This is a genomic window from Acinetobacter sp. LCT-H3, from assembly GCF_001866125.1.
In the GTDB taxonomy this organism is placed as follows: domain Bacteria; phylum Pseudomonadota; class Gammaproteobacteria; order Pseudomonadales; family Moraxellaceae; genus Acinetobacter; species Acinetobacter schindleri.
The window spans coordinates 1-57,671 of the sequence record NZ_MODX01000016.1; the positions used below are offsets into that span (position 1 = coordinate 1).

The 57,671-nt window shown below is 44.5% G+C and carries 52 protein-coding genes, 2 tRNA genes and 1 pseudogene (1 of these 55 running past the window's edge); 26 read left to right on the forward strand and 29 right to left on the reverse strand.

The window, feature by feature from the left end:
• Positions 1–12: 12 nt before the first annotated feature.
• Positions 13–393 (forward strand): hypothetical protein, encoded by a 381-nt coding sequence (locus tag BK820_RS09450; RefSeq protein WP_071320760.1) that lies wholly within the window; start codon positions 13–15, stop codon positions 391–393.
• A gap of 150 nt (positions 394–543) precedes the next feature.
• Positions 544–954, forward strand: a complete 411-nt coding sequence (locus BK820_RS09455; protein WP_008303312.1) for a hypothetical protein — start codon at positions 544–546, stop codon at positions 952–954.
• Positions 955–1,018: 64 nt separating this feature from the next.
• On the opposite strand, the gene leuB is transcribed toward BK820_RS09455, so the two are convergent.
• The 4 genes from leuB to leuC all read right to left on the reverse strand — a co-directional run bounded on the left by leuB (position 1,019) and on the right by leuC (position 4,894).
• Positions 1,019–2,098 (reverse strand): 3-isopropylmalate dehydrogenase, encoded by a 1,080-nt coding sequence (leuB, locus tag BK820_RS09460; protein WP_071320761.1) that lies wholly within the window; start codon positions 2,096–2,098, stop codon positions 1,019–1,021.
• 40 nt (positions 2,099–2,138) lie between these two features.
• Entirely contained in the window at positions 2,139–2,702 is a 564-nt protein-coding gene (locus tag BK820_RS09465) for a hypothetical protein (protein WP_004890345.1), read from the reverse strand.
• Positions 2,703–2,788: 86 nt separating this feature from the next.
• The gene (gene leuD / locus BK820_RS09470) at positions 2,789–3,439 is read right to left on the reverse strand and encodes a 3-isopropylmalate dehydratase small subunit (RefSeq protein ID WP_071320762.1); all 651 of its coding nucleotides are present in this window, start codon (positions 3,437–3,439) and stop codon (positions 2,789–2,791) included.
• A 21-nt stretch (positions 3,440–3,460) separates the two neighbouring features.
• Positions 3,461–4,894 carry a 3-isopropylmalate dehydratase large subunit gene (gene leuC / locus BK820_RS09475; RefSeq protein WP_004813331.1) on the reverse strand — a complete coding sequence of 478 codons (1,434 nt, stop codon included), beginning with the start codon at positions 4,892–4,894 and terminating at the stop codon, positions 3,461–3,463.
• A gap of 266 nt (positions 4,895–5,160) precedes the next feature.
• Between leuC and BK820_RS09480 the strand changes: the two genes are divergently transcribed.
• The 3 genes from BK820_RS09480 to ovoA all read left to right on the forward strand — a co-directional run bounded on the left by BK820_RS09480 (position 5,161) and on the right by ovoA (position 8,867).
• Positions 5,161–5,400 (forward strand): DUF2061 domain-containing protein, encoded by a 240-nt coding sequence (locus BK820_RS09480; RefSeq protein ID WP_071320763.1) that lies wholly within the window; start codon positions 5,161–5,163, stop codon positions 5,398–5,400.
• A 242-nt stretch (positions 5,401–5,642) separates the two neighbouring features.
• Positions 5,643–6,512, forward strand: a complete 870-nt coding sequence (locus BK820_RS09485; RefSeq protein ID WP_004813333.1) for a LysR family transcriptional regulator — start codon at positions 5,643–5,645, stop codon at positions 6,510–6,512.
• Between the two features lie 159 nt (positions 6,513–6,671).
• Positions 6,672–8,867 (forward strand): 5-histidylcysteine sulfoxide synthase, encoded by a 2,196-nt coding sequence (gene ovoA, locus BK820_RS09490; protein ID WP_071320764.1) that lies wholly within the window; start codon positions 6,672–6,674, stop codon positions 8,865–8,867.
• Positions 8,868–8,925: 58 nt separating this feature from the next.
• Here ovoA and BK820_RS09495 read toward each other — a convergent pair whose 3' ends face one another.
• Positions 8,926–9,174 carry a DUF2789 family protein gene (locus BK820_RS09495; protein WP_004813337.1) on the reverse strand — a complete coding sequence of 83 codons (249 nt, stop codon included), beginning with the start codon at positions 9,172–9,174 and terminating at the stop codon, positions 8,926–8,928.
• A 160-nt stretch (positions 9,175–9,334) separates the two neighbouring features.
• Positions 9,335–9,985, reverse strand: coding sequence for an HAD family hydrolase (locus BK820_RS09500; RefSeq protein WP_004813338.1), 651 nt, complete (start codon positions 9,983–9,985; stop codon positions 9,335–9,337).
• A gap of 180 nt (positions 9,986–10,165) precedes the next feature.
• Between BK820_RS09500 and BK820_RS09505 the strand changes: the two genes are divergently transcribed.
• Both BK820_RS09505 and ptsP read left to right on the forward strand, forming a co-directional pair.
• Positions 10,166–10,648 carry an RNA pyrophosphohydrolase gene (locus BK820_RS09505; protein WP_004813339.1) on the forward strand — a complete coding sequence of 161 codons (483 nt, stop codon included), beginning with the start codon at positions 10,166–10,168 and terminating at the stop codon, positions 10,646–10,648.
• 87 nt (positions 10,649–10,735) lie between these two features.
• Positions 10,736–13,033: a phosphoenolpyruvate--protein phosphotransferase gene (gene ptsP, locus BK820_RS09510; protein WP_004813340.1), complete on the forward strand. Its 2,298-nt coding sequence runs from the start codon at positions 10,736–10,738 to the stop codon at positions 13,031–13,033.
• On the opposite strand, the gene BK820_RS09515 is transcribed toward ptsP, so the two are convergent.
• Positions 13,030–13,230 carry a DUF7230 family protein gene (locus BK820_RS09515; protein WP_071320765.1) on the reverse strand — a complete coding sequence of 67 codons (201 nt, stop codon included), beginning with the start codon at positions 13,228–13,230 and terminating at the stop codon, positions 13,030–13,032. The genes ptsP and BK820_RS09515 overlap by 4 nt on opposite strands.
• A 146-nt stretch (positions 13,231–13,376) precedes the next feature.
• Complete coding sequence (locus BK820_RS09520; RefSeq protein ID WP_071320766.1) at positions 13,377–15,038, reverse strand: acyl-CoA dehydrogenase family protein; 1,662 nt, start codon at positions 15,036–15,038, stop codon at positions 13,377–13,379.
• Between the two features lie 80 nt (positions 15,039–15,118).
• Here BK820_RS09520 and BK820_RS09525 point away from each other — a divergent pair, with 80 nt between their 5' ends.
• Positions 15,119–15,784 carry a TetR/AcrR family transcriptional regulator gene (locus tag BK820_RS09525; protein WP_071320767.1) on the forward strand — a complete coding sequence of 222 codons (666 nt, stop codon included), beginning with the start codon at positions 15,119–15,121 and terminating at the stop codon, positions 15,782–15,784.
• Positions 15,785–16,053: 269 nt separating this feature from the next.
• A complete protein-coding gene (locus BK820_RS09530) occupies positions 16,054–17,574 on the forward strand; it encodes a catalase (protein WP_071320768.1) in 1,521 nt (506 codons plus the stop codon).
• A gap of 69 nt (positions 17,575–17,643) precedes the next feature.
• Here BK820_RS09530 and BK820_RS09535 read toward each other — a convergent pair whose 3' ends face one another.
• The 8 genes and pseudogenes from BK820_RS09535 to hcaE all read right to left on the reverse strand — a co-directional run bounded on the left by BK820_RS09535 (position 17,644) and on the right by hcaE (position 25,389).
• The gene (locus BK820_RS09535; RefSeq protein ID WP_071320769.1) at positions 17,644–18,693 is read right to left on the reverse strand and encodes an MBL fold metallo-hydrolase; all 1,050 of its coding nucleotides are present in this window, start codon (positions 18,691–18,693) and stop codon (positions 17,644–17,646) included.
• 183 nt (positions 18,694–18,876) lie between these two features.
• A pseudogene (locus BK820_RS09540) lies at positions 18,877–19,784 on the reverse strand (DMT family transporter).
• Positions 19,785–20,096: 312 nt separating this feature from the next.
• On the reverse strand, positions 20,097–21,326 hold the full coding sequence (gene hcaD / locus BK820_RS09545) for a 3-phenylpropionate/cinnamic acid dioxygenase ferredoxin--NAD(+) reductase subunit (RefSeq protein ID WP_071320770.1): 1,230 nt from the start codon (positions 21,324–21,326) through the stop codon (positions 20,097–20,099).
• Between the two features lie 4 nt (positions 21,327–21,330).
• Complete coding sequence (locus BK820_RS09550) at positions 21,331–22,296, reverse strand: 3-carboxyethylcatechol 2,3-dioxygenase (protein ID WP_008303345.1); 966 nt, start codon at positions 22,294–22,296, stop codon at positions 21,331–21,333.
• A gap of 66 nt (positions 22,297–22,362) precedes the next feature.
• Entirely contained in the window at positions 22,363–23,178 is an 816-nt protein-coding gene (hcaB, locus tag BK820_RS09555; RefSeq protein WP_071320771.1) for a 3-phenylpropionate-dihydrodiol/cinnamic acid-dihydrodiol dehydrogenase, read from the reverse strand.
• 2 nt (positions 23,179–23,180) lie between these two features.
• The gene (gene hcaC / locus BK820_RS09560; RefSeq protein WP_071320772.1) at positions 23,181–23,507 is read right to left on the reverse strand and encodes a 3-phenylpropionate/cinnamic acid dioxygenase ferredoxin subunit; all 327 of its coding nucleotides are present in this window, start codon (positions 23,505–23,507) and stop codon (positions 23,181–23,183) included.
• Positions 23,507–24,025, reverse strand: a complete 519-nt coding sequence (hcaF, locus tag BK820_RS09565) for a 3-phenylpropionate/cinnamic acid dioxygenase subunit beta (RefSeq protein ID WP_071320773.1) — start codon at positions 24,023–24,025, stop codon at positions 23,507–23,509. Before hcaF ends, hcaC begins: the two co-directional genes overlap by 1 nt.
• Entirely contained in the window at positions 24,022–25,389 is a 1,368-nt protein-coding gene (gene hcaE / locus BK820_RS09570) for a 3-phenylpropionate/cinnamic acid dioxygenase subunit alpha (protein WP_071320774.1), read from the reverse strand. The genes hcaF and hcaE overlap by 4 nt, the downstream gene beginning before the upstream one ends.
• Before the next feature lie 280 nt (positions 25,390–25,669).
• Between hcaE and hcaR the strand changes: the two genes are divergently transcribed.
• Positions 25,670–26,578 (forward strand): DNA-binding transcriptional regulator HcaR, encoded by a 909-nt coding sequence (gene hcaR / locus BK820_RS09575; RefSeq protein WP_071320775.1) that lies wholly within the window; start codon positions 25,670–25,672, stop codon positions 26,576–26,578.
• A gap of 378 nt (positions 26,579–26,956) precedes the next feature.
• Here hcaR and BK820_RS09580 read toward each other — a convergent pair whose 3' ends face one another.
• The 7 genes from BK820_RS09580 to BK820_RS09610 all read right to left on the reverse strand — a co-directional run bounded on the left by BK820_RS09580 (position 26,957) and on the right by BK820_RS09610 (position 34,874).
• On the reverse strand, positions 26,957–27,817 hold the full coding sequence (locus tag BK820_RS09580) for an alpha/beta fold hydrolase (RefSeq protein WP_071320776.1): 861 nt from the start codon (positions 27,815–27,817) through the stop codon (positions 26,957–26,959).
• A 286-nt stretch (positions 27,818–28,103) separates the two neighbouring features.
• The gene (locus BK820_RS09585; RefSeq protein WP_071320777.1) at positions 28,104–29,363 is read right to left on the reverse strand and encodes an OprD family outer membrane porin; all 1,260 of its coding nucleotides are present in this window, start codon (positions 29,361–29,363) and stop codon (positions 28,104–28,106) included.
• Between the two features lie 416 nt (positions 29,364–29,779).
• Positions 29,780–30,799: a 4-hydroxy-2-oxovalerate aldolase gene (dmpG, locus tag BK820_RS09590; RefSeq protein WP_071320778.1), complete on the reverse strand. Its 1,020-nt coding sequence runs from the start codon at positions 30,797–30,799 to the stop codon at positions 29,780–29,782.
• A gap of 11 nt (positions 30,800–30,810) precedes the next feature.
• Positions 30,811–31,707 (reverse strand): acetaldehyde dehydrogenase (acetylating), encoded by an 897-nt coding sequence (locus BK820_RS09595; protein WP_004729408.1) that lies wholly within the window; start codon positions 31,705–31,707, stop codon positions 30,811–30,813.
• Positions 31,708–31,728: 21 nt separating this feature from the next.
• Positions 31,729–32,526: a 2-keto-4-pentenoate hydratase gene (locus BK820_RS09600; protein WP_071320779.1), complete on the reverse strand. Its 798-nt coding sequence runs from the start codon at positions 32,524–32,526 to the stop codon at positions 31,729–31,731.
• A gap of 407 nt (positions 32,527–32,933) precedes the next feature.
• Entirely contained in the window at positions 32,934–33,602 is a 669-nt protein-coding gene (locus BK820_RS09605) for an HAD-IA family hydrolase (protein WP_071320780.1), read from the reverse strand.
• A gap of 303 nt (positions 33,603–33,905) precedes the next feature.
• Entirely contained in the window at positions 33,906–34,874 is a 969-nt protein-coding gene (locus tag BK820_RS09610; RefSeq protein ID WP_008305495.1) for an RluA family pseudouridine synthase, read from the reverse strand.
• Positions 34,875–35,645: 771 nt separating this feature from the next.
• Between BK820_RS09610 and BK820_RS09615 the strand changes: the two genes are divergently transcribed.
• The 4 genes from BK820_RS09615 to BK820_RS09630 all read left to right on the forward strand — a co-directional run bounded on the left by BK820_RS09615 (position 35,646) and on the right by BK820_RS09630 (position 41,449).
• Complete coding sequence (locus tag BK820_RS09615; protein ID WP_071320781.1) at positions 35,646–39,080, forward strand: Rne/Rng family ribonuclease; 3,435 nt, start codon at positions 35,646–35,648, stop codon at positions 39,078–39,080.
• 172 nt (positions 39,081–39,252) lie between these two features.
• Positions 39,253–41,094, forward strand: a complete 1,842-nt coding sequence (locus BK820_RS09620; protein WP_071320782.1) for a long-chain-acyl-CoA synthetase — start codon at positions 39,253–39,255, stop codon at positions 41,092–41,094.
• Positions 41,095–41,225: 131 nt separating this feature from the next.
• Positions 41,226–41,301: transfer RNA gene (locus BK820_RS09625), tRNA-Lys, on the forward strand.
• A gap of 72 nt (positions 41,302–41,373) precedes the next feature.
• Positions 41,374–41,449, forward strand: a tRNA-Lys gene (locus tag BK820_RS09630).
• A 313-nt stretch (positions 41,450–41,762) separates the two neighbouring features.
• Here BK820_RS09630 and BK820_RS09640 read toward each other — a convergent pair.
• A complete protein-coding gene (locus BK820_RS09640; protein WP_071320783.1) occupies positions 41,763–42,452 on the reverse strand; it encodes a hypothetical protein in 690 nt (229 codons plus the stop codon).
• Positions 42,453–42,686: 234 nt separating this feature from the next.
• Here BK820_RS09640 and BK820_RS09645 point away from each other — a divergent pair, with 234 nt between their 5' ends.
• The 3 genes from BK820_RS09645 (at position 42,687) to BK820_RS09655 (ending at position 45,414) form a co-directional block, all read left to right on the forward strand.
• Positions 42,687–42,956, forward strand: a complete 270-nt coding sequence (locus BK820_RS09645; protein ID WP_071320784.1) for a PspC domain-containing protein — start codon at positions 42,687–42,689, stop codon at positions 42,954–42,956.
• A gap of 180 nt (positions 42,957–43,136) precedes the next feature.
• Complete coding sequence (locus BK820_RS09650) at positions 43,137–43,922, forward strand: sulfite exporter TauE/SafE family protein (protein WP_004813393.1); 786 nt, start codon at positions 43,137–43,139, stop codon at positions 43,920–43,922.
• Between the two features lie 79 nt (positions 43,923–44,001).
• Positions 44,002–45,414 carry an SLC13 family permease gene (locus BK820_RS09655; protein WP_004813395.1) on the forward strand — a complete coding sequence of 471 codons (1,413 nt, stop codon included), beginning with the start codon at positions 44,002–44,004 and terminating at the stop codon, positions 45,412–45,414.
• Positions 45,415–45,486: 72 nt separating this feature from the next.
• Here the strand turns inward: BK820_RS09655 and BK820_RS09660 are convergent, their stop codons facing one another.
• The gene (locus BK820_RS09660; protein WP_071320785.1) at positions 45,487–46,596 is read right to left on the reverse strand and encodes an HPP family protein; all 1,110 of its coding nucleotides are present in this window, start codon (positions 46,594–46,596) and stop codon (positions 45,487–45,489) included.
• Positions 46,597–46,782: 186 nt separating this feature from the next.
• Here BK820_RS09660 and BK820_RS09665 point away from each other — a divergent pair, with 186 nt between their 5' ends.
• The 7 genes from BK820_RS09665 to BK820_RS09695 all read left to right on the forward strand — a co-directional run bounded on the left by BK820_RS09665 (position 46,783) and on the right by BK820_RS09695 (position 53,306).
• On the forward strand, positions 46,783–47,241 hold the full coding sequence (locus BK820_RS09665) for a hypothetical protein (protein ID WP_071320786.1): 459 nt from the start codon (positions 46,783–46,785) through the stop codon (positions 47,239–47,241).
• Between the two features lie 95 nt (positions 47,242–47,336).
• Positions 47,337–48,326: a glycine--tRNA ligase subunit alpha gene (gene glyQ, locus BK820_RS09670; RefSeq protein ID WP_005232423.1), complete on the forward strand. Its 990-nt coding sequence runs from the start codon at positions 47,337–47,339 to the stop codon at positions 48,324–48,326.
• Positions 48,326–50,395, forward strand: a complete 2,070-nt coding sequence (gene glyS, locus BK820_RS09675; protein WP_071320787.1) for a glycine--tRNA ligase subunit beta — start codon at positions 48,326–48,328, stop codon at positions 50,393–50,395. Before glyQ ends, glyS begins: the two co-directional genes overlap by 1 nt.
• A 70-nt stretch (positions 50,396–50,465) precedes the next feature.
• Positions 50,466–51,416 (forward strand): COG2958 family protein, encoded by a 951-nt coding sequence (locus BK820_RS09680; protein ID WP_071320788.1) that lies wholly within the window; start codon positions 50,466–50,468, stop codon positions 51,414–51,416.
• Positions 51,417–51,488: 72 nt separating this feature from the next.
• Positions 51,489–51,878 carry a hypothetical protein gene (locus BK820_RS09685; RefSeq protein ID WP_004813407.1) on the forward strand — a complete coding sequence of 130 codons (390 nt, stop codon included), beginning with the start codon at positions 51,489–51,491 and terminating at the stop codon, positions 51,876–51,878.
• A 222-nt stretch (positions 51,879–52,100) separates the two neighbouring features.
• Positions 52,101–52,607 carry a hypothetical protein gene (locus BK820_RS09690; protein WP_071320789.1) on the forward strand — a complete coding sequence of 169 codons (507 nt, stop codon included), beginning with the start codon at positions 52,101–52,103 and terminating at the stop codon, positions 52,605–52,607.
• A gap of 99 nt (positions 52,608–52,706) precedes the next feature.
• Positions 52,707–53,306 (forward strand): hypothetical protein, encoded by a 600-nt coding sequence (locus BK820_RS09695; RefSeq protein WP_071320790.1) that lies wholly within the window; start codon positions 52,707–52,709, stop codon positions 53,304–53,306.
• Here the strand turns inward: BK820_RS09695 and BK820_RS09700 are convergent.
• The 3 genes from BK820_RS09700 to BK820_RS09710 form a co-directional block, all read right to left on the reverse strand.
• Positions 53,263–54,216, reverse strand: coding sequence for a 2-hydroxyacid dehydrogenase (locus BK820_RS09700; RefSeq protein ID WP_071320791.1), 954 nt, complete (start codon positions 54,214–54,216; stop codon positions 53,263–53,265). The genes BK820_RS09695 and BK820_RS09700 overlap by 44 nt on opposite strands.
• A 95-nt stretch (positions 54,217–54,311) precedes the next feature.
• The gene (locus tag BK820_RS09705) at positions 54,312–54,509 is read right to left on the reverse strand and encodes a hypothetical protein (RefSeq protein ID WP_004813413.1); all 198 of its coding nucleotides are present in this window, start codon (positions 54,507–54,509) and stop codon (positions 54,312–54,314) included.
• A 121-nt stretch (positions 54,510–54,630) separates the two neighbouring features.
• Positions 54,631–55,902 carry a hypothetical protein gene (locus BK820_RS09710; RefSeq protein ID WP_004813415.1) on the reverse strand — a complete coding sequence of 424 codons (1,272 nt, stop codon included), beginning with the start codon at positions 55,900–55,902 and terminating at the stop codon, positions 54,631–54,633.
• 113 nt (positions 55,903–56,015) lie between these two features.
• Between BK820_RS09710 and BK820_RS09715 the strand changes: the two genes are divergently transcribed.
• Both BK820_RS09715 and BK820_RS09720 read left to right on the forward strand, forming a co-directional pair.
• The gene (locus BK820_RS09715) at positions 56,016–56,798 is read left to right on the forward strand and encodes a class I SAM-dependent methyltransferase (protein WP_071320792.1); all 783 of its coding nucleotides are present in this window, start codon (positions 56,016–56,018) and stop codon (positions 56,796–56,798) included.
• A gap of 23 nt (positions 56,799–56,821) precedes the next feature.
• The gene (locus BK820_RS09720; RefSeq protein ID WP_071320793.1) at positions 56,822–57,385 is read left to right on the forward strand and encodes a hypothetical protein; all 564 of its coding nucleotides are present in this window, start codon (positions 56,822–56,824) and stop codon (positions 57,383–57,385) included.
• Between the two features lie 17 nt (positions 57,386–57,402).
• Here the strand turns inward: BK820_RS09720 and BK820_RS09725 are convergent, their stop codons facing one another.
• Positions 57,403–57,671 carry the 3' portion of a GFA family protein gene (locus tag BK820_RS09725; RefSeq protein ID WP_004813421.1) on the reverse strand. Its footprint extends 142 nt past the window's final position, so the window shows 269 of its 411 coding nt (coding positions 143–411); its start codon lies off the right edge, out of view; it ends in the stop codon at positions 57,403–57,405.

Genomic DNA, 57,671 nt, shown 5'->3' on the forward strand with positions numbered 1-57,671 from the left:
TTTATAAAAACAATGAATATGAAATATTTGACTCTGCTTTCCAGCTTGTCTTTTGTTGCATGTGCTACAGGCAGCAATCAGCATCTGCATCATTCTCTACAGCCCTATATCGGTCAAACTGCCGCACAGGTTCGCAGCCAACTTGATCTTCGTGCAATGGGATTTAAAACCTCCCAGCACCCCATTCAGACAGCAGACTTTCTCAGTTATACTATTTTCCGGGATGTGAATATTCCGATGGGTACACCTAATATTAGTCAAAGTATCTCCCCTGGTGCACCAATTCCAATGCCTTCGAATGGAGGTTATAACATTAAGATGAAATGCCAAATCTGGTTTGACTTGAAAGATGAAATTGTTCAGGACATTCGTTATACCGGTAAAGCTTGCTAAACTATGTCCAGTGAAGTTTAAAACCTGTATGGGATTTAATGAGAGGTCCAATTTATCAGGATACTTCTCTCTACCGTGTGTCAAATTACAACAATAAGCTCGTTTTCTACTCGCTACAATAACCGCAATGGCTTTTGTAGGAGTCAGAATATGTTATCTGCATTTCGCCAAATAAAACTCGTATTACCAGGCATGCTTCTGCTGTTGTCTGCATGTACGCATACGCCTACCCTGTCTCAAGCCGAACGTGACGCTTATTTACAGCAGTATATTGGACAGTCTAGCCAAACCATTTATGCCAATCTGGATTTAAGCAAACTCGGCTACCAACAGGTAAATGAACCCGTACTTTCAGCCGGGCAACTGGTCTATATCGTGCAGCGTCCCGTTGCACTTCCACTCTCTGTTGCTCAGCATCCGGTTGCCGGTACTGGAACAGTACCCATTCCGGTGACACATAGTCCATCGCGTGGCTATGACGTAAACCTGCAATGTAAAATTGTTTTTGAACTCAAGGACAATATTGCACAAGCAGTGAAATATACCGGCCGAACCTGTTAATTCAGCAGACACAAAAAAACGCAGCCTGAGCTGCGTTTTTTATTGATCAGTTCTGGAGTGAAATTTAGTTCAATGCAGCAACTACTGCCTGGCCCATTTCCACTGTACCGACTTTGCTCATGCCTTCGGACATAATATCCGCAGTACGTAAACCTTGATCCAATACATGACCTACTGCATCTTCAATTGCTTTTGCAGCCGCTTCTTCACGGAAGGTGTAACGCAGCATCATTGCAACAGACAGAATGGTTGCCAATGGATTTGCCAGGTTTTGACCTGCGATGTCTGGTGCAGAACCATGACATGGTTCATACATGCCTTTGCCATTCTCATCTAGAGAAGCAGATGGCAACATACCAATTGAACCCGTTAACATTGCTGCTTCGTCAGACAAAATGTCACCGAACAGGTTAGAAGTGACAATTACGTCAAACTGTTTAGGCGCACGTACCAACTGCATTGCAGCATTGTCGACATACATATGCGACAGGTTGATGTCTGGATATTGCTCTTCTTTCAATTCAGTAACGGTTTGTTTCCAAAGCTCAGTCACTTCAAGCACGTTTGCTTTATCGACTGAACATACTTTACCGCCACGCAGACCGGCAAGTTCAAATGCAACTTTGGCAATACGCTTGATTTCAGACTCTGAATACACATCAGTGTTAAAACCTTGTTTTTCACCATTTTCCAGTTCACGGATACCACGTGGTTGACCGAAGTAGATACCACCTGTCAATTCACGTACGATCAGGATATCTAGACCAGCTACAATTTCAGGTTTCAGGCTAGACGCATCAGCAAGTTGCGGATAGAGAATCGCCGGACGCAGGTTCGCGAACAGGTTCAGTTCACTACGCAATTTTAACAGACCACGTTCAGGACGAATTGAGCGTTCAATCGTATCCCATTTAGGACCACCCACAGCGCCAAGCAGAATTGCATCAGCTTTTTTTGCCTGCTCAGACGTCACATCTGGATAAGGTGCACCATGTGCATCAATCGCAGCACCACCCAACAGGCCATGTTCCCAGCTTAGATCTAAATTAAATTTTTCATTTACGCGAGTCAGCACTTGCTCTGCTGCTTTCACAATTTCAGGACCGATGCCGTCACCAGCTAAAATCAAAATTTGTTTAGACATGAGATATTCCATTTATAAAGTCAGCATTTCGCTGACTGGGTTAAATTTTCTGTTCTACAAACTCGGCAATGCCAGTTTCAACATTGTATGGCTTGCAGAAGCGTCGAATTATTTTGGTGTTTTGCAACAGATCTACACACAGTGGATCCGGTGCAGAGGCCTGCAATAAGCTGGTGTTTCGAGTCGAGCGCTGGCGATACATCTTAAAGGTGTACTTATGCTTGGCCTGAAAGTTCTGGAATACATGTAGAACTTCGGCCTTATCCGGACTAATCGGATAAAAGCGTACCACCAGTTCATGCTGCCCCGCGGGTACCGACAGGTAAACCGGATTAGGCTCTTTCAGGCTTTTTGCTTGTAAACGCACAAGCTTGAGCTTGAGCGCTTCACTCTCCACATGTCGTTTTTCAGCATTGATGATCTTGATATCATCCATACGTTCAAAATTACAATCGTGGGTACCTGAACAATAAATCAGGGCATCTGAACTATTTACAGCCGAATCTGTCAATTTCTTCAACTGTATCGTATCGATGGTCTGACATGCTGTCATTAACATCGAAACCGTACCCAATGCAAATAACTGTTTCCAATAGCTGGCCATGCTGAATGTCTAACCCAAACGAAATTTCCATGATTTCACGATATTAGCAAGGGTTAGACTTTCCCGCTATGATAATTTAACTAGATTTAGCCACTAATTTCTGCAAATACCCAAGGGCGAGATTTTTTGGTTTTTTCTTCATAAGCGCGAATCGCATCGGCATCCTGCAAAGTTAAACCGATGTCATCCAAACCGTTTAAAAGACAATGCTTGCGGAATGGATCAACTTCAAACTTGAAACTTTCACCTGACGGGGTACGCACTTCTTGCGCTGCAAGATCAATTGTTAATTGATAACCTTCAGTCGCAGCGCATTCTCTAAATAACTGATCAACAATTTCTTCAGACAGGATTACTGGCAACATGCCGTTTTTAAAGCTGTTATTGAAGAAAATATCCGCATAGCTTGGTGCAATCACGGTACGGAAACCGTATTCATTCAATGCCCATGGCGCATGCTCTCGGCTTGAACCACAACCGAAGTTTGAACGTGAAATTAAAATTGATGCACCTTGGTAACGTGGTTTGTTTAACTCAAAATCAGGGTTTAAGGGACGTTTTGAATTATCCTGACCTAAATAACCTTCATCCAGGTAACGCAATTCATCAAATAAATTTTCACCAAAACCGGTACGTTTGATCGATTTTAAAAACTGTTTTGGAATAATTAAGTCGGTATCTACATTGGCACGGTCTAATGGTGCAACGATACCTTGTTCAACGGTATAAGCTTTCATGTCTTTGCTCCTATTAGCCGATTAGAATGAACGTACATCAACAAAGTGACCGGCAATTGCTGCTGCTGCTGCCATTGCTGGGCTCACCAAATGGGTACGACCGCCATTGCCCTGACGACCTTCGAAGTTACGGTTCGAGGTAGATGCACAATGCTCGCCCGGCTGTAACTTATCAGCGTTCATGGCCAAACACATTGAACAACCCGGCTCACGCCATTCAAAGCCTGCTTCAATCAGGATTTTATCTAAACCTTCAGCTTCAGCTTGTGCTTTGACCAAACCAGAACCTGGAACGACCATCGCCTGTTTAATGCTCGGTGCAACCTTTTTACCTTTCGCCACTTCAGCCGCAGCACGAATATCTTCAATACGTGAATTGGTACAAGAGCCGATAAATACACGATCTAACCGGATATCAGACAAGGCCTGACCAGCAGTTAAACCCATGTATTGATAAGCACGTGTCCAGTCATTGCGTTGTACGTCATCTTTGGCTTGTTCCAACGTTGGAACTGCTTGAGAGACTGGAATCACCATTTCAGGAGAAGTACCCCAAGATACCTGTGGCTCAATCTCTTCACCTTGTAATACCACAACGGTATCAAAGTGTGCGCCTTCATCAGAATGCAAGGTATTCCAGTAAGCAACTGCTTGATCCCACTGCTCACCTTTCGGTGCATATGGACGGTTCTTCACATATTCAATGGTTTTATCATCGACTGCGACCATACCAACACGGGCACCGCCTTCGATCGCCATATTACATACAGTCATACGGCCTTCGATCGACATGTCGCGGAAGACCTGACCGCCAAATTCGATGGCATGGCCTGTACCGCCCGCAGTCCCGATTTTGCCAATAATGGCTAAAACCACGTCTTTTGGAGTTACGCCTTGACCCAATTTGCCGTCAACGCGCACCAACATGTTTTTCATTTTCTTTTGAACCAGGCATTGGGTTGCCAATACATGTTCAACTTCAGAAGTTCCGATACCATGTGCCAAACAGCCGAAAGCACCATGCGTTGCAGTATGTGAGTCACCACATACCACCGTCATGCCTGGCAAGGTCAAACCCTGTTCTGGACCCACAACATGTGCAATACCTTGGCGAACATCATTAATGTCAAACTGCACCACATTAAAGGTTTTACAGTTGTCATCTAAGGTTTGTACCTGGATACGTGAAGTTTCATCTTCAATCCCAGAAATACCTTCTGAACGTTCTTTGGTAGAAGTCGGTACGTTATGGTCTGGCGTCGCCACGTTCGCGCTTAAACGCCATGGTTTACGACCCGCCAGTTGTAAGCCTTCGAATGCCTGCGGAGAAGTTACTTCATGCAATAAATGACGGTCGATATAAAGTAAAGCTGAACCATCGTCACGCTGTTTTACTAAATGGTCATCCCATAACTTATCGTATAATGTTTTTGCTGTTTGGGTCTCGCCTGCCATGTCGATGTACTCCACTGGACTGGGTAAATTCTATCTCTAATTTTGATTATATCGCTGCGGTCACATAAATCTAATTTATCATTTTTATTAGTTAATAAACTTTTTGGAATATTTAAAATTGGATTTTAAACAGACCGATATTGATTTTTATTTAATCTAATTTTCCGATCATTTTATGCAAAATATACGTTTTTACAAATTAAATGAGAATTATTATTATTTATTCATACAGAAAACATTGAATTTACTTTTTGAGGAATATCGACATGGCACACGTTCAAAAATTTGTTGTAGATAATCAGCGTATGTTCAAGAAAACCTTGAGCTATTACGTCATGCACATCACGGTAGCCATGTTAGTCGGTTATTTTGTGACGGGTAGTTTAGCCATGGCAATTGCATTAAGTTTATTAGAACCGACTGTTCAGGCTGTTGTTTTCTTCTTCCACGAAAAAGCCTGGGAGGCTAAATCTGAACAGAGCAATAATGAGGAAATCACAGCCTAAATTCTTTTCTGTCCTTATTCCTCGTTTTGCCACCGCTTACCCTCGGTGGCTTTTTTTATTGATGCATATCCGATTTTTATAAAATATTTTTCTGGGTTCAAGCCGCTATTTCCAGCTATTTATTGTATAAGCGATCAATGAATGTCGGATTTTATAGCAATAGATACAACTTTTCCTTTGATTTATTCTCAAAATATTACAACAATAGAGATACGCATAAAAAATCTTTATAGGTGATTAAGATGAATCTCGCAGCCTTTGAAGCCTTTGTAAAAGTCATGGAAACTGGATCAATTTCTCTGGCGGCAGATCAGCTTTTTATTACTCAACCCGCCGTGACCAAACGGATTCATAGTCTGGAAGAGTATTTTGGAGTCAAGCTGTTTGAATCAGCTGGTCGTGGTGTACAAGCAACCCATGCCGCGCATTCGCTGTTACCGAAAGTGAAAAACTGGCTGAATGAACTGGGCGATATTCACCATACCCTCAGCCATGAACAAGGCCAGATTCAGGGCAAACTGAAAATTGGTACCAGTCATCATATTGGTCTGCATCACCTTCCAGCACATTTGCGTCAGTATGTACTGCAATATCCGGATGTGACCCTGGATGTGCACTTTGTTGATTCTGAACAGGCGCATGAACAGGTGATTGCCGGTGACTTGGAACTGGCTTTCCTGACTTTACCTCCACATGGCGATGAACGGCTGAACTATGTGACTATCTGGAACGATCCATTGGTGTTTGTAGTTGCTCCATTTCATCCATTGGCCCAGCAGAAGAATCTGTCACTGGAAGATCTGGTGCATTACCCGAGCCTATTACCGTCTGCACAAACCTATACCACGCAAATTACCATGGCAGAGTTTGAGAAACGTGGCGTCAAACCAAAAATCACCATGAGTAATAATCCACTCGAATCGATCCGCATGCTGGTTTCCATTGGTCTGGGCTGGTCAGTACTACCACAAACTCTTGTAAATCATGACTTGCAACAGCTGGATATTCCTCTGGAAATGAACCGCCAGCTCGGCATGGTCTGGCATCCGGGACGTACCCAGTCCAAAGCCGCACAGGCCCTGGTTGAGTTAATGCAACAACCTAAACTCTAAGTCACTTCATTTTAAAATAAGAGGCTGCGATGGATTCAATTCGCAGCATTTTGTTACCTAAATGAGCAACAACTGCATCCTGCTTTGCATTAAGTTTAAGATATTCCCTGCGCGGACTTACCAGTGGAATATCTTAAAATTCTTAATGGAGTCTGATGGATGCAGCCCGATTCAACCTTATTTAAATCTAACCAGCCAAATAGTAAGTCACCTACATATTTAGCAGACGACAGCCCTTGGCAACAGGGCAAAATTCGCCTGCTTCCAACACCTAATTTAAACTTTGAAGACATTTCCACAGCGCGCCATGTGATTCGTGAATATTTCCTGAATACCTTTGACACCTACGAATCCCTGTTTGACTGTCTGCGCAATGAAGAAGCATTTTATGTCAAACCGATTAGCCTGCGTCATCCGCTGATTTTCTATTTCGGTCATACCGCTACTTTTTTTGTCAATAAACTGCTGCTCAGCAAACTGATTCCTCAACAGCTGAACCCATATATGGAAAGTATCTTTGCCATCGGTGTAGATGAGATGAGCTGGGACGATCTGGATGAACAGAATTATGACTGGCCTGAAGTCAGTGAAGTAAAAGCGTATCGGCACCGGGTACGAGCCCTGGTACTGAAGATCATAGAAAATGCACCTCTAGAACTCCCTCTCAACTGGCAGAGTCCATGGTGGTCGATCCTGATGGGCATTGAACATGAACGGATCCATCTGGAAACTTCGTCAGTATTGATTCGACAACACCAACTGCAATATGTGCAAAATCATCCACTATGGCATGCCCGAATCCTGACTGGCCCTGCACCAGAAAATCAGCTTCTTCCTGTTCCTGCGGGAACGGTTCGACTGAATAAAAATTTCACTGATCCATATTATGGCTGGGACAATGAATACGGTCTGCATGAAGCTGAAATCAACGAGTTTCAGGCATCACAATTTCTGGTGTCCAATCAGGAATTTTTCAACTTTGTCGAAGCTGATGGTTATCAGCAGTCAGAATACTGGAGTGAAGAAGGTAAAGCCTGGCTGGAATTTATTGAAGCGCAACATCCAAGCTTCTGGACTAAAAAAGAGGATGGCTGGCATTTACGTATCATGCTGGAAGAAATTCCAATGCCGTGGGATTGGCCAGTCGAGGTGAATTACCACGAAGCTAAAGCCTTTTGTAACTGGAAATCACTACAAACCGGTGAATCAATCCGTTTGCCGAACGAAGATGAATGGTATCGGCTGTATGACCATGTCGGCCTGGATCCTAAACGACCGCTGCCTTTAGAAGCCAATATTGCCTTGCAACATGCACCTAATCCTTGTCCGGTATATCAGTTCCAGCAAGGCGAGTTTTATGATGTACAAGGCAATGTCTGGCAATGGACTGAAACTGCAATCTATCCCTTTGAAGGTTTTCAGGTCCATCCAATTTATGATGACTTTAGTACCCCAACCTTCGATGATCGGCATAATCTGATTAAAGGCGGTTCCTGGATTTCGGGGGGTAATGAAGCTTTGCATAGTTCCCGCTATGCCTTTAGACGACACTTTTTCCAGCATGCGGGTTTTCGCTATGTGGCTGGATCAGATGAACCAGTTTCACCTTATCATTCACATTATCAGACAGATGAACTGATTTCGCAGTATCTGGAATTTCAGTATGGTCAGGAGTATTTGGGCGTTCCGAATTTTGCCAGGTCTCTCATTATCCTCGCCGAGCCTTATTTTGTAAAAACTGCCAGAAAAAAAGCACTTGATCTTGGCTGTGCCACAGGACGCGCCAGCTTTGAACTGGCGCAGCATTTTGAACAGGTAACAGGTCTAGATTTCTCGGCACGTTTTATTCAGCAAGGTATAGCCTTAGCGCAAGGTGCAACTTTAGGTTATACCATTCCGGTTGAAGGTGAACTGGTCGAATATAAATCCTGTTCACTGCAAGAGACTGGACTTGATCAGGTTGCTCATAAGGTCGAGTTTTATCAGGCGGATGCCTGCAATCTAAAACCACAATTTAAGGAATACGATTTCATTCTGGCAGCCAATCTGATTGACCGGCTGCACCACCCTAAAGCCTTTCTGCACGAAATTCATCAGCGACTGAATATTGGCGGTATTCTGATGCTGGCTTCACCTTATACCTGGCTGGACGAACATACCGCGCGTAGTGAATGGCTGGGCGGTTTTAAGCGGGCTGGAGAAAATTGTACGACCTTAGATGGAATACAGGAATTATTGAGTCCACATTTTGAAATGCTGGCTGAACCTATAGATGTTCCCTTTGTGATCCGTGAAACAGCGCGTAAATATCAACATACCCTGTCACAGGTCACTTTATGGAAACGCATACGTTAAGATGCCAAAATCAAATAAAAAGCCAGTCATCAGACTGGCTTTTGGTTTTAAGATACATTCAGATTTCGATGGTCGCATCCTCATGCAGGGATTCATTCAGTTGGTCTACCACGATGGCCCATTCACCATCAGACGCAATCTTTTCAGCGAGAAACTGGCGCTGTGCCTCAGACCAGTAGGGTGCATCCAGCAGATTAAAATCCTTATGCAGCTGATGATCGTTAATGAAGGTTGCAATTCCTTCCTCACTGGCATCCAGGCCCAACTGTTCAAATAGGTGCGTCATGCGTGGTCTTACTTTATTCATTTCAACTACCTCTGAGTTTCCCTTATTCTCATTATGCAAATTAAGCTTAGCATGAGCTGCAGTGAGCTAGTGTGACAATAGTTTATTTTTCACCTTGAATCTGTGCACATAAAAAAGCACAACCTGAGTTGTGCTTCACAGATTTGCTCGCTTCAGATGATTAAATCGACCAGTCCTGAATTTCCCAGCCCTGCTCTTTCGCCAGTGCTTCTAAACGATCATCCGGATTGACTGCAATGGCATGATCAGCATGTTCCAGCAAGAAACGGTCATTGATTGAATCCGAATAGGCCCAGGACTCGGTCACATCACGGCCTTCCAGCCACTGTTCCAGGCGGATCAGTTTGCCTTTCTGGTAACAGGCAGTATTGATCACTTTACCAGTATATTTACCATCAACAATTTCAGCATTTGTCGCGATAATTTCAGTAATGCCAAATTCACGGAAAATTGGCGCAGTAATAAAGTCAGAAGTTGCGGTAATACCGACCAATTCATGTCCTGCTTCACGGTGACGTTCAATTGCCTTAAAACCTTCTGGACGCATTTGCGGACGAATGACTTTTTGCATGAATAGTTGATGTAGTTCAATCAGATAATCATTGTCATGTTTGGTTAAAAATTCAAAGACAAATTCATTATAGGCATAGGGATCCAGCTGACCTTTTTTATAATCTTCATAGAACTTGTCATTCATGGCACGGTGATGAACAGGGTCAACCAAGCCCTCGTTGACCAAGAATTCTCCCCAAGAATGATCCGAATCTGTATTTAACAAGGTGTGATCGAGATCAAATAGCGCCAATTTCATGAAAATACTCGTAAAAACTGAAATTTAAGAAAAAAATTGTAAATCTATCTCCGCTAGTCGATAGAAATTCGTTAAGATCATAGCAATTTTAACATTTTTAAACTTTGCTTTTTTCGTGCTGGATACAGAAATAAAAATCCCCGAGGGCAAAGGCATAAATTACACAATATTAGGTGCCAAATGATCGACTCTGAAGGTTTCCGACCGAATGTCGGGATCATTTTGGCAAACGATGCTGGACAGGTTTTATGGGCGAAGCGCATTGGACACAATGCATGGCAATTTCCACAAGGAGGTATCCAATATGGAGAAACCCCTGAGCAGGCACTCTACCGTGAGCTGAGAGAAGAAGTCGGCTTACTGCCCGAACATGTCCAAATTATAGCGCAAACCAAAGGCTGGCTGCGTTATCGTTTGCCGCACCGGTACATTCGTACGGATTCAGATCCGGTGTGTATCGGACAGAAACAAAAGTGGTTTTTACTCAAACTGACGGCGTCAGTACAGAACATTCAGCTTGATCTGTCTGACCCGCCCGAATTTGATCAATGGCAGTGGGTCAGTTACTGGTACCCGCTCGGTCAGGTCGTGAATTTTAAACGTGACGTATACCGCAAGGCCATGGTAGAACTGTGTCAGCAACTTCCCAAGGAAAAACCTTAAAAACTGCACAAATATGCAGATTTTTTAGGCAGTTATTGTTATAAATAAAGAATATACCGGACCCTAAATTACGAAGGAGCAGCGCGAATGTCGAATATGCAACTGGAGACCCTGAGACGTATTGTTCAAGAGATCAATGCGTCAGCCAGTTTGCACGAATCACTCGACATTATGGTTAATCAGGTAGCCCAGGCGATGCAGGTCGACGTCTGCTCCATTTATCTGCTGGATGAGCGCAACCAGCGCTATCTACTGATGGCATCTAAGGGCCTAAAACCTGAAGCGGTGGGCCATGTGTCGCTGCAAACTGGTGAAGGTCTGGTGGGGCTGGTCGGACAGCGCGAGGAAATCGTCAACCTCGACAATGCTCCGAAACATGAGCGTTTCTTGTATTTACCTGAAACCGGGGAAGAAATTTATAACTCTTTCCTTGGCGTTCCGGTCATGTACCGTCGTAAGGTCATGGGCGTTCTTGTGGTTCAGAATAAAGAACCTCAGGATTTCTCAGAAGCTGCTGAATCCTTCTTAGTGACGCTCTGTGCTCAGCTCTCTGGTGTAATTGCCCATGCCCATGCAGTCGGCAATATTGATGTGTTCCGCAAGCCCAGCAATCTGCCTGCTTATAAAACCTTCCAGGGTGTATCAGGCTCAGGTGGTATTGCTCTAGGTCGTGCCGTGATCCTCTATCCGCCAGCAGATCTGGGAGCAGTTCCGGATCGTGAAGCGGATGACATCAGCGAAGAACTTGCCCTGCTCGACAACGCGCTAAATTCCGTACGTGAGGAAATCCAGTCTCTCGATGACAAGATGCAGGATGCTCTCATGGCTGAGGAACGTGCACTGTTCAGTGTGTTCCTGCGTATGCTGGACGAAAATGCCCTGCCAGCTGAAATCAAGGAACTGATCCGTGAAGGTCACTGGGCGCAAGGAGCGGTACGAATTGTCATTGAAAACCATGTGGCGCAGTTTGCTCAGATGGAAGATGACTATTTACGTGAACGTGTTGCTGACCTGAAAGATTTAGGCCGCCGGATTCTGGCTAAATTACAGGAAGCTGATGAAAGCCATCGTGAACTGACCGATGAAAGCATCCTGATTGGCGAGGAAATCTCGACCGCAGCGCTGGTAGAATTACCTGTTGATAAAATTGCAGCGATTGTCACCACTGAAGGTGCAATGAATTCACATATGGTGATTGTCGCGCGTGCACTCGGTATTCCGACCGTAGTGGGTGTGACCGAATTACCTATCAATACCCTTGATGATGTCGAAATGATTGTTGATGCGCATCAGGGTCGGGTATTTATCAATCCGCCACGTCGTCTGCGTACCCGTTATAAAGAAATTCAGAAAGAAGAAGAACAGCTCGCCAAAGATCTGCGTCAGTATGAAACCAAGGATGCGATTACCCCAGATGGTGTGGCTGTGCGCCTGTTTGTGAATACAGGCTTGATGATTGATGTGGTACGCGGTGTACAGCGCGGTGCCAAAGGTGTCGGTTTATACCGTTCTGAAATTCCCTTTATGCTGCGCGACCGCTTCCCGGGTGAAGAAGAACAGCGTGCCATTTACCGCCAGCAACTTACTCATTTCGCCAATAAACCCGTGGTGATGCGTACCCTCGATATTGGGGCAGATAAAGACCTGCCATACTTCTCGATTGAAGAAGAAAATTCGGCATTGGGCTGGCGCGGGATTCGTTTTACCCTCGATCATCCAGAAATTTTCTCTTCGCAAATTCGTGCGATGTTAAAAGCCAGTATTGGACTGAATAATCTACATATCCTGCTACCAATGATCACCAGTGTCAGCGAAGTAGAAGAAGCACTATATTTGCTGGAGCGTGACTGGGTTGCAGTCCAGGAAGAAGAACAGGTCAAGATCACCAAGCCTAAAATTGGTATCATGCTAGAAGTGCCGAGTGTCCTGTATCAGATTGATGAATTTTCTGAATTTGTCGACTTCTTCTCGGTCGGCTCTAATGACTTGACCCAATATTTACTGGCAGTGGATCGCAATAACCCGCGTGTCGCCAACGTTTATTCGCATTTGCACCCTGCCGTTTTACGTGCCCTGACCCGTTTGGTACAGGATTGTCATCGTAATGAAAAACCGATCAGTATATGCGGGGAAATGGCAGGTGATCCGATTTCGGCTGTGCTGCTGATGGCCATGGGCTTTAATACCCTGTCAATGAGTTCAAGTAATATTCTGCGGGTGCGTAAGACGATTTGTCATGTCCCTATGCCGGATGCTCAGGACTTATTGGAACATGTGCTAAAACTGGATAATCCGCTGGTCGTAAAAAGCTGGATGGAACATTATTTCCGTACGCATGGTCTGGGAGATATGGTGAAAGGCGCGACCCGAATCGTAGGGGCTTAGGCTGCTGAATTTAGCAAAACTGCCATAAATAAAAAAGGGAGATAGTCATTTGAATATCTCCCTTTTTTGTGCTTGCTATAGCCACGTTTTGCATTTTTTTTGCGGTCTGTAAACACCTGGCTTTTGTTGACCTCATGCATGTGTTTGGCCACAAAGTTATGTATTACTGCTTCTGGCAGCTGCTTTTTCTTTGCCATCTTTTCACCTGTTTTTTGACATAGCATCTGAATTGACACTGTGCATATATTGCGCTCTATTCAGTATATTTCAAGTGGTTTTCAATATTTTTAGGATTTGAGAATAACTTTTAACAAGAAGCTATTCTCTCCTCCTTTTTAATATTTTATGAAGATGAGTCTTGAGCTAAAGCTCGTTCCAAAATCCTCTCTACATCTCCTTGTTTGGCACTCATCATACCTACTACTCGCCCATGAAACTCACTGTATCGGGTCTGAATAAATGCATTAAAAATAAATTCAGGTGCATGACGCTTCAGTAATACAGCTTGAGCTAAAAGAGTTAAACGGCTGACCAGACTGCGTCCCATAAATTGCAGTTCATCTGCAGGCTGCTGGAACAGTTTAAACAGCGTTTGAAGTTCCTGTTTCAGTCTTTCATCCTGCATTGCAGTAGCAGCCAGATCCTGAAACAGTATGTCAATCGATTCCGGTTCACGACCAATGGCACGCAGTACATCCAGACACATGACATTGCCTGAGCCTTCCCAAATGGTATTCACTGGCGCTTCTTTGAAAATTCGTGCCATGATGCCATTATCGACATAGCCATTACCACCAAAGATTTCCATGGTTTCACCGGTCAATTCTACGGCACGTTTGCAGATCCAGAACTTGGAAGCCGGGGTCATAATCCGCTTCCAGGCCAGTGACAAGGCATCATCATTTTCATAACAGGAAGCCAGATAGAAACTCAACTGCATTGCCGCTTCTGTTTCCAGCGCCAGATCAACCAGTACTGCCTGCATTAAGGGCTGTGCTGCCAGATGCTTGCCAAAAGCCTTACGCTGTCGGGTATAGGCCAGACATTGCACCAGCGCCTGACGTAACATCGCAGTACTGCCAACCGAGCAGGTCAGACGGGTATAATTCGCCATTTCAATAATGGTGGGGATACCCCGTCCTGCTTCACCGATCATGATGCCCCAAGCTTCCTGAAACTCGACTTCCGAGCTGGAATTGCTACGATTCCCAACTTTGTCTTTGAGTCGCTGTACATGAATATTATTCTTGGTTCCATCTTCACGCCAACGTGGAACAAAGAAACAGGCCAGACCATCCTGTTCAGTTTTCGCTACGACCAGATGAGCATCACACATCGGTGCCGAAAAAAACCATTTATGGCCGGTCAGCAGATAAGCCTGTCCTCGACCTGATTCGCCGATGGGCACGGCAAAGGTTTCATTCGCCCGAACGTCGGAACCGCCCTGCTTTTCAGTCATCCCCATACCCAGCCAGATTGATTTTTTTTGGGTAATCGGCAGATCACGTTCATCGTATTCAGTAGATAATAATTTATCGCCGATTTTGGCCCAAAGTTCCGGTTCACGCTGAATTAAGGGAATACTGCCAAGGGTCATCGAAGTCGGGCACAGACTGCCACTTTCTACCTGTCCACTCAGGTAGAACCGTGCTGCCCAGTCGACCCATTTAGATTTTGATTCAGCCTGATTAAAAGGATGTGCATGACTATCAAATTGACGATTAATGCGCATCCATTGATGCCATGCAGGATGAAATTCAATGTAATCACGACGGCGACCCCGGGCATCAAAAGCATGCAGAATAGGCGTATGTCGGTTTGCCAGATCGGCATATTGATAATATTCCGATGAACCGACCACCTGCCCCATTTCATTTAAAATTGTCTGATCCTGACTACCATAGCTCTGCAAAATTTCCTGCAACACGCGGTCACTCGCAAACAGGTTATAATCCTGACGTTCATCAAACTGATTCTGAATAGAATGGGTCATCCATGCCTGCATCGTTCATCGTTCCTGATTGATTATGATGATAGGCTTTCAGTATAAAGAATATTCACCCACAGCATGTTCGGTTTTCAGTCATGACCTCCCCCTCTGTACAGCTGCGGCGCAAGCCTCGCCAGTCCCGGGCCAAACAGACCCAGCAGGCCCTGCTGGACAGTGTTGTTCGGCTTTTGCAGCAGCAGACACCCGCACAACTGACCATCCGTGAGATTACCGAACTGGCCGGCGTCGGTCTGGGCACCTTTTATGAATACTTTGCCCAGAAAGAAGATTTGCTGGCCTGGGTAATCCACCAGCAGATTATCCAGCATGCCGAGGCACTACGCAGTTATACCCAGCCACCACCGCAGTTATCCACAACTGGTGATATTTGCAGCGATATACTGGCTCTACTACACTTTCAGCTTGACCGTATCCGCAGCGAGCAGCGGCTGTGGGCCAGTGTGTTTTTACTGGAACGCAGCCTGTCGAGCGAACAGGCCTATCAAAAGCATTATCAGCTGATGCTGGACAGCTGGCAGCAGATTTTAAGCCGCTATATACCTGAAACCCACGAACGCTTGCGCTGTGCCGAAAACCTGCATCGCATCAGTTATGGCTTTATTTCACAAACCCTGTTAATCCAGCCCACATTTCAGGACTGGCCGCAACTGCAGGCCGATATTGAACTGGCCATCCAGCCGTTTTTAGCCCGGCTCATCTCAACAAAATCCGACCAAAACACTCAGAAATCAAAACTTTAAGCTATCGATTATTCCTTTGAGCACTAATCGTTTTATCCATTTGAAAAACTGCGGTACTCGGTCTACATTAAATGAGAACCAAGCTACATTTTTATGTTTTTTATCCATCGCCATCCTGCCCAGTCAGTCGTTGCAAGGCAGATGTCCATGATGGGCTGGGTTGGTTTTTTGATGACTTTGATAACGGTTAATTTCATGGGATGTCACCTGCCTGGAGAATCCAGCCCGTGTCCAACGTCAGCACATGAATACAATAACGGAGAACGATAATGAGCCAAGACTTTAAAAAATGTCCGGTCACCCACCTCACCACCGATGCCGGTGCTCCGGTGGTCGATAACCAGAACAGTATGACCGCCGGTGCCCGTGGTCCATTGCTTACCCAGGATTTATGGCTCAATGAAAAACTGGCGAACTTTGTTCGTGAAGTGATTCCTGAACGTCGTATGCACGCCAAAGGTTCAGGTGCATTCGGAACCTTTACCGTGACTCACGACATTACCCAATATACCCGCGCCAAAATTTTCTCTGAAGTCGGCAAGAAAACCGAAATGTTTGCCCGCTTCTCGACAGTGGCCGGTGAGCGCGGTGCAGCCGATGCCGAACGTGATATTCGCGGTTTTGCACTAAAATTCTATACCGAAGAAGGCAACTGGGATTTAGTCGGTAACAACACACCGGTGTTCTTCTTCCGTGACCCGCGCCAGTTCCCGGACCTGAACAAAGCGGTAAAACGTGACCCGAAAACCAACGTCCGTTCCGCCAACAACAACTGGGATTTCTGGACCCTGTTACCAGAAGCGCTGCATCAGGTGACCATTGTCATGTCAGACCGCGGTATTCCAGATGGTTATCGTCATATGCATGGTTTTGGCAGCCACACCTACAGCTTCATTAATGCCAACAATGAACGTTTCTGGGTCAAATTCCATTTCCGTACCCAGCAGGGCATTAAAAACCTGACCGATGCCGAAGCCGCAGCACTGATTGGCCAGGACCGTGAAAGCAGCCAAAATGACCTGTTTAATGCAATTGAACGTGGCGATTTCCCGAAATGGACCCTATTCGTGCAGATCATGCCGGAAACCGAAGCGGAAACCGTGCCTTATCATCCGTTTGACCTGACCAAAGTCTGGCCAAAAGGTGATTATCCATTAATTGAAGTCGGTGAGTTTGAACTGAACCGTAACCCGGAAAACTATTTCCAGGATGTGGAGCAGGCCGCTTTTGCACCAAGTACCCTGGTGCCGGGGATCAGCTATTCACCAGACCGTATGCTGCAAGCACGTTTAATTAACTATGCCGATGCTGCGCGTTATCGCGTGGGGGTGAACCATTCCCAGATTCCGGTAAACGCAGCCCGTTGTCCGGTCCACTCTAACCGCCGTGATGGTCAGGGCCGTATGGATGGCAACTATGGCGGCTTGCCACACTATGAGCCAAACAGCTTCCAGCAATGGCAGGAACAGCCACAGTACCGTGAACCACCACTGAAAATCCGTGGCGATGCCGATTTCTGGGATTATCGTCAAGATGACAGCGATTACTTTAGCCAGCCGCGTGCCCTGTTCAACCTGATGAATCCTGAACAGAAACAGGCGCTGTTTGACAATACTGCGCGTGCCATGGGCGATGCCTATGACTTTATCAAGTACCGTCATATCCGTAACTGCTTTATGTGTGACCCGGCCTACGGCGAAGGTGTAGCCCAAGCCTTGGGGATAACCGTGGCAGATGCTCAGGCCGCTCGAGCCACCGACCCTGCGCTGGGTCAGCCAGGCGTGCTCTAAGCCTCTACACAGAGAGTTCAAGCCATAAAAAAACCACCTTCGGGTGGTTTTTTGTTGCAGGATTTAAACTTAAACAATCAGCTTCTTGCCTTCGCGAATGCAATAAAACGGATTCATCAGTTTTGAGGATTTACGCATGGCATTTTGCAAATCGACTTCCGGCTGTTCACGGCCTTCATCGGTGAGCTGGAAGGTACGGTAATGAATGGCCAGCGAACATTTGGAATGCAGGTCTTTATGCGCCTGAAAAGCATCTTCCGGATTCATGTGCATATAACGCATCAGGTCCCGTGGCTCATAGGCGCCAATCGGTAACAGCGCAATTCGTGGTGCACCAATACGGGCATGGATTTCCTTGAAATGGGAGGAATAACCGGTATCTCCGGCAAAGAAGCAGTGATCTTCACCATGCAGAATCGAGAAACCACCCCAGAGTGCGCTGTTCTGGTCGCGCATACCACGGCCTGAACCATGCTGTGCCGGAATATAGACCAGTTTTAATTCATTAAACAGCGCCGATTGCCACCAATCCATTTCCACCACATGAAAGTTTTTTGGCAAATACCAGCTATTGCCCAGTCCGGTATAAATTGGCATGGCAAAACGGGCATGTAACCAGCGCAGGGTGGCCAGATCCATGTGGTCATAATGGTTATGGCTCAGCAGCACCGCATGAATGGTTGGTAACTCTTCCAGGGCAATTCCAGCCGGGCAAATCCGTTTCGGACCTCTGCCCTGCTGCGGTCCAGCATATTCACACCAGACCGGATCGGTCAGGAAATTATAGGGGCCAATCTGAATCAGAACGGTGGCATGTCCCACAAACCAGATCTGCCAGTCATCCAGGCTGGCATTCGGACGTTCCTGCGGAATTGGACGCTTGCCTTCAGCGGGCTGCTCTGGTGTGTTTTCTGCGGTCCAGCTATTGCGTTTACGCTGTAACAGCCATTTCAGCAAATCACTGCGGCTAAGCCCTTCGGGTGCCGGCACCGGATTGAAAAACTGGGCACCGTTATAATGCCGGGAAGGTAAAAACTGCAAAGCAGGCTGACGCCAGGCGTGTGACCAACATGTTTCGGTTGGTAGCTGAAAATGCTTAGGTTCCGCGTTTTGATTCATGTCAGTCCGATAAAAATTGAAGCACGTAGAGCAAATCCTGTGATTTATTAAGTCTTCATTACACAGGACAGCAAGTGCCGATGCAATATGCATAGTATCCAAAATTGTGGAATATTTTGTTTTATGTTTTTGTTGTTTTTAGCAAAAGCCAAAACAGCAGGAAACGCATGGCTTCCTGTGCTGTCACCATTTGGAGAAATACTGACGCTGCCAGTCTTTCCAGAAAACATCACAATGCCCAGCATCACCACTGCAATCCCGGCCACCGCATGCGCACTGATATGCTCATGATTCAGGGTCGCTCCGAGTACCAGTGCGATAATCGGGGTCATCACATTACTTAAAGAGACAGTAGAGACAGCCAGACAGCGAATCAGCCAGAAATAACACAGCATTGCCACAATCGAAGACATGATTATGGTAAACAAAAAGCCAATCATGGTTTGCAAGCCCGGCCATTCAGTTGGCATATGTGACCAGATGAACGGCAACATCAGCATTGAACCCAGCGCCGAGACCTATAAGGAACCGGTGGCCTGTGACATCGGACTCAGTGGCGCATTAATCTGTTTGACCCAGAAAATCGAGCTGATATACGACACCATGCTAATTAACATTAGCACCACTCCAATCGGGTTGACCTTACTGTCTGCCGAGTCGGCAAAGACATAACTTAGCCCAGCCACGGCCACCGCTATGCCCAGCCATTGCAGGGCCACCAGTTTCTGGGTTTTTAAAATCACATGGCCAATTAAACCGGCAATAAGCGGGGAAAAACCAAAAATCAGCGCCATTAAACCCGAAGTCAAGTAATTGGCTGCCAGATAAATAAATAGCTGTGCGCCAATCAGGTTCAGACTGCCCGCCACATAACTTTTGAGTGAAGTTTCATCCAGCGGCAACGGGTCACGCATCAGTTTCAGTAAAAACAGCGCAATCAGCGACGCCCCGAAATAGCGGATAATCAGCACCCACATGGGATGGGCTTCTTCCACACTCCACACAATCGCCAGCGGCGTGGTGGCCCAGATCAGCACCAGCAAGGCATAGATACTGGCGGTAACCATCATGGGAGATGAGTTTGAACTCATAGACAACTCAACTAAATTTGAAAACCATAAAATGAAGGCATCTTTATTCAAACCCATCTTGAAATAATGAGGATGACGACCTGGATGTCACCACGGAACGAAGAGAGACACCCAAACAATGAAAAGGATTTTGCCCTTCGAACTCAAAAATAGATTTTGAGGATTCTTATCAACTTTAAAAAGTAAGACCTACCGACACAAAGTCATGTACAAATCACCATGCACATTGCGCTCATGTCTCGACAAGAAAATAAAACAGCCATAAAAAAGCAGACCAAAGTTACCCAAGGTCTGCCCTGCCGTATCGCCGGATTATTTTACCAGCTTACGAAGATCCTGACTCAGATCGAGATATTTGTCAGCCTCAAAAGCCGCCTGTTTGCTGATCAGCTTTTTCAGGTGACGCATGTCTTTGGCTGCATTCACGGTAATCCCGCCAACGATCACACCATCGATGACACCAAACAATACGAATGATGATTCAGCACGCAGTTCAGGTTTAATCTCGCCACGCACCTGCCATTCAGCCGCTGCCATATCACCAACAAACTGATAGTTGATATCCAGCTGATCAGTCCAGAACCATGCTGGGTTAGGCGTCGGATGTTCAACACCCATAACATGACGCGCAAAGATCCCTGCTTGAAGGTTGGCATTTTCCCAAGTTTCTACACGACGGTGGTTACCGCAGTTACGAAGTTGAGTTGCCACATCACCCGCTGCATAAATGTCTGTATTTGAAGTCTGGCAGTTTTCATTGACTTTAATCGCGAAATCAACATCCAAGCCAGCTTCTACAGCCAATTGTGCATTTGGCACGATACCAATACCATAAACTACAGCATCAGCACGAAGCTCTTCGCCACCCTCAAGGGTAATCACAACTTCTTCACCGTCCAATTTGCAGTCTGCAATTTTGGTTTCCAGACGAACATCGATACCTGCCAGACGTTGTTGTTCAAGCAGGAATTCGCTCAGAATACGAGGTGAACAGCGACCCATGACCATTGGACCCATTTCGATCACAGTTACCTGACATTCTTTGAAACGAGCTGATGAAGCCAGTTCCAGACCGATCACGCCACCACCAATCAAGACAATACGACGGCCTGATTGCAATACAGGGACCAGTGCTTGCGAATCTTCAAGGTTACGCAGCGTATAAACGTGTTTGCCTAACGCATCGAAGTTTGGCAGACGACGTGCTGCACCGCCAGTTGCAAGCAACAGTTTGTCATAAGCAACAACGTCACCATTTTGAAGTTCAACCGTTTTCGCTTCAGCGTTGATTTTTTTCACGCCATTACCGCGAATTGTTTCCACCCCTAAATCTGCCAGTTTCTGTTCTGACAGGATTTCGATCTTTGTCTCTTCAGGTTTTAGAATCACATCTTTAGACAACGGTGGACGCTCATAAGGAAGATGGCTTTCATCACCAATTAAAGTGATTTTGCCTTCATACTTGTTGCCACGAAGTTCTAAAATTGCGCTCGCACCTGCCTGGCCAGCACCCACGATCACGATGTTGTTTACGTTGCTCATTTTCTTAACCTTTTAACTCTGCAGATACTATGCCGAAGCCTGCAATCCATTCGCTGATGTCTTCATAGCAATGCGTGGTCATTTCATACTCACCCATTTCGCTTAAGGCAGCGAAGGCAGCCATCCAAGAACGGACTTCCTGACCACCACGGCCACCATCACGGCGGATTTCAGCTTCAGTCATAGCTTCAAGTGCAGCGAAGTCGGCATTCTTGAATTTTTCAAGCAATGCGATATCCCATTCAGCATTCAGAGGAACTGCAACAGAGGTATCGCCCGCTGCCAGTTTCTGGCCCACTGCGATGATTTTGGACTGACGCGCGTTACGTGCTTCAGGTGTCGGGTTACGACCCGCAATCAGGAACTCTTCCACTTCTGGTGGTACAGAACCCATTTGCGGCGTTGGTGGATCATGTGACAGGCCACCTGTACCCAGAACCAGTACACGCTCATTTTCAAGGTTCAGAGATTTGATGAACTGACCTACAGCACGGCCTAAAGCGATGGTACGCTTCGTGGTTGGCATTGGTGCTGCAGCGCCATTAATGAAAATTGGAATCGTTGGATAACGATCAAGTTTGCCGTCGCACAGGAAGTGCAATGGCTGAGTCACGCCATGGTCGGCTTGCATACGGTAAGAATATGCAATGTCCACACCCTCATCGAGTACACGACGGACCAAGCCCAGTGCTTTGTCTTCTGGTACATCAATGTGTGCATTGTCTTTACCATAGTCCCAGTCCCCTGCAGCAGTCGCACGAATACCCACGCAGAAACTTGGCATCAGGTCATAAAAGAAACCATTGAAATGGTCTGGACCAAAGGTAATGATCAGGGTTGGGTCGTAAGCTTTTACTTCAGCAGACAGTTTTTCAAACGCTTCACGAACAGCCTGTTCTTTGCATTTTTCCTGCGGTGAAGCAAATTCCATTAAAGGACTGTGCGATGCACAAATAAGTTTAACGTCCATGAGAGACTCCTTAAAAGGAAGGCAGCAAAGAACAGGCTGCCGAAAAGTCCATTTCAGACTAGATTTTTATTCGTCAAAGAAACCGGCACGTGGCTGACGTAGACCACGAATACCCAGACCGCATTCTGCATTGATCAGAACACCAGTCAAAGGACGGTTATTTTGACGAGATGCCAAGAGCACATATGAACCAGTCATATCTTCCGGCTCAGGTAAGAAATTCAGTGGCATGCCACGTGCGATTTTCTCAGGATCACGTGCATCGAGCAGGCCAAGATTTTCCTGACCCAAAGATGCAGCACCCTTGATGTTCACATTCATACCTGATGGCGCAACGGCGTTTACGCGGACTTTAGGTGCAAGTTCGTAAGCCAGTTCTTTCATAATGCCCACACCCGCATGTTTCGATGCTGTGTAAACTGGACCGCCACCTGCAGAATAAAGTGCAGAATTTGACAGTGTGAAAATGATCGAACCTTCAGATTTCACGAGCTCATCCAGTGCAGCTTTGGCACCCAAGATCAGAGATTTGGTATTAATGCTCATAATCTCATCAAAGGCTTTTTCCAGCTGCTCACCTGAAGTATTGACGATATCGGCATAGTGATCCCAGATACCGGCATTACCCACGAAACAGTCGAGTTTACCGTAACGCTCTACAGTCGCTTTAACAGCACGGACGTTGTCTTCATAGCTGGCCACATCACCTGCGATTGCCAGCACGCGGTCACCAAAATGTGCGTTCAGTGCATCGACTTTAGACTGTGAACGTTGAAGAACGGCCACTTGTGCGCCCTCTTCCAGGAAACGTTCTACCAGTGCCCAACCAAGACCTGAACCACCACCAGTGATCAGTGCAACTTCGCCTTGTAGCCAACCCATGATTACTCTCCTGCCATCTCTACGTATAACGCACCATCTTCAAGTACAACTGGGAATGTTTGAATTGGGTCAGTTGCTGGTAAGCAAAGTGCTTCACCTGTTTTTAAACAGAAACGAGCTGAATGTAATGGACATTCAACAGTACCGTCATCTTCAAGGTAACCTTCAGACATTGACGCATTACCATGACTGCATTTATCGTTCATAGCGAAGAATTCACCGCCATTGTTAAATACAGCCAGCGCTTCGATACCGTTTACGCCACAATCTACTTTTAACGCTTCGCCTTCGTCTAATTCGTCAACTTGGCAAACAAAAATCTTATTCATTAGAAGAACACACTCAGGTTATGTGAGCTATATGTCGCTTGATCAAGCGTGATCTTACGGTTGAAGATCTGGAAGCCGAGGCCGCCTTCAACTTTACGGATCTTGTCATGACGTTTACCGCAGTAAATGACAATGTCTTTCTCTTTTTGCGTACGATATAGCAAATAGGTTACGTACACGTCGTATTCGCCTTCAACTTCAGTCGGCTCTACGATCACGTTACTCACCATGTGAGTGGTACGTGATGGAGGCTCTTCAGCCCAAGCCATACCAGTTTCTAGACGTGCAACACGACGTTCTAAAAGATCTTTCGTATCGTTGAATACCCAGGTAGTAGGTGGTTCAACTGAACGACGACGGTCACGCGTTTGAGCGTTTGGTGTAGTACGTAGCGTGTAAGAGATATCTTCAGCTAGCGTGTCTAACCACTCGCGGAATTTCCAGTCATCAAGAAGCTTGGCTTCTTGATACAGGAACTGACTAATTTGGTGATGAAGTTCTAAACTGATTTGACTCATTTCATAAGCTCCTTCTCGTATTCGTCAGCCGCAGCTTCAACATCTTCCCATTTTTCATGAATCAATAAATCTGCCCAACGGCGGTACATACCACGTGCTGCAGTTTCAGAGAAAATATAGTTAGTGATACCTGGGATACCATCTTCACGTACTTTCTCGTTGCCTTTACCCATTTCCATAATGAGTTTGTTTTGACGTGATTTGTAACCACGTAAAACTTTTTGGATTTCGATCCAGTTTTCAGAGTCATCTTGCTCCAGGAAGCCAGCAGGACCGAATGCGCGAGTTGCAGAGCGTTCGAACGCTTCTTTCACTTCTTGAGATGCCTCAGCATCGGCAATACAGAATGCCCAAACTTCAGTTTTGTTTGGACCACGTGGGTGCCATACGCGAAGTGTTGCAGTACCGTTCAACCAAGATAGTGTTGGGAACATAGTGTTATGACCTGCAAGACGCAGTGCACGTACTTCACCTAAACGCTCTTTAACTTCGTCATAAGTTTCGCGGAAGTAGTTCGCAACTTCACCGTCAACCCATACGTTTGCGTCTGGTTTCTCTGTGAAGAAGAAGCCTGAACCGTGACCACGTGAACCGTATTGAAGTGCGTCTTTAGCTGTTTCCCATACAGGACGAGCAGTTTGTGCAGCACCTAATTTCTTAGAAGATTCATCATCTGGTTTCGCGCCAAGTACCTGGATCGCAGATGCGTGAGAGAACAACGCGTGATATTGATCAGATGCAAACTGTTCAGCAGCAAATTTCCAGTTACACTCGATTTCCCACTTATGTACACCACCGATGATTTCAGTACCACCCGGACGACGGTCAACAACACCATCAAGGTACCAAGCGATATCGCCCATGTATTCTTCTAAGTCAGGAGTCGTTTCATCCCAGCAACCGAAGATCAGGCCTTTGTATGATTTAACACGGTTAACTTCAACCAGACCCCATTGCTCTTTACATGCACCATGTGGGTAAGCACGCTCTTCAAGCGGGATGTCTTTTAGTGAACCGTCAATACCGTATGACCAGCCGTGGTACGGGCAAGTGAATGCACGTGTATTACCACAGTCAGCGAAGCTCACACGCATAGAGCGGTGACGGCATTGGTTTAAGAATGCTTTGATTGAGCCGTCTTTTTGACGTGCCACGATGATTGGATCTTCACCCATATAGGTATTGAAGAAATCGCCAGCCTTAGGAATTTGGCTTTCATGGCAAAGGAATAACCATGTACGACCGAAGACACGTTCAAGTTCTAATTCGTAAATGTCAGGATCTGTATAGATAGATGGCGTGATACGTCCATTTTGTGCATCGACTAAAGCGTCGATTTCGCGCACATCAATTTTTCCACTCATGAAAAGCTCTCCTGTGACCAGTTATGGCACAAAGTAATAGACTCAACTTTTCAACGATGATGGATTTTAGGGCGGTTTTGGGGAAATATTTTTTTTGTTTCAATTAATAGTTTTAAGCAATTATTCTAGGCGTGTATTTTTATATTAAAACACTAGTCAATCCCTCCAAGGCATTTACTTTCTAAATGACAAAATAATCTTCACGACATAGTTGTTTATAGATTATACTCTTCTGAAATTATAGTAAGACATTTTTTGGATTACTCGACGGGCTGATGATATGGAATTACGACACCTCCGCTACTTCATTACTGTGGCTGAAGAACTCAACTTCAGTAAGGCAGCACTCAAACTTTACACGGCTCAGCCATCACTTAGTCAGCAAATCAAAGATTTGGAAGAAGATGTCGGTGTCAAACTGCTACACCGTACCAAGCGTAAAGTCGAACTGACCGAAGAAGGTGCTGTATTCCTAGAACAGGCCCGCCTGACGCTGGCACAAGCTGACAAAGCGATTACCATGGCCCGTCAGGTCTCACAGGCCAAGCAGCAAATGCTGCGCATCGGTTTCGTCCCTGTAGCAGAGATGAAAATCTTCCCTTATGTGCTGCCAAATCTGCGCGTTCAAAATCCAGACCTGAAAATTGAACTGCTCAGCCTGAATAACACTGAACAGATGAAACTGCTCAAAAAAGGTGAGCTAGATCTGACCTTTACCCGTCATAACTTCAACAGTGACGAGATTGAAAGCCAGTTTGTCATTCGTGAACCGTTGATCTTTATTCTTCCGAAAGATCATCCACTTGCGAAATATGACCGTATTCCGGTGAAAGCCCTCAATGGCATTGATTTTATTATTCCTTCAGCAGAACAATCATTGATACTGCACAATGCTATCCTGGACTTCGCTAAAGCCAATGGTATTGAATTTAATATTGTCCAAAAGGCTGATAATATCCTATTCAACATCAACTCGATTGGTATGGGCTTGGGCTGTACCATCCTGCCAGGCTATATCGCGCCATTGACCATGAACAATACCGTGATCCGCCCGCTGGATGTAGAGCTTCCCTTTTTAGATCTGTATGTTAGCTATCGTAAGGATAGTAATTCAGTCGCAGTGAAGAAGTTCCTAGAACTCCTGACTCGCGTATTTTACCTAGACATTAACCGCGACGAACCACATTAATTTTCTATTTTTATAGCAGCACACGTAATTTCCTCTAAGAATACGTGTGCTTTTTTGTTTTTATTTTTTCTGATCAAAATTTCATTTTATATTCATTTTTCCTATGACAGACCACGTCTAGCATGGCTTCCAACATCTCCGACCATGGCTTATTAGGTTTAATTTTTGCTCAAATTAGGCTTCTTTTACAACTTAAGTCTAATAAGAAGTCTAGGGCCCATTTTTAATTTTTGAAATTCTGATTAATAGCTAAAAAGCATTAAAAATGTTTAAAAAACTCACTGAATGAAATGGTGTTCATTTGGCAGCTGTAAATCTAATATTTTAGAAAGAAAAAAAGGATGACCAAAGCCATCCTTTTTTTAAACTGAGTACGACTTATTTTACGCCGTGTACAGCCAGGTAGTTTTTGATCACAGTGTTGAACTCATCTGATTTTTCAACTTGAGACCAGTGACCACATTGACTGAAGATATGTGCATCAGCATTTGGCACGATGTTCAGGATGTCCCAAGTACGAGAAACCGGAATGACCACATCTTGAGTACCATGAATCAATAATACAGGTACAGTGATGTCTTTCATTTTTTCGAAGTCTAATGGGAATTCGAAACGGTCACGGTCACGTGCGCCTACTACATCCATCAAACGGTTTGATGCATAGTCATTTGCAGCAGAAGCAAAACGTACTTTAACCAGTTCGTCAGTGATCAGGTCTTTGTTCACGACAAACATAGAAAGTGTTTTCTTGATGCCTTCTTCAGTTAATACAGGGTTTGCATGTGCTTTTAGTGCAGCAGTCTGTTTTGCACCGCCAGTACCCATAGACACGATACCTAGAACACGTTCAGGATAATCAAGTGCCATCTGGAATGCCAACCAGCCACCCAGAGAGTTACCCACTAACCAGGTTTTTTCGATACCTAATGCATCTAGAGTACGTACAGCATGATCCACCCATGCACGGATACCATAAGCAGTACCTGGTGCAACCATGGTTTGACCATAACCAATGGTATCGATTGCGATACAACGTGCTTGTTCACCAATTGAAGGCAGGTTTAACCACCAGTTTGCAGCAGCAGACACACCCGTACCTGAACCATGTAAAAATAGAATAGGCGTACCTTCACCAATTTCGTGGTAATGGGTCAACTCGCCTTCAGCGGTTTCAATCCATTTGTCTTCTAAGCCAAAGAATGGATCTGTTTGATAGTCAGGGATTTGAACAGTGCTCATATTGCTTCCTCTTACAGTCTTTCGCTTGCGTGTCCCTCTATTTTCAAGAATTCGACGTCAAGTTGACTCATTAAAATGACTTGTGTACACCCTTATATTAACCGCTCAGCCACAGCAAACTGATACAAAATTACGATTGCACCCTACAAAATAGATATAATTTAAGTGTTTGTTTTATATATTAATTTAAAATAAAACCCTACTCGATCTAAGCCTTTAATGAAACAATGGAACGCTTAAACCAAAAAGCAGCCAGAAGACCGACTGCTTTTAAAATATACGGGTATTAGAATTTATGCGTATAAGTGGTGGCAACACGGTATTCTTGAAGATCTGGTTTTGCTGGATTGGCAAAATTCACATCAATATACATCGCCTGTACACCCAAACCTTTTAATTTACCTTCTGGCACAGTGTAGTTCACGATGGCATTCACTTCATCCGTATTGAAGTTTTGATCACCTGATTTGGCATCATAACCTTTGAAATACACGGCTGTTGCGTTTAAGCCTTTTGCACCCATTTCAGAGAAGTCATAGCCATAAGAAACACTCCATGACTTTTCTTCTGGTGCAGTAAAGGTTGCAACCCCCCAGTTCACCAGATAAGGCTGTGGCACCCAGCCGCCAAGTGTTGGAAATGCAGTATCACCAAACATTTGCTGATAACCCAGACCTACGGTATGCGCACCATGATTAATTTTTGCCCCTACTGACAATACCTGATTATCAATCTCACCATACAGTTTGTCACCTGACTCCGAGTTATCAAAATAACGCACATGGCTATCTAATTTGGTTTTTTCGCCTAGCGCAGTTTTGTAATTCACACCCAAGTAATGCTGTTGGTAGATGTCTTGAACATCTGCATACCAGTAGCTACCACCAATTTCAGGCGTGAACTGGTGATCTACACCGGCAATCCACATCCCATCAGATGCTTCACCATTATCGTAATAATTTTTACCCTTCGCAGGCGCAAATAATGTTAAGTCACGGAACTGATTGTCGTAACGGTTATTAATTTTATCAATATAAGCCAAAGTCAGTTTGGTATCTTTAATCTCTTTAGATTCTAACCATGCACCGCTATAAGTAGTGATGAGCTGGCGGGATGGATCAAATACTAGCACTGGAGATACAGGCAATAGTTCACCGACTTTCAATTCTGTTTCAGAAACTTTAGCTTTTAAGGTTGCGCCAACTTTACCAAAATGATCTTTAGATTCTTTACCATCGTGTGGTAAAACCCAGTCCGGATTTTTATCACGGCCATTGAGTTTGACTGCATGTTGCACCAGTACATCAGCACCGACCTGAACACCACCACCGATATCGTGATAACCGGACTTGGCATCCAGAGTCACGCCTTGTGACCAAGAACCCCAATTACGTGATGAGTAGTTATCTTGATACTGACGGTCTAGATAAAAGTTTTTAAATTTGAGTTGAACATTGCTGTCGTCAATAAAGTCTGCATTCGTTGCAGTTGTCCCTAAAGTTGCTGTCGCAGCAAGCATTGCTATCCATAAGTTTTGACGACGCATGGCTTATTCCTAGTAATCAAATTAAGCTATGCCGCTATCATGCTCAACTCTAGTTTTTTTAAAAATCCGACTACAGTATTAAAATTTTTCTATTAATCTCTATAGATAGAATAAGTATGCTGAAATTTGAAAAAGACTTATATCTATAAACAATTAACTAAAATAAAAAATGAACCAGATAATCAATATAAATCCATGTTTTATCTTATATAAACAGCCATTATTTTTTTATAATTTAAAAATAACTTTTTATTTATCGTTTTTATGTTTAAGAAAATTTGTGTGATTATTTTATTAAAATAAATAGTAATAATTAAAATATCTTACTCCATCGTTTTAATATCTTATTCATTTTATTCAAATAAATAAAAAAGCGCCCTTTCGGACGCTTTTTTTTAAAATTTAGCTTTTAACTATTAAGCTTGAAGCTCTTTCGCTTTAGACATGGTCAATGCCAAGTCTTCAATCATATCTTCCTGACCGCCCACCGTACCACGACGACCAAGCTCAAGTAGAATTTCACGCGCAGATACACCATATTTTGCTTCGGCACGTTTTGCGAACAATAGGAATGATGAGTAAACACCTGCATAACCTAAAGTTGCTGCATCACGGTCTGCACGAATTTGATGCGTCATCATTGGAATGATCAAGTCTTCAGCAATATCCTGCACTTTAAACAAGTCTACACCTGTTTCCATTTGCATACGGTTTGCAACCGCGACAAACAATTCAAGCGGTGTATTGCCTGCACCTGCACCTAAACCAGCAGAAGCCAAGTCAACACGGGTTGCACCTGCAGTCACAGCCGACACAGAGTTCGCAACGCCCATACCTAAGTTATGGTGACCATGGAAACCTAGCTCGATACTTGGGTCAAGGTGTTGACGTAAGTGACCTACGCGGTCGATCACATTTTGAGGAAGCATGTAACCCGCAGAGTCAGTCACATAGATACAGTTTGCACCGTAAGATACCATCTTGTTTGCTTCTTCAAGCAATTTTTCAGGAGATGCCATGTGAGCAAGCATTAAGAAGCCAACTGTGTCCATTTCTAATTTACGTGCAGCGGTGATGTGCTGTTCAGAACAGTCCGCTTCAGTACAATGAGTCGCCACACGAATGGTAGAAACACCAATTTCATGCGCCATTTTCAAATGATCAACCGTACCGATACCTGGTAAAAGTAATGCAGAAATTTTTGCATTCTTCATACGTGGCACAACAGCAGACAGGTATTCTTCGTCAGTTGCAGCAGCAAAACCGTAGTTCACTGATGAACCACCCAGGCCGTCACCATGCGTTACTTCAATTAAAGGTACGCCTGCATCATCAAGTGCGGTTGAAATGGCAATCATTTGCTCAACGGTGGTTTGATGGCGCTGCGGGTGCATACCATCACGCAAAGTCATATCATGAACAATAATCTTAGACATGTGGTTGCTCCTTAAGCTTCTTCTTTGTTGAATACGTGTTCAGCGAACATTTCTGCAGTACGTGCAGCTGCTGCTGTCATAATGTCTAAATTACCTGCATATTTAGGTAAGAAGTCACCAAGACCTTCTACTTCCAGGAAGATAGAAACACGGTTACCGTCAAAAATAGGACCGTTTACTAATTTGTAACCTGGTACATATTTTTGAACTTCCTTGATCATCGCATGCACAGATTCAGTGATTGCTGCCTGATCCGGCTCGCCTTCAACCAAGCAGTGAACAGTGTCACGCATCATCAGTGGTGGCTCAGCCGGGTTAATGATGATGATCGCTTTACCTTGTTTCGCACCGCCAACTTTCTCAATTGCGCCTGCAGTTGTACGTGTAAACTCATCAATGTTTTTACGCGTACCAGGACCAACTGACTTCGTTGATACAGTTGCAATGATTTCACCGTATTCAACAGGTTGAACGCGAGAAACCGCAGCAACCATTGGAATTGTTGCCTGACCACCACAAGTCACCATGTTTACGTTTGGCACTTCGCCAGCCGCAAGCAATGCTTCAAGGTTTACAGGTGGTACGCAGAATGGACCAATCGCCGCAGGCGTTAAGTCAATCATGAGCACGCCAAGTTCGTTTAACTTGCGGCTGTTTTCAGCGTGTACGTATGCAGATGTTGCGTCGAATGCAATTTTGATGTCATCTTCAAGAACGTGAGGAAGAAGACCATCTACACCTTCAGCAGTAGTTTTTAAACCCATTTTCGCTGCACGCGCAAGACCTTCAGAAGTTGGGTCAATACCCACCATCCATACTGGTTCTAACCATTCGCTGCGTTGTAACTTGTAAAGCAAATCCGTACCAATATTACCTGGACCGATCATTGCACATTTAATCTTTTTCATGAATGTACTCTCAATATTCGATTATTCAGCAGCGAATGCAGCGGTTACTGAACCGAAGCCTTCAATTTCAACCTTGAATTCATCACCTGGTTGCGCCACAACCATTGGACCTAAGGCACCCGTCAAGATGATGTCGCCTTTTAACAGCGGACGGCCACGACGTACCATTTCGTCAGCCAACCAAGCTGCGGCATTCAACGGGTTTGCAAGACATGCTTTACCTACGCCTTGAGACACCACTTCACCTGCGCGAGTCATGGTCATTTTGCAATTTACAAGATCAAGGTTGTCGAGTTTCACAGGACGTGAACCCAATACAAAAGCCGCTGAAGATGCGTTATCTGCAACGGTGTCGATTAAACTGATTTTCCAGTTTTCGATACGGCTATCGACCACTTCTACAGCAGGAAGTGCATAGTCAGTTGCACTAATGATGTCTGCATAAGTGTGTTTTGCTTTAGTCAGATCTTCTTTGATGACCAAGGCGATTTCAGCTTCAACTTTCGGTTGAATCAGCAAACCTGCAGGGATTGCTTCACCATCGCCATAGGCCATGTCGGCAAACAGCATACCGAAGTCAGGCTGATCTACGCCAAGCTGTGCTTGAACCACTTTCGATGTCAAACCAATTTTACGACCGACCAGACGGCGGCCTTCAGACAATGCACGTGCTGTATTCACTTCCTGAACGGCATAGGCGATATCCACGTCAGCACTCTCGCCACCCAGCTGTGGGCGAATCGGTGTGATCGCAGTTTTTGATAATTCAGCGCTACGGAGTGCTTGAGCAACTGATTCAACGACAGCAGAATTCGACATCAATGTTTCCTTAAACTGCAAAAATGAGGTTTATGCTGGAATCCAGAACCGAGCCAGACCAAGAGCAAAAAACGTTCTGCAATTTGGAAAAGTGGCGGATTCTGAAAAGAGCATAAAAATAAACAGTCTAAGAATCGGAAAATTAATGAATGAATGCCAATAGTTATTTTATTTTTCGCTATAGCTAATAGCTATAAATATCTCTCATGTTAATTCATATAAAACAATAATTTGATTAATTTTAATAGAAAAATACCGAGTGAAATTCTCAACAATTCTGGTCGTTCAAATTGATCAAGTTTGCAGCTTTAGACTAAAAGATTAGACTAAATGCACGAATTTAATTCAATGACAGACATTTAAACTGTATAAATTGTCTGTCATTTGATAAAACCCAGCATACTGAATTAAATCGCTTCCTTCCATTGGACTTTAGCCAATAAAAACTCATGTAAGCTGCTGACATCATTCACAATCGACAGCGGATTAAAATTCGCTAAAGTCTCTGACGTATGCACACCATAACTTACGCCTACACTTGGCATGACAATATTCAGCGCCATTTCCAGGTCATAAGAGGTATCCCCCACCATAATCGCTTCATGGGCATGTACACCAGTTTCTGCCAGAATTTCCTCTAACATTAATGGGTGAGGCTTAGAACGAGTTTCACTGGCAGCACGAGTCGCATGAAATAATTCCAGACTATTGGTCTGCTTTAATACACGGTCCAACCCTTTACGGCTTTTACCTGTAGCGACAGCCAGTTTAATCCCTTGATCTTTTAATGCGTATAGCATCTCAGATACACCTTCAAACCAGGCATCCTCAACCGAGTTCGCTACATAATGTTCTGAATAAGCCTGCAAAATATCCGCATGCAATTCTGGCACAGCTGGGAATAATCGTTGCGCGACTTCCGGCAGACCTAAACCGATAATGCTTTTGGCATCAGCATCGGTCAGCGGTTGATTAAATTGCTGCGCGGCAAACTGCAGGCTAGCCACAATTTGAGCAACTGAATCAAACAAAGTGCCATCCCAATCAAAAATGACCAGTTTTACAGGTGAGTTCATAAAGATTTCCTAGATTTGATTCAGCTTTTAGAGTCCTCTCCTATCAGGAGAAGAGCAGCACTGCTGCACAAGGGAGAGACGTATTAAATTAATTAATCACCACAATTGACTTCAATAAGCAGCTACTTTTCGCATAGGTATTATCTACTTTTCAAGGATGAAAAGTAGCAAAAATCCTTTGTTACTCTGATGGCACTTCCCTATGCCACAGAGTAACGGCGACATCCATGTCGCCTGTCATCTATTTAGATGAGAAACCTAGCCTCTAAATCGTCATAAATAAAGAGACATAAGAAGTTTAACTTACTCATCATCTTCCGCAGGTGTGACTACCTTATCCGCTTTTTGCGCGCGAAGCTGTGCAACCAGACTCTGCATATCTTCAGGTAAAGGTGCCTCAATGGTTGGATAGCCTGGAATTTCCAGACGCATGGCATGCAGACATAAACGGCGTGGTTTTGGCCCACGATACTCCGTCTCATGACCATACTTTTCATCACCCACCAGCGGATGACCAATGCTTAAACCATGTACACGAATCTGATGGGTACGACCTGACAATGGCGATGCATAGACCAGCGTTGCATGCATAAAGCGTTCTGCTACATTCCACTGAGTTTTCGAATCCTTACCTTCTTTAGAAACACGGACACGACGTTCACCATTAGACAGCTCATAACGGTGTAAAGGTGCATCAATAAGTTGCTTATCCAGACTTACTTGCCCTTTCACGACTGCCGCATAAGTTTTTTTAATTTTATGCTCACGTAATAAATCTTGCAGGGTTTTAAGCACACTACGTTTTTTCGAGATCATCACCAGACCGGATGTATCACGGTCAATACGATGAATCAGCTCCAAGTATTTTTTACCCGTTGCAGCACGCAGACCTTCGATCAGGCCATAGGCCACACCACTACCGCCATGTACCGCAATCCCGGAAGGTTTATTGACAACCATCAAGCCTTCATCTTCATAGATTACACGTGCCAACAGACCTTGAGCGACCTTGTCAGAAACCGGTGCAGCAGATTCATCTTTTTGTTCATAACGTATTGGTGCCACACGGATTTGATCACCAATGGCCAGTTTAGTTTCTGCCTTAATTCGTTTTTTATTGACGCGAACCTGGCCTTCACGAATCAAACGATAGATGCGGCTTTTTGGTACACCTTTTAGACGGCTAAACAGGAAATTATCGATTCGCTGTCCATCTTGATGCTCATCCACCTCAAACCACGTGACGTTTTGCCATTGTTGCGTAGAATTCATACAGTTACTATGACCTAAAAATTGATTGAAATTGATTAATAAATGACCACTTAGGCTATGCTTTACACAAGAAACATAAGCTTAGCCCATAGGCAGATGATTCAAGGTTTGATATAGTCAGCGCACGGAAACCATCGTTTGTGAGTAAAAGTTGGTGCATGACAGATTTATTTCTGTACATGATCATTCAATTAAACCCTCACATAATACGGGAAGGTCCCAAAAGAATTATGCCGACGCCGAAGGCTTATTATATCGGCAAAAAAGCAAACTGTTGCGTTTAATTGTACCTCAGGTACATAAATCAGTTTGTCTGAAAAAATATGTCGCCAACCTAGTTGGCTTTTAAACGTAAACTGATACACATCAGATTAGTCGCACCCTGAAGACGACTTCAGGCTACAGCGTTTGATGCATTGGATCTGCACAGTTTGTAAAGGTACGACGATAATTCCGTATCAAGACACTCTATCTATAAAGAAGGGATGATCTTCGAGCAATGTGACAGTGAAAGTTACTCACATCCAATGCACCGCTCGTCCGCCAGTGAAGCGTTCAGGTGACTTTAATCGTTTAAAGATTGAAGCCGTATTGCCATCATCAATATGTGAATCAAAACCAAAGCTGATCTATATCAAAATAGACGCTGGGAATAAAAGACTCAAACCACAATGAAATTCATTGCAGATTTGAGCCATTGATCCGTGATGTGTGATGTTCGCTACGTGTATAGCGATTTTTTGCTGTGTATCACTATAAGGTGTAACACCCATGAAACGTATGTTGATTAATGCAACACATGCCGAAGAGATTCGCGTTGCACTTGTCACTGGTCAGCGTCTTTACGATTTCGATTTAGAGAATCGTACCCGTGAACAAAAGAAATCTAATATCTATAAAGGTCACGTGACTCGCGTAGAACCTTCTTTAGAAGCTGTATTTGTTGAATACGGTGCGGGTCGTCAAGGTTTCTTGTCGATGCGTGAAATTGCCAATACTTACTACAAAGCAGATCCTCGCCAAACTTCGAATATCCGCGAACTGATCACTGAAGGCACCGAGCTTCTGGTTCAGGTAGAAAAAGAAGAACGTGGCAATAAAGGTGCTGCCCTTTCTACTTTTATTTCTCTTGCTGGCCGTTATCTGGTATTGATGCCAAACAATCCAAAAGGTGGGGGTATCAGCCGTCAGATTTCTGGTTCAGTGCGTGAAGAGCTGAAAGAGATGCTGGCCTCTTTAAATGTACCGCGTGGTATGAGCGTGATTGTACGTACTGCAGGGATCGGCCGCTCTCAAGAAGAACTGCAACTTGATCTTCAACACTTGCTTGACCTTTGGGCGCAAATCCAAAGCACTGCAAGCTCTGGTCCATCACCAATGCTGGTTCATCAAGAAGCTGGCGTGGTGACACGTGCCATCCGTGATTATTTACGTGATGACGTTGCTGAAATTCTGATTGACTCTGAACAAGCCTATAACGAAGCATACAACTTCGTAAAAGCGGTCATGCCACGTCAATTAGACAAGCTCAAAACCTATACTTTAAATGAGCCTTTGTTTGCGCATTTTGGTATCGAAAGCCAGATCCAAACGGCTTATGAACGCGAAGTAAAACTTCCTTCAGGTGGCTCAATCGTGATTGACCAAACTGAAGCATTGGTATCGATCGACATCAACTCGGCAAAATCGACTCGTGGTCAGGATGTTGAAGATACCGCGTTAAATACCAACCTTGAAGCTGCTGAAGAAATTGCACGCCAGTTACGTTTACGTGATATTGGTGGCTTAGTCGTGATCGACTTTATCGATATGACCAAAGACCGCAACCAGCGCATGGTTGAAGCAAAACTGCGTGAAGCAACCCAAAGTGACCGCGCACGTATCCAGTTTGGTCAATTGTCACGTTTTGGCCTGATGGAAATGAGTCGTCAACGCTTACGTCCTTCGCTTGAAGAAGCCACTGGTTATGTCTGCCCACGCTGTCATGGCACAGGTATGGTGCGTGACCTGCGTTCTTTATCACTTTCAATCATGCGTAAAGTGGAAGAAATTGCTCTGCGTGAACGTCATGGTGAAGTTCAGGTTGAAGTACCGGTTGAAATCGCTGCATTCTTATTGAATGAAAAGCGTCACAGCCTGGTTTACTTAGAACAGACTTCAAGTACACGTGTGACTGTATTGCCGCACCCGCACCTGGAAACGCCGCATTACGAGATTTCTTATAATCCTGAAGGTTTCGCACCAACTAGCTATGAACGCACTGAAGCAACACGTTCAAGTGAAAAAGAACTGGGTTATGAGTCTTCTGAGTGGCATTTAGAAGAAGAACAACATACGCATGCAGCTGCACCAGCGCCTGCTCAACAACAAAACAATGGCAGAAACAATAAACGCCGTAATAATCAACATCAAAACCAGCAAAATCAGAACCAGACTGCACAGCAAGCGCCGGTTGCCCAACAGGCACCTGCCCAGGTTGCTGCACCTGCTGCCAGCCCATGTGCTTGGTTAGAAAACCTGTTTGTACAAAAGCAGGCTGCAACTGTAGATCAATCTCGCACTGCCAATAATGCAGCTGCTGCGATTGAACAGCTGGTAAATAACGGCGCAGTCAGCCGTGGTCAGTTCGGCCAGGTTACATCACCTGTTGCACAGCAGGCGCCGCAGCACGTCCCACAACAAGTTACTACACCAAGTAGCAATGCTTACCTTGCGCCATCAACTGTGGCACATAAGCCAGAGCGTGATCAGGCTGAAAAGGCTGAACGTGAAGAAAAATCACAACGCAGCCATAAAAAACAGCGCAACAACAAGCACAAAGAGCAACGCGAGCCACAACAACATGACAATGCACCACAACAAGTGCATGAAGAAGTAGTTCAGTTGTCTCGCCAGGAACAGCGTCAAGAACAGCGTGAGCAAAAGCGTAAGAACCCGCGCCATCAGCAAGAGCACAACCAGGATGCTCAAGCTGAACAGCAAAATGCTGTACCACGTCGTGACCGTCGCAACCAGCAACGTCCAGAACGCCCAAATCGTCACCGCGATCAAAGCGTACTGAATGAGCAACCGGCTGCTCCTCAAGCACCTGTTCAAGTTGAGGCTCCAGCAGCTAATGAACGTCAAGTACGCGTAGAGCTGATTGATGCACCGCGTCAGGACGTTACACCAACGGCTATGATGGTGAATGTCGATCAAGGCCAAAGTGAAATCGTAGCGCTGAACGGTACAGCACCTGTAGTGGCTACTCCGACTGAAGAAACTGCACCTGAAAAGGCACCAGCCATAGCAACGATGGCAGCAAAACTGGAAGAGAAAACTGAAGCGGTTGATCTGACTGAAGCCCCTGCTCCAGCAGCAGCGCTTGAACAAGTAACGCCGAAAGCTGAAAAGTCTCGTGCCAGCAATGACCCACGTCAACGTCGTCGTGACCGTCGTGCGGCACAAGGTCAGCAGGCTCAGGCCGCTCAGCTTCGTCCTTCACAAGTACCGACACTTGGTCAGTACACCGTAGGCAGCCTGATCCGTCAGGTGTACGGTGAAGACTGTTCAGTACTGATTGAGCAGTTCGGCCTGATGGCGACCTTCAACCGTGCACTGGACAAGTTCACGCAGCAATACAATGAAACTGTTGTTGTAGCAGTGACTGCCGAGAAAAAACCGGTGACGCGTGATGTGGAAGTGAATAAGGCTCAGCCTGAACCAGAACCCGCTCCAGTACTGGATCTGACTCCACCAAAACCTGTGTCAGAAAAGCGTGTAGCTAACGATCCTCGCGAGCGTCGTCGTCTGGCAAAACTTGCTGCGGAACAGGCACTTGTACAAGCAAAACAGGCAGCTCAACCGGAAGAAAAACCGACTGAACCCGCTGCTGAAGCTCAGGCGGTGGCAGCACAACAAGCTGAAACGATTGAAGTTCTAAGAACTGATGAGCCTGTTAAACCTTTAGTTGCTGATCAACCCGAGACTGCAGTAACAGCAGCTCAAACTGAGCCAGAAGCTACAGAACAGCCTGAAAATGCACCTGTTACAGCTAAAGCACCAGTTGTTGCCGCTGAAGAAGAAGCATCAGCCGCTGAAAATGCAGCTGAAGCAAAAGCAGAAACAGTGGAAACAGAAGCGGAAAAAGCAGAGAAATCTCCTGCCCGTCCACGTCGCCCACGTGGCCGTCCACCGAAAAAAGCCAATACTGCAACTGAGTCATAATTCGCCCAATTGCAGTAACTTAAAAAAACCTAGTCATTTCGGTGACTAGGTTTTTTTTGCTAGATTTTGTCAAATTAGGTTGATTACTCTTTAAATCAACCATTAAAACTACAACGGACAGTTATTGCATATTCAGTGCACGTATCGGATACGTAAAAGAAATAGGATTACCATGAGCCAAACCACACAACATGATCTGATTGGTATTGCTGATGTCGCAGCCAAAATCCCCGCTTTCCTGAAAAAAGTACCGAACTTGGTCAATGGGCTTAGGCAGGCTTATTTACGTACCCCAAATACTGCTGCAGGTTTGGGTCTCGCTTTTGAAAAAGCGGTACAGCGCAACCCGGAAGGTATTGCCCTGCGTTTTGAAGACCAGAGCTTTAGCTATACAGAACTGAATGGTTGGGCCAACCAGATTGCACATTACTACCTGTCGCTAGGTGCGAAAAAAGGCGATGTCGTTGCCCTGATGGTCGAGAACCGCCCGGAAATGGTCGCCAGCGTGATTGGTCTGGCCAAGCTTGGCGTGACCATTGCCCTGCTGAATACCTCACAGGTCGGTAAGGTGCTGGCACATAGCATTAATCTGGTCAAACCGATTGCAATCATCGTGGGTGAGGAATGTCACGCCGCGGTTGCCGAGATCCGTGATGAACTGAATATCGCGGCGGACCGTTTCCACTGGTTTGCCGATCAGCCTACCCAGCAAAATCCTGGCCAGGCACCTGAAGGTTTTATCAATCTTGCTGAAGTCATTGATACTTTCCCGAAATTCAATCCATCAACAACACATAGTGTGCAAGGTAAAGATGGTCTCTTCTACATCTACACTTCCGGCACTACTGGTCTGCCGAAAGCCGTAATCTTTACCAATAGTCGCTGGACCCTTGCTTATGGCACCTATGGTCATGTGCTTAACCTGGGTACAGAGGATGTGATGTACTGCACCCTGCCACTGTATCATGCGACCGGCATGGTGGTATGCTGGTGTGGTGTGATTGCCGGTGCAGGGACGTTTGCAATCCGCCGTAAATTCTCGACCTCTTCATTCTGGAAAGATGTACAAAAATTTGATGCGTCTGCAATTGGGTATGTCGGGGAACTTTGCCGTTACCTGATGGATGCACCTTCTTCAGAGCTGGAAAAAGGTCACCGCGTCAAGAAAATGATCGGTAACGGTATGCGTCCAAATATCTGGGATAAGTTCAAAAACCGTTTCGGTATTGAAGAAGTACTTGAACTATATGCATCCAGTGAAGGCAATGTCGGTTTCAGTAATGTGTTCAATTTCGACAATACTGTCGGATTCTCCCCAACTCCGTATGCGATTGTTGAATTCGATAAAGACAAAAACGAGCCGGTACGTGATGCCAAAGGTCACTGTAAACGCGTCAAAAAAGGCACAACAGGCCTGTTGATTGGTAAAATTACCCGTCGTTCGCCATTTGATGGCTATACCGATCCGGAAAAGAATAAGTCTGTCATTATGAAAGATGTGTTCTGCAAAGGTGATGCCTATTTCAATACCGGCGACCTGGTCCGCGACATCGGTTTCCGTCATGCGCAGTTTGTCGACCGTTTGGGGGATACTTTCCGCTGGAAAGGTGAAAATGTATCGACGACCGAAGTGGAAAATATGCTGACCGAGTATGACAAGATTGTAGAGGCAGTGGTGTATGGGGTGGAAATTCCAAACACCAATGGTCGCGCCGGTATGGCAGCCATTACGCTGAAACCTGAAGCTGAACTGAACGATACCGATCTGAAAGAGATGTTGAGCTGTTTCAAGAAATGTCTGCCTGCTTATTCGGTTCCGGTATTCCTGCGTATACAGCAACAGGTTGAAACCACTGCTACTTTTAAATACCAGAAAAATAAATTGAAAGAGCAAGCATTTGATCCAAGCAAGACTGATGAGCGTTTACTGGTGTGCTTGCCGGGAGCGGATGCTTATTGCGATGTAACGGCAGAAGTTTTTACCAACATCCAGGCCTATCAATATCGCTTCTAAGTGCTGAAGTTGCCTATTTTTTGTGTATATAAATTCAATTTGTTGCATTTATAATCAAACATGGGCAACTTTGTTATTTTTTACTTGCGCTGATTTCATATCTTGCTACAATACGCTCCATCAAATGATATGGGTCGTTAGCTCAGTTGGTAGAGCAGCGGACTTTTAATCCGTTGGTCCCGCGTTCGAGTCGCGGACGACCCACCATTTTATCCTTCGGGATAGCGCAATTACCAAATCTTGCGTCGTAAAAATGATCTTCATCATTTCTACTCCTCAGGGTCGTTAGCTCAGTTGGTAGAGCAGCGGACTTTTAATCCGTTGGTCCCGCGTTCGAGTCGCGGACGACCCACCATTTTTCTTCCATTCTGCGAAGATCATAATACCTGTATATTCCAATCAAGATCATCAACCGATCACGGCTTTGATTTGTCTTTTCTGAATTCTTGCTCTCTTAATTTTAAAATATGCCGGGATTATTTTAGATATATTTGTGCGTTATTAGTCCAGTTAATAGGACAAGAGCTTTTTAAGCTATGGGGCGTGGTTTCAAGTCCTGCACCCCCCCCAAGCTACAGTTTTCTTTCAATCGTTTTATAATTTTTATCTGTATCTGGGCTATTTCAACGCATCAGGATTTTTTTGATTTTTCTTAGTTTCCCCTTGCCTTATTGTGGCGAAGGGGATTGATTATCAATATCTTTTACTAGTTCATAAGATATACGTGGCAGTACATAATGTCGATCCATCAGCTCTTGACGATTTTCTTGCTGGGTTTTTGCAATATTCATCACCAGCTTGGTATTGTCTTTGACAGTATAATACAAAACCAGGCCCTCTTTACGGTAGACCACCAGCTCCTTACGAGTGGGATTCAATTCCCAACGGTCTTTACGATAGGTTGAATAAGGTGTCGCCATCTTGTTTTGGAAGGTAAATAGCTGACCATGTTGCAAGATACTGCGATATACCAGACCATTCGGGGCAAGGGTGAGAATAAACATTGCCTTGCCATTTTTGCAGGGAGAAAAACCATCATCATTACAACTGACTTCCGTGTAATAGCGTCCCACGAAGTCAACCGCATAATCTGGAATAGGCTGCCCATTAAAGCCATCTTCCTCTCTGAAAGTGGCATGACCAGCAATATCAGTCAGTTTCTTGGCTTGAGTACTTTCATCTAGCGCTTGATTAGCGAGAGAAACAGCTACCTCCTCTTTATGGTGCAACTCAAGTTCAGTATCACTGATCGGTTTACCCGAATGACGCTCACACCCCGCCAGCCCGAGTGTACCCAGCAATATCACACCGAGCTGATACTCCAGTCTCTTGAAAATTTTAAACACCTTAAATTTCATTTAATTCAACCAGATTATGAACAGCCAAGCATTTTTATAAAATCAAAGGCAGGAGATTATTATTAAATTCAGGAACCTTCGTCTTCATGTTAAAGATTCCGAGAAAAATACTTAATCCCAATTTACATAAATTTACGAATAAATTGTATTTAGACACTTTAAAAATAATGACTTAGCTCCATATTTTAAGAGGAACGTCGTTGTTCTTTTATCTTAATTATTAAGGAGACCTGAATGGCCAATGTTGGTTTATATCGCTCTAACCGCTCGAACATGATTGCAGGTGTGATGGGTGGTATTGCTGAACGTTTTGGTTGGAATGCAAATTTACTGCGTCTGATTTTCGTGGTGATCTCTATAATGAGTGCCGCTTTCCCAGGTATCCTAGTTTATCTTGTACTTTGGCTGATCATGCCAAAAAAGCAAGCTATGGTTGAACATACGCCGTATCAGTCTACGGGCTATCAACGACCAATTCGTGATGTAAATAAAGATCCGCTGTAAGTTTCCTTTTTATAGAGTAAATAGTAATTCCCTTTTGCGCTGTGGCATTTCCCCTAATGACCACAGCTTTTTTTTGCCTGCTTCAGGCGATTTAATAAATTGTTAAATTATTTCTTTAGCCTTTGCCAACCGGCTGATTTCTCTATAACTTAGTTAAAAACTCCTTGAAATGGATTCAGGATGACGCAGGCTGAATGGATTGTACTGTGCTTATGTGCTGTAGCAGCATTGTTGCATGGGTTGAGTGGTTTTGGCTTCCCGATGATGAGTACTGCGGTGCTATCCAGCCAATATCCCTTGAGTCTGGCAGTGACCCTGGTCATTTTTCCCTGCCTGCTCCTGAATCTGTTGATGCTGAATGCTGATCCGCGGCACAGTCTGCTGCAGAGCATTCGCTATTATCTCAAACATTATTGGCCACTGATTTTAAGCAGCCTGATTGGCAGTTTGCTCGGAGTTAAACTGCTGCTGTGGCTGAATGAAGGCTATCTCAAACTGCTGTTAGGGACAGTGATTATATTTTATGTACTAGATCAGCTTCGCTCCAAACCTTTTCAGAGCAACCCGCATATTCTGAGTATGGTGTGTTTTGGTTTATTGGCTGGTGTGATTGGTGGAGCGACCAATGCCATGGCTCCTTTCCTGATGATGTATCTGCTCAGCAGCCAGCTCAGCAAGACCGATATCGTCATTATCAGTAACCTGAATTTTATTGTCAGTAAACTGATCCAGTTACTTTTATTGTTCCCAATCCTGATCCAGATTAATCCACAACAACAATCCATTTTGATCGGTATTACCATTTTTGCTTTGATTGGCGTCTGGATTGGCGGAAAAATCCGTCATCGCCTGTCACAGCGGCATTTTAAATTTTTAGTCTTGGGCTTATTGATGGTTTTAGGCATACAGGCTCTATGGCAAAGTACTGCATTATTACAACATTCAAATCACCTTTTTTTAAATTAGTATAATTTGTAATCAAACCGCTTTATGATTAGAAAGATTCTTCATAAAAATTAGCTGTATAAAAACAAGGAGTGTGCGTATGACAAGTCAAAACCTTGCCACCCCCACCAACGTTATGCCCAAAGGCGTAATGAAAGGATGGATCCTGATTATTATCGCGGCCATTGTAGCCTTTATCCTGTATCAGGTTTTACCTTATGACCAGAATGCTAGCAAAGGTCTGGCTCTGCTGGCTTTTATTGGTATTTTATGGCTGACAGAAGCAATTCATATCACTATTACTGCCCTGCTGATTCCCATACTGGCAGTACTGTTAGCCATGCCGATGGCCGACGGCGATGCGCTGGTACCCATTACCACACAAGCTGCTTTAACCACCTTTGCCGATCCGGTTATTTTCCTGTTTTTTGGTGGTTTTGCACTGGCAACGGCGCTGCATATCCAAAAGCTGGACAAGAAAATTGCCATGTGGATTATTTCCTTATCCGGTGGACATTTAGGTATTTCAGTATTGGCCATTTTTGCCGTGACTGCCGCCCTGTCCATGTGGATTTCCAATACCGCTACCGCAGCCATGATGTTACCGCTGGCGCTGGGTTTACTTTCGCATCTGGATGTCGAGAAAGAACGTAAAACCTTCGTATTTATTCTGCTCGGGATTGCCTACTCCGCCAGTATTGGTGGTCTAGGTACAATCGTAGGTTCGCCACCGAATGCCATTGCTGCCAAAGCGCTGGGTTATGACTTTGCAGACTGGATGAAAATTGGTTTGCCAATGATGTTCATTATCTTGCCTGCGATGCTGATCAGTCTTTATCTGGTGCTGCGTCCCAAGCTGAATCACAAAGTACAGTTTGTCACTGAAGATATTCCCTGGACCCGCAGCCGTATTGCAGCAATGTTACTATTTATCTGTACTGCCCTGGCTTGGATTTTCAGTAAAAAGCTGACCGAGAACTTTGGAATCAGCCAGCCAGATACTTGGATTGCGATTCTGGCCGCATGTATGGTGGCAATTTTAGGTACCGCAACCTGGAAGCAGATTGCAGAGAATACTGACTGGGGCGTGCTCTATCTGTTTGGCGGCGGCCTGACCTTGAGTGCCATTTTAAAAGATTCAGGCAGCTCTCTGGTCTTGGGGCAAACTCTGGCAAATACTTTTGGTGATACTTCACCTTTAGTGATTATCTTTGTGGTAGCAACCTTCATTATTTTCCTGACCGAATTTACCAGTAATACCGCATCCGCTGCACTACTGGTGCCGGTCTTTGCCGCCATTGCCGATCAGATGGGAATGCCTAAAGAAATTCTGGTGATTGTGATTGGGATCGGCGCATCCTGTGCTTTCATGCTGCCTGTAGCAACACCGCCGAATGCGATTGTCTTTGGTACCGGTTATATTCAGCAGTCGGAAATGATGAAAGTTGGCTTTGTCCTCAACATCATGTGTATTTTCCTGGTATCGCTATTTATTTACTGGTTCTTTCTCTAAAGATGAATGGATTAAAAAAGCACGCTACGGCGTGCTTTTTCATTTTCGAAGATAGATTTACATCCGTCCAGATCAGGCACTCAGCTTGAAATGATTCAACTCCTGATATAAAGCGGCAATCATGTCAGCACGGCTAATGATACCAACCAGCTGACCTTCGTCCAGCACCGGAATATAATTAAAGGAACGCTCAACAAAATACGGCACCAGGTCCTGAATCGGCTGGCCTGGCTGTACAGTCACCACCTTCCGGCTCATGATATGCCCGACTTCGGATTCCCAGCCACTGCGAATGTCGGTGGCACGCTCAAACCATTCCACCAGCTGATACATCGCTAAAGTTCCAACCAGTTTCTTTTCCGCATTCACTACCGGCAGACTCATCAGATTCATCTGTCGGAATTTTGCCAAGGCATGCCGGATATCATCACTTTCCTGCAAGCTGGCAACGTCTTTACTCATGATATCCTGACACAGGAACTGGCTGTCAGCACGTTCACTGGCCTTGCTCTGTGCTTCCAGAATAATTTTTTGCAGATCATATTCACTGATATCTAGTAACTGGGTCTGTTGATCAAGTACAGCCTGAATATCCTGTGGCTGAATCGTCACTTTCTGGGTCGGGGTTGGATCTTTAGAACGAGTATTAATCTGCAGCTGTTGCGGATAAGCCTTACCCAATATCCGGTTAAATACAATCGCTACCACCATCAACAGTACCGAGTTCAGCAAGACCGGATAGAACACAAAAGCATAGCCCAGCTCATGAATGGCATTGCCGCCCAGTACCGCTGTAATCGCCACCGCCCCACTTGGTGGATGCAGAGAATCGGTGCTTAACATCAATATAATCGCAATTGCTACGGCCAGACTGAATGCCAGGGTCAGGCTGGGAAACAGCAAACTACAGCTCACCCCTACGATCGCGGCAATAGTATTTCCAACCACCATATTCCACGGCTGTGCCAGCGGACTGGCAGGTACGGCAAACAGTAATACCGATGAAGCACCCATCGGCGCGATATACCACGCCTGAAAATCACCCAGTGCCCACAGGCTGATTAAAGACGACAGTGCCAGACCGATCAATGCACCTAAACCACACAGGATACGGTCTTTGACAGGGAGAATTTTAAAATTTGGCTTGAGGCTTTGCAGCCATTCTGAGGAACTATGCAACACGGTTGGCCTGAATTATTGTTTTGGGGAGTGCAGGCATTATAAAACCCTTGGCTTTAAAGATGTATTTATTTTATATCTTTTACTCATTGGTTTTTCTGCTTATGCTGAGGGTGCTCTATCTAAAAAATTATAATCAGGACCGCGCCTAAGCGGCGTATTTTCTTCTCTCAAACAAGAATAAAAACGATGCATTTTCTAATCCAGTCTTTACAACAAACCAAAACCGGAATTGCAGTACAACTGTTGCTGGCACCTGTACTCGGTTTAGCCTCACTCTATGGCCCTTTGATGTTCGTGCTGCTGATCTTGCACTTGTTATTCCTGGCTATGACTTCGAGCTCACTTCTACTCTCGATGGTGACTTTCATGCTGATCATGTACATTTTCGGGCTGCTGTTCTATCTCTGCCTGATCTATATTCCTTTATGTAACAGTCTATTCGTATTACACCATCTACAGCAGTTTCATATCTTCAGTATTGTACTGGTGGGTATTCTGGCAACGCTGATTCTGGCTTATTTCCTAAGTTCTAATGATCTGCTCAGTACTCTATTCATGATTTCCTGCTTTAGCCTGCCCTCTATGGGATTTTTTATCTTTCTCAGTCTGCGTGCGCATGAACAGGCAGTTGCGTCAGGCGAATAAAAAGTGGCGCAGGCAATTCATGGATAACCTTTGCCACGCCTTCGCAAAATCCTTATAATCAAGCACAATTTTTCTCTAATTTTAAGTGGATGACCATGAGTCGCGCCATATCGCATATTGATACCTTCCAAGGCTTAATTCTTGCCTTACAAAACTACTGGGCGGAGCAAGGCTGCGTCGTTTTGCAACCTTACGACATGGAAATGGGTGCAGGGACATTCCACACTGCAACTTTCCTTCGTGCGCTAGGTCCTGAAACCTGGAATGCTGCTTATGTTCAGCCATCACGCCGTCCGAAAGATGGCCGTTATGGTGAGAACCCGAACCGTCTGCAACATTATTACCAGTTCCAGGTTGTGCTGAAACCAAACCCAGACAATATCCAGCAGCTTTACCTAGATTCTTTAAAAGCTATCGGTATTGATCCTTTAGTTCACGACATCCGTTTTGTAGAAGATAACTGGGAATCTCCAACCCTGGGTGCTTGGGGCTTAGGTTGGGAAGTTTGGCTAAACGGTATGGAAGTGACTCAGTTCACTTACTTCCAGCAAGTTGGTGGTGTTGAATGCTACCCAGTTACTGGTGAAATCACTTACGGTCTGGAACGTCTAGCCATGTACCTGCAAGGTGTAGACTCGGTTTACGATCTGGTTTGGACCAAAGGTCAGTTCGGCACTGTGACTTATGGCGATGTGTTCCATCAAAATGAAGTAGAACAATCGACTTATAACTTCGAATATGCACCAGTAGAAAAAATGTTCGAACTGTTCGATTTCTACGAAGCTGAAGCGACCCGTTTAATTGAAGCTGAACTGCCACTGCCTGCTTATGAGCAAGTGATTAAAGCATCACACAGCTTTAACCTGCTGGATGCGCGTGGCGCGATCTCTGTGACTGAACGTCAGCGTTATATCCTGCGTGTTCGTACTCTGGCACGTTCAATCGCGACCAGCTATGTGGCTGCACGTGCGAAACTTGGTTTCCCAATGGCAGAACCTCACCTACGTGACGAAGTCCTGGCTCAGCTTAAAGCTCAAGTAGAAGCAGAAGCGGCTCAAGCAGAAAAATCAGCGGAGAACAAATAATGTCTAAACATACAGTTTTATTTGAACTTGGCTGTGAAGAACTTCCACCAAAAAGCCTGAAAAAATTACGTGATGCTTTAAAAGCTGAAACTGAAAAGGGCTTAAAAGATGCAGGTCTGGCTTTCGACGCAATCGAAGCTTATGCAGCGCCACGTCGTCTAGCACTTAAAATCGTAAATGTCGATGCTGCTCAAGCCGATACGCAAAAACGTTTTGACGGCCCTGCTGTTCAAGCTGCTTATAATGCTGAAGGCAAACCGACGAAAGCGCTTGAAGGCTTTATGCGCGGTCAAGGCATTACGGTTGATCAAGTTTCTACTTTCCAAGCCGGTAAAGTTGAGAAAGTATGTTACTTAAAAGACGTGAAAGGTCAAAGCCTTGATGTGCTTTTACCGCAAATTTTACAAAATGCGTTAGATAATCTTCCAATTGCAAAACGTATGCGTTCTGCAGCAAGCCGAACTGAATTCGTACGTCCTGTGAAATGGGTTGTGTTGCTCAAAGACAACAATGTGGTTGATGCTACAATTCAAGATCACAAAGCAGGTAACGTAACCTTCGGTCACCGTTTCCATGCGCCTGAAGCGATTACTTTAACGCATGCTGATGAATACTTAGCGAAGTTAAAAGCAGCTTACGTTGTGGCGTCTTTTGAAGAGCGTCAAGCAATCATTGATAGTCAAGTAAAAGCGCTTGCTGATGAAGTAAATGCAATTGCGATTGTGCCAAGCGACCTTCGTGATGAAGTCACTGCACTGGTTGAATGGCCTGTCGCGCTTCGTGCCAGCTTCGAAGAACGCTTCCTAGCTGTTCCTCAAGAAGCTCTCATCACGACCATGCAGGACAACCAAAAGTACTTCTGCTTAGTGAATAGCGATAATAAACTTCAACCGTACTTCATTACTGTGTCAAATATTGAGTCGAAAGACCCGACACAGATCATTGAAGGTAACGAGAAAGTGGTTCGTCCACGTTTGTCAGATGCTGAATTCTTCTTCCTACAAGACCAAAAACAACCGCTTGCTTCTCGTAAAGAGAAATTGGCGAACATGGTCTTCCAGGCAGAATTGGGTACGCTTTGGAACAAGTCTGAACGTATTGCGAAATTGGCTGTTGCTTTAGCGCCTATTACAGGTGCAAACCCTGCTGATGCTGAAAAAGCTGCGCTTCTTGCAAAATGTGACTTAACCTCTGAGCTTGTGGGTGAATTCCCAGAACTTCAAGGCATTGCGGGTACTTACTACGCACGTCTTGAAGGCGAAAATGATGAAGTAGCTGAGTCTTTGGGTGAGCAATATTTACCTAAATTCGCTGGTGACGTTTTACCGAAAACCAAAACTGGTACAACGCTTGCCCTTGCAGACCGTTTAGATACGCTCACTGGTATTTTCGGTATTGGTCAGGCGCCTACAGGTTCTAAAGACCCATTTGCACTGCGTCGTTCTGCGATTGGTATCTTGCGTCTAGTGACTGAAAACGAGCTTGATGTTTCAATTGAAGACCTCATCAAGCTTGCTTTGGCTGCTTATAGCGATGTAATAAAAGATCACTATAAGACACTAAATGATGCGGTTGCATTCTTAGAAGGTCGTTACCGTGCGAAATACGAAGACCAAGGCGTTGCAGTTGATGTGATTCAAGCGGTTCAAGCCTTGTCACCAAAATCTCCGCTTGATTTTGACAAGCGTGTAAATGCGGTAAATCACTTCCGTGCATTACCTGAAGCTGCTGCACTTGCTGCTGCAAATAAGCGTGTTACCAACATTCTTGCAAAAGAAGCTGCACCTGAAGGTCAAGTTGTTGAAGCAAACCTGGTTGAAGATGCTGAAAAAGCATTATTCGCTGAACTTGCGAAAATTACACCAGTGGTTGAGCCGTTATTTGCTGCGAAAGACTACACTGCTGCATTGTCTGCACTTGCTGCACTTCGTGCACCAGTCGATGCCTTCTTTGACGGTGTTATGGTGATGGCTGATGATGCTGAGCTGAAAGCAAACCGTTTACGTATGCTTGCTCAACTTCGTGACTTGTTTACCAAAGTGGCTGATATTTCGGTATTACAGCACTAAATGTTAATTGCTTGAAATTTAAACAAAACCCCGCTATAAGTTAGTGGGGTTTTTTATTTTTCTCAATAGTATGAAATTATCACAAGCACAAAAAGCATTAGAATTTTTAAAATCTAATCCTAACCAAAAATTTACAGCTAGATTTATTGCTGATAAATTAATTGCTACATATCCTCAAGATTATATTGAGAAAAGAAATAATATTAAATTTGAAAACAATGAGGGTGCTTTTAAACAACAAGTTATTCGAGAGTTATATAGTATTTTCCCAGACTTAATTCAAAATAATCCTTGTGTAAAATATCAAGAAAAACCAAGTCCACGCCAATATTGGTATGAACCACCTTCAAATCTTTCACCAATAACAGGAATTGACTTCCATAATTCATTAATTATTGATGCAGAAGACAATAATCCTCCACCAATTCAAGAAAAAATATTTTCAGAATACGACTTATATCCTGTATTGATAGAATATCTATCTCAAGAACTTAATTTGCTTACATTAAGAATTGATGAAAAAAGATCATCAAATACTAGAGGACAAAATGGTAATCAATGGCTACATCCAGATATTGTAGCAATGCAAGCACTAGATAATAAATGGAATGATCTAGTTAAAACTTGTGTAAAGCATAGTTCTGGACAAAATGTTCGACTTTGGTCATTCGAGGTAAAAAAAGAACTAAATAATTCAAATATTAGAAGTAGTTTTTTCCAAGCAGTAAGTAATTCTAGTTGGGCAAATGAAGGATATTTAGTTGCGACCTCAATTTCTACCAATGAAGTTGAAGAAGAACTTCGGATGCTTTCCGCGCTTCATGGAATTGGTGTAATAATTTTAATTCCTGAAAATCCTACTGAAAGCGAAATTTTGCTTCCTGCTCGCCGGAGACCCGAAGTGGATTGGCAATCAATAAATCGAATTTTAAATGAAAATTCCGACTTTAAAAATTTTATTGAATTAGTCTCAATTTATTATCAAACTGGCCGTATTCGCACGCAGGATTGGAATCGTTAATCACTGAGCTATAGTCATTTTCCAACTGATTCCCTATACTCAACCTAACAACACTCAACAAGAAAGAATCATATGAAATTTAAAGCTCTTATTTTGACTGGTCTTGCGGGTATTGCCCTTTCAGCGTGTACATCTCAACCGACTGTTCCACAACTTCAACTCGGCGTATTACAGGAAGTACAGAATCTTGAGGTTTATCCTGAAACGACGAACAACAGCGCAAAACTGACCAAATTCATGGACAAATGCGTGATCGAATTTAGAGGTCAGCTTGAAAGCAGCCGCGTAATTGAACAATGGTCATTTAAAGGTTTGACTCTGATTGATGCTGGCTCAGCAACTTTCCAGCGCGACAACACTAGTACTGCACAGAAATTTGACCTGCACAGCGAAACCGCTCAAAAGAACTTCCTGGCACTACGTAACCACTTTGCCAAAGAAGCGATTGAACAGTGTAACTAATTACTCCGCCCTGTATTTACATCAAATATGGGGCAGCTTCTCTTTCAAATAATTTTCCTATCAAATTTATTCTCTGCTTATTCTTGAGATCAGCCAGCTTTACTCCCTTTTTCTCAGATCATTTAAGTGAATCACACAGAATATTCATTGTTTTTACATTGCCGTCCATTACACTGAAAACAGAATCAAGACCGTTATCCCAATCTGCGAGGTCGATCCCTTATGACTCTGAAAAAAACGACGATGAAAAAAACCAAGATCCTCAGCACCGCATTATTAATGTGTGCGCCTATTTTTATCCAGACTGTTCAAGCCAGTGAAACGCAGCAAGATGCAAAACCGATTGTTCCTTATGGTGATAATCCCAATCTGCTGCATGTATTTGCTTATAAAACCCAACAAGGTGTAATCAATACCGCTGAAAAAGTGGGTGCAGCAGCAGAAAAAGGCATTGCCAAGATCAAGCCGGGTGTGGATCGTGCCTGGGACAATACCAAATCCACCGCAGCCACCACCATTGAAAAAGTAGACCAAGGCGCAACGCAAGTGGCTCAGCAAACCGGTCAGAAAATCCAGCAGACCAAAGATGTCTGGCGCGGTAATCAGCAACAGCAAGTCCCAATTGAGCAGCAGCCTTTAAGCCAGTCTTCAACAGCAACGCAAACCATTACACCACCGCCACCATCCAGATCAGGTGGTGCAACCAGTTATGCAGTGGATGATCTCTAAAAAATAGGATATTAAAAAAAGCCCTTTATGGGCTTTTTTTGAGCATGAAGATATTCAAAACTTTCTTTATACTTAGTTAAAATAATGAGAAAAATAAAAATGAAAAAGGTGCTCCTCAGCTTTATAGTCGGTATTCTATTTGGTGTTTCAATCCTGTATATCGTTTTACTGGTTTCTGGTAAAAGGGTTACTTCTCCTACCGAAGTCCATAATGAATTATCCCCTGTCCCAAGCCTTTCTACTTCAAATCGGTATACTCATAAATCTGAAGGTAAAAAAATTCAGCACATTGGATATCTGGAGGAAGATGAATTTAAATCTACTGAAGGTAATGAGGCAAATCTCTATCAATTACCAGGTATGTGCAAGTTAACGATTGGTCTCTATGGCGAAACTATTTATAGCTATCGCACTGCTTATTTTCACAAAAATCACTTAATTTACATATTTGAAACCGACTATCGAACTTCTTATGGTCAATTCCTTGATAAGAATACACCTGAGTCCAAACGTATTTATCAGGAAATAGTCTTCAATCCAAATTCCCAACTTGTACAAGACGAATTTTCTAAATTATGGTCTAAATACATTAGCCCAGAAAACAAAAAAAATGCTGATCAAATTCGATCAGCATTTTTTTTGTTATGGACAAGTTTTAATTCACCTGGCGAATCGGCTGGCCTGCCTGAAAGGCTTTAACATTTTCCACCATCTGATCCACGATGCGCTGGCGGGCATCCACACTGCCCCAGGCATTATGCGGTGTAACGATCAAATTCGGAATGCTTGGATCGAGTAGAATATTGCCCTCTTTCGGTGGCTCTACCGTGAGTACATCGGTGGCAGCACCCGCGATTTTGCCTGCACATAATGCCTGTGCCAGAGCCGCTTCATCAACAATACCGCCACGCGCACAGTTAATCAGGAAGGCACTTGATTTCATAGCTTCCAGCTCGGCATGGCTGATCAGGTTGCGGGTATCTTCAGTCAGTGGGCAATGCAAACTCAGGAAATCAACCTGTGGCAATAACTCCGCAAATGGTACACGTGAGGCATCCCCCGGACGGTTAGGTAATGAACCTATTATCACATTCATACCAAACGCTTCTGCCAATTTAGCGACAGCCTTACCCAGTTCGCCATAACCCACAATGCCGAGAGTCTTACCAGACAGTTCTACAATCGGTGCATCCAGCAAACAGAATTGCGTCGCCTTTTGCCATTCGCCTTGTTGTAATTTTTGCTGATAAGGCAGGAAAGACGTCGCCAGATTCAGCATTAACATGAGGGTATGTTGGGCGACAGCGGAAGTGCCATAGGCTTGGCAGTTACACACGACAATATTGCGTGCTTTAGCTGCGGCCAGGTCAACATTATTGGTACCAGTCGCAGAGATTAAAATCAGTTTCAGTTGAGGGCATTGCTGAATGGTTTCGGCATTTACCATGACTTTATTGGTGATGATGACGTCGACATCTTGCACGCGTGGCAAAAGTTCAGCCACAGAAGTAGCAGGATATAAGGTTAACTCGTCAAATACGCCATGCAGTACCTGAAAGTCGAGATCCTGTTGATCTAGAGAAGCATAATCCAAATATACGGCTTTCATGGCCTGACCCTCAATCCTGTTAGACAATTTATCCTGTCATTTAAAACAAGTCATACAGGGTTTTCAACCGTTTTTTAGACTTTATCCTGCCTTGTTTAATCGAGTGGTTTATCCAGATGGTTACGCACAGAATGACGAATTTTATAAACAATATAAACGGTCAGAATCATCAAAAATACGATAGTTGCACTCAGGAAAATAATGGTCGGGTGTACGCTGTCTTTGGCGAATGCGAGATTGGGCAGGCCCAAAGTTAGCATTAAAAATATGGTGGCGAACTGTGTAGATTGCATAAGATATACCCCCTTCTCACGAAAACGATCGCGTGCGGTGATGAAAAATCCATACCGCATAACTATATCTTATGCCAGCAAAACAATAAGTCAAGCCATTGTTTTTAAGTGATATTTCAAGTTAATTCGCTTCACTGCGTGTCACAAAGTGCGTATTTTTGTCACTGTCATCAACAAATGCCGCTGCACCGTATTCATCAGTTTTGAGACTTAATTCCTTATAACTGAACATATAGAAATCTGTATAACGTTTCATCAGAATTGGGTGCATTCCGACCGAAAGCGGTTCCTGTTCCTTGACCAGCTTCATCATATGACGGTCATTCATGACGACGAGATAACGTTCGTCATTCAAGCTGATGGTCAACAAGCCGTTGCCGCGCGCATAAATTGGAATCAGGAATTTATGGTTCAGCGCAATCGCCTGATCAGCATAGCTTTCAATCTTGTTACTGATGACATTGAACACCAGACCATGCCCATAGATATCCAGCAGGATCTGACGGTTTTCCTGCGGCAGGTTGACCTGAATGCCGAGTTTCATCAGATCATGCTGATCCACCTGTTTATTGCTGAGTAACTCACGCAAAATGGTCTGCTTCTGATTGGCATCAAAAAACTGTGAATCGAGTTGCAGGTCATTATTTTTCAGGATACGGCCCAAGGCCATCCGATGCCGTGGCAACAGGTTTTCAATCACCTTACGGTAATAAAACTTGCTGTTCTTTTTGACCCGGCGCATCTTCTGATAAAAATAGCTGGCATCAAATTCATGCAGCAGGAAATCATTCACTAGTTCGGAGCTTGCCAACACGGCAATCGCATCGTGATTGGTAAAGGCCAGATGCAATACGTGATGTGGCGGCAGGACTTCTCTGAGCTTATGATAATGCGCACGGTCCTGTGCATAGTGCGGATCATAAATAATAATGTATTCACGATCCTCACTGACATCTGCCTTAGTAATGCGCATCTCGCCATTCAGTTCCGGCTGATAGAACATGTTATAGCGGGCGTCTTTCACATCTTCCGGATCAATTGAGTATTGCGGCACCATGGCTACGGCGCGCTGTACGTCCAGAGCATTAGAATATTTAATTGCCGCATAGCCGCCCATTGAACCGCCATAGGCAATACGCTGCTCAAATGGTGCAATCAGTTCAGCAATCGCGTCCAGCATGGCCTGCATAGACGCTTGTGGAAACCAGGATTTATCCTTGGGCATAATCCCGAGCACATTGAATTCAAACTTTTGCAGCGACTTCTCTGCATTGATGGTGGTTCCCTTGGCACGGGTAATCAGATCCCCAAAGGAGAAGATCAGTTCTGAAGATGAACCCGGCATAAAGATTGCGCGAATGTGCTCATCTTCAAAGACGATTTGTTTTTCCATAACTTTCCCATGCCTGTAAAACGAACGCTTCCATTACAAATTCAATGGCGCAAAACGATGCAAAAATGAATATGCTATTTTATAGCGAAGACCAAGATTAAAAAGCGCAAAATATGACACAATCATTACATCCTGCTGCACAACAAGGTTTTAGTAGCGCTGCTGAGCGCTATCAGCAGGTGCGCCCAAGTTATCCTGAAGCATTAGTACCCTGGTTGCAACAGCAGCTTGGCTTACCCCATCATGCCCAATTACTTGATTTGGGTAGCGGTACCGGTAAATTCCTGCCCCAGCTGAAATTACTCAGTTCGCATATTCTGGCGGTTGATCCTGTCGCGGAGATGTTAACGCAACTTAAGCGGGTTCATCCAGATATTCCGACCCTGCAGGCGATGAGTGACGCCCTGCCGCTGGAAAATGCCTCGATGGATGCTGTATTTTGTGCACAATCTTTTCACTGGTTCGCTAATTTCGACAGTCTTAAGGAAATTCATCGGATTCTTAAAGATCAGGGCTATCTGGTCCTGATCTGGAACCAGCGTGATGTTAATGTCGACTGGGTCAAAACTCTGGCAGAATTTATTCTCCCCATGGAAGGCGATACGCCACGCTACCATAGTGGTCAGTGGCGCGATGTATTTCAGGATCAGCAGCTGTTTCGCCCGGTAGCAGAAACGACTTTGCAGCAGTTCCATTCTGGAACCGTCGAACAGGTGGTGTCCAAACGTTTGCTCTCGACCAGCTTTATCGCCGCCCAGTCTGATGATGCACAGCAGCAGCTCAAATCTCAGTTTGAACAGATAATACGAGAACATACTGGCAAGCAGCCTGAGGAACAGATTGACTTCCCCTATATTACCCATGTCTATATCTTTCAGAAAATTCTAACGCCTTGATAAAACTTTAACAGGACAAAACAATGCTAAATATTCAGAATCTCAGCCGAATCACCTTGCTTACATCCACCCTGTTGCTGGTGGCGTGTAATCAGAAAGATGCGCCGAAACAGGAAGCGACTCAGCAAAATGAAGCAGCTGAAGAAGTGATGAAGGAACTGAAAACACAACCGGTGAAAGATTTTCCGCAAACAGCGGATGATCAACATGATATTGCCGTACTGGATGACTTTGAGCAGCGCCTACAATCCTTAAATGAGGATATCGAAGTAGAAACTGAGCGTATGCGTAAGGAAGGCAATCTGACTGAAGAATTTATGCAGCAACGTCAGCGCGACCATATCCAGTCTGCACTGACTTTATTAAAAAGTCTGGAACTGAAAACTGAACAGGGCCGTTATATTCAGGGGCTAATTTATCAATACTGGGAACAACAGCAAAAACTGCTGGGCACAACCTCTTCAGATAAAGCGATCCAGCATGATGCCAAGGAAAATGTAAAAGGTTTGGGACAATATCTGCATGCTCAGGAACAGCTGGAACACTGGCGTAACCAGTATGCAGAAACTCAGGCTAAAGCCCAGTAAGACTGATCTGCTTTTTGTTAAGGACGTTCATGATATTGCGCTAAGGTATCGTGAATGTCCTCCCACTCAGCTTTAGAACCGACATAGAAATGGCAAGTCGGTTTCTGCTCAATCGGTGTATCCAGACTGCCAATACGCAGACGATAAACATCCGGTAGATCTGCTTTCACGCTATAAATCGGAGAACCACATTCGCTACAGAAATTTCGACTCACGCCGGTCGTGGTAGTGAATGACTTTAGCAGTTGCTGTCCTTGCAGCAGACGAAAATCCGCTTTGGCAATCG

Excerpts from the sequence above, each read along its gene's own strand:
- BK820_RS09480 (WP_071320763.1), top strand. The coding sequence starts at position 5,161 with ATGGCACACGTTCAAAAATTTGTTGTAGATAATCAGCGTATGTTCAAG.
- BK820_RS09720 (WP_071320793.1), top strand. The coding sequence starts at position 56,822 with ATGCTAAATATTCAGAATCTCAGCCGAATCACCTTGCTTACATCCACC.
- BK820_RS09525 (WP_071320767.1), top strand. The coding sequence starts at position 15,119 with ATGACCTCCCCCTCTGTACAGCTGCGGCGCAAGCCTCGCCAGTCCCGG.
- glyQ (WP_005232423.1), top strand. The coding sequence starts at position 47,337 with ATGAGTCGCGCCATATCGCATATTGATACCTTCCAAGGCTTAATTCTT.
- BK820_RS09535 (WP_071320769.1), bottom strand. The coding sequence starts at position 18,693 with ATGAATCAAAACGCGGAACCTAAGCATTTTCAGCTACCAACCGAAACA.
- BK820_RS09650 (WP_004813393.1), top strand. The coding sequence starts at position 43,137 with ATGACGCAGGCTGAATGGATTGTACTGTGCTTATGTGCTGTAGCAGCA.
- BK820_RS09605 (WP_071320780.1), bottom strand. The coding sequence starts at position 33,602 with ATGAACTCACCTGTAAAACTGGTCATTTTTGATTGGGATGGCACTTTG.
- hcaF (WP_071320773.1), bottom strand. The coding sequence starts at position 24,025 with ATGAGTCAAATCAGTTTAGAACTTCATCACCAAATTAGTCAGTTCCTG.
- BK820_RS09710 (WP_004813415.1), bottom strand. The coding sequence starts at position 55,902 with ATGGAAAAACAAATCGTCTTTGAAGATGAGCACATTCGCGCAATCTTT.
- BK820_RS09705 (WP_004813413.1), bottom strand. The coding sequence starts at position 54,509 with ATGCAATCTACACAGTTCGCCACCATATTTTTAATGCTAACTTTGGGC.
- BK820_RS09620 (WP_071320782.1), top strand. The coding sequence starts at position 39,253 with ATGAGCCAAACCACACAACATGATCTGATTGGTATTGCTGATGTCGCA.
- BK820_RS09600 (WP_071320779.1), bottom strand. The coding sequence starts at position 32,526 with ATGTCGAATTCTGCTGTCGTTGAATCAGTTGCTCAAGCACTCCGTAGC.
- BK820_RS09685 (WP_004813407.1), top strand. The coding sequence starts at position 51,489 with ATGAAATTTAAAGCTCTTATTTTGACTGGTCTTGCGGGTATTGCCCTT.
- leuD (WP_071320762.1), bottom strand. The coding sequence starts at position 3,439 with ATGAAAGCTTATACCGTTGAACAAGGTATCGTTGCACCATTAGACCGT.
- BK820_RS09450 (WP_071320760.1), top strand. The coding sequence starts at position 13 with ATGAATATGAAATATTTGACTCTGCTTTCCAGCTTGTCTTTTGTTGCA.
- BK820_RS09505 (WP_004813339.1), top strand. The coding sequence starts at position 10,166 with ATGATCGACTCTGAAGGTTTCCGACCGAATGTCGGGATCATTTTGGCA.
- BK820_RS09550 (WP_008303345.1), bottom strand. The coding sequence starts at position 22,296 with ATGGACGTTAAACTTATTTGTGCATCGCACAGTCCTTTAATGGAATTT.
- hcaB (WP_071320771.1), bottom strand. The coding sequence starts at position 23,178 with ATGGGTTGGCTACAAGGCGAAGTTGCACTGATCACTGGTGGTGGTTCA.
- hcaE (WP_071320774.1), bottom strand. The coding sequence starts at position 25,389 with ATGAGTGGAAAAATTGATGTGCGCGAAATCGACGCTTTAGTCGATGCA.
- BK820_RS09610 (WP_008305495.1), bottom strand. The coding sequence starts at position 34,874 with ATGAATTCTACGCAACAATGGCAAAACGTCACGTGGTTTGAGGTGGAT.
- BK820_RS09690 (WP_071320789.1), top strand. The coding sequence starts at position 52,101 with ATGACTCTGAAAAAAACGACGATGAAAAAAACCAAGATCCTCAGCACC.
- hcaC (WP_071320772.1), bottom strand. The coding sequence starts at position 23,507 with ATGAATAAGATTTTTGTTTGCCAAGTTGACGAATTAGACGAAGGCGAA.
- ovoA (WP_071320764.1), top strand. The coding sequence starts at position 6,672 with ATGCAGCCCGATTCAACCTTATTTAAATCTAACCAGCCAAATAGTAAG.
- BK820_RS09495 (WP_004813337.1), bottom strand. The coding sequence starts at position 9,174 with ATGAATAAAGTAAGACCACGCATGACGCACCTATTTGAACAGTTGGGC.
- BK820_RS09515 (WP_071320765.1), bottom strand. The coding sequence starts at position 13,230 with ATGGCAAAGAAAAAGCAGCTGCCAGAAGCAGTAATACATAACTTTGTG.
- BK820_RS09595 (WP_004729408.1), bottom strand. The coding sequence starts at position 31,707 with ATGAAAAAGATTAAATGTGCAATGATCGGTCCAGGTAATATTGGTACG.
- BK820_RS09580 (WP_071320776.1), bottom strand. The coding sequence starts at position 27,817 with ATGAGCACTGTTCAAATCCCTGACTATCAAACAGATCCATTCTTTGGC.
- ptsP (WP_004813340.1), top strand. The coding sequence starts at position 10,736 with ATGTCGAATATGCAACTGGAGACCCTGAGACGTATTGTTCAAGAGATC.
- hcaR (WP_071320775.1), top strand. The coding sequence starts at position 25,670 with ATGGAATTACGACACCTCCGCTACTTCATTACTGTGGCTGAAGAACTC.
- BK820_RS09485 (WP_004813333.1), top strand. The coding sequence starts at position 5,643 with ATGAATCTCGCAGCCTTTGAAGCCTTTGTAAAAGTCATGGAAACTGGA.
- leuC (WP_004813331.1), bottom strand. The coding sequence starts at position 4,894 with ATGGCAGGCGAGACCCAAACAGCAAAAACATTATACGATAAGTTATGG.
- BK820_RS09640 (WP_071320783.1), bottom strand. The coding sequence starts at position 42,452 with ATGAAATTTAAGGTGTTTAAAATTTTCAAGAGACTGGAGTATCAGCTC.
- glyS (WP_071320787.1), top strand. The coding sequence starts at position 48,326 with ATGTCTAAACATACAGTTTTATTTGAACTTGGCTGTGAAGAACTTCCA.
- dmpG (WP_071320778.1), bottom strand. The coding sequence starts at position 30,799 with ATGTCTAAGATTATTGTTCATGATATGACTTTGCGTGATGGTATGCAC.
- BK820_RS09615 (WP_071320781.1), top strand. The coding sequence starts at position 35,646 with ATGAAACGTATGTTGATTAATGCAACACATGCCGAAGAGATTCGCGTT.
- BK820_RS09530 (WP_071320768.1), top strand. The coding sequence starts at position 16,054 with ATGAGCCAAGACTTTAAAAAATGTCCGGTCACCCACCTCACCACCGAT.
- leuB (WP_071320761.1), bottom strand. The coding sequence starts at position 2,098 with ATGTCTAAACAAATTTTGATTTTAGCTGGTGACGGCATCGGTCCTGAA.
- BK820_RS09700 (WP_071320791.1), bottom strand. The coding sequence starts at position 54,216 with ATGAAAGCCGTATATTTGGATTATGCTTCTCTAGATCAACAGGATCTC.
- BK820_RS09695 (WP_071320790.1), top strand. The coding sequence starts at position 52,707 with ATGAAAAAGGTGCTCCTCAGCTTTATAGTCGGTATTCTATTTGGTGTT.
- BK820_RS09465 (WP_004890345.1), bottom strand. The coding sequence starts at position 2,702 with ATGGCCAGCTATTGGAAACAGTTATTTGCATTGGGTACGGTTTCGATG.
- BK820_RS09585 (WP_071320777.1), bottom strand. The coding sequence starts at position 29,363 with ATGCGTCGTCAAAACTTATGGATAGCAATGCTTGCTGCGACAGCAACT.
- hcaD (WP_071320770.1), bottom strand. The coding sequence starts at position 21,326 with ATGAGCAACGTAAACAACATCGTGATCGTGGGTGCTGGCCAGGCAGGT.
- BK820_RS09680 (WP_071320788.1), top strand. The coding sequence starts at position 50,466 with ATGAAATTATCACAAGCACAAAAAGCATTAGAATTTTTAAAATCTAAT.
- BK820_RS09645 (WP_071320784.1), top strand. The coding sequence starts at position 42,687 with ATGGCCAATGTTGGTTTATATCGCTCTAACCGCTCGAACATGATTGCA.
- BK820_RS09665 (WP_071320786.1), top strand. The coding sequence starts at position 46,783 with ATGCATTTTCTAATCCAGTCTTTACAACAAACCAAAACCGGAATTGCA.
- BK820_RS09715 (WP_071320792.1), top strand. The coding sequence starts at position 56,016 with ATGACACAATCATTACATCCTGCTGCACAACAAGGTTTTAGTAGCGCT.
- BK820_RS09520 (WP_071320766.1), bottom strand. The coding sequence starts at position 15,038 with ATGCAGGCATGGATGACCCATTCTATTCAGAATCAGTTTGATGAACGT.
- BK820_RS09455 (WP_008303312.1), top strand. The coding sequence starts at position 544 with ATGTTATCTGCATTTCGCCAAATAAAACTCGTATTACCAGGCATGCTT.
- BK820_RS09655 (WP_004813395.1), top strand. The coding sequence starts at position 44,002 with ATGACAAGTCAAAACCTTGCCACCCCCACCAACGTTATGCCCAAAGGC.
- BK820_RS09500 (WP_004813338.1), bottom strand. The coding sequence starts at position 9,985 with ATGAAATTGGCGCTATTTGATCTCGATCACACCTTGTTAAATACAGAT.